Annotated in this window: 56 protein-coding genes, 1 other RNA gene, 1 pseudogene and 1 other annotated feature (1 of these 59 cut by a window edge); of the genes and pseudogenes, 32 read left to right on the top strand and 26 right to left on the bottom strand. The window is 49.2% G+C overall.

What is annotated here, in order from left to right:
* The 3 genes from astE to ves form a co-directional block, all read left to right on the top strand.
* On the top strand, positions 1-29 hold the final stretch of the coding sequence (gene astE / locus A31E_RS15895) for a succinylglutamate desuccinylase (RefSeq protein WP_001516299.1). The gene continues 940 nt to the left of window position 1, outside the view; the window shows 29 of its 969 coding nt (coding positions 941-969); its start codon lies off the left edge, out of view; it ends in the stop codon at positions 27-29.
* A gap of 328 nt (positions 30-357) precedes the next feature.
* Positions 358-843: an ATP-independent periplasmic protein-refolding chaperone Spy gene (gene spy / locus A31E_RS15890; protein ID WP_001228965.1), complete on the top strand. Its 486-nt coding sequence runs from the start codon at positions 358-360 to the stop codon at positions 841-843.
* Positions 844-1,045: 202 nt separating this feature from the next.
* Positions 1,046-1,621 (top strand): environmental stress-induced protein Ves, encoded by a 576-nt coding sequence (gene ves / locus A31E_RS15885; protein ID WP_016248653.1) that lies wholly within the window; start codon positions 1,046-1,048, stop codon positions 1,619-1,621.
* Between the two features lie 59 nt (positions 1,622-1,680).
* Here the strand turns inward: ves and nadE are convergent, their stop codons facing one another.
* Positions 1,681-2,508: an ammonia-dependent NAD(+) synthetase gene (gene nadE, locus A31E_RS15880; protein WP_016248654.1), complete on the bottom strand. Its 828-nt coding sequence runs from the start codon at positions 2,506-2,508 to the stop codon at positions 1,681-1,683.
* Positions 2,509-2,708: 200 nt separating this feature from the next.
* Between nadE and osmE the strand changes: the two genes are divergently transcribed.
* From osmE to chbG, 7 genes are all read left to right on the top strand, one after another.
* Entirely contained in the window at positions 2,709-3,047 is a 339-nt protein-coding gene (gene osmE, locus A31E_RS15875; protein ID WP_001039038.1) for an osmotically-inducible lipoprotein OsmE, read from the top strand.
* Positions 3,048-3,347: 300 nt separating this feature from the next.
* Complete coding sequence (chbB, locus tag A31E_RS15870) at positions 3,348-3,668, top strand: PTS N,N'-diacetylchitobiose transporter subunit IIB (RefSeq protein ID WP_000412169.1); 321 nt, start codon at positions 3,348-3,350, stop codon at positions 3,666-3,668.
* An 80-nt stretch (positions 3,669-3,748) separates the two neighbouring features.
* On the top strand, positions 3,749-5,107 hold the full coding sequence (gene chbC / locus A31E_RS15865; RefSeq protein WP_016248655.1) for a PTS N,N'-diacetylchitobiose transporter subunit IIC: 1,359 nt from the start codon (positions 3,749-3,751) through the stop codon (positions 5,105-5,107).
* A gap of 51 nt (positions 5,108-5,158) precedes the next feature.
* A complete protein-coding gene (chbA, locus tag A31E_RS15860; protein ID WP_001516303.1) occupies positions 5,159-5,509 on the top strand; it encodes a PTS N,N'-diacetylchitobiose transporter subunit IIA in 351 nt (116 codons plus the stop codon).
* 7 nt (positions 5,510-5,516) lie between these two features.
* Positions 5,517-6,359, top strand: coding sequence for a transcriptional regulator ChbR (chbR, locus tag A31E_RS15855; protein WP_072274912.1), 843 nt, complete (start codon positions 5,517-5,519; stop codon positions 6,357-6,359).
* Between the two features lie 119 nt (positions 6,360-6,478).
* Positions 6,479-7,831, top strand: a complete 1,353-nt coding sequence (celF, locus tag A31E_RS15850) for a 6-phospho-beta-glucosidase (RefSeq protein WP_001072165.1) — start codon at positions 6,479-6,481, stop codon at positions 7,829-7,831.
* Between the two features lie 12 nt (positions 7,832-7,843).
* Complete coding sequence (gene chbG, locus A31E_RS15845; RefSeq protein ID WP_000440424.1) at positions 7,844-8,602, top strand: chitin disaccharide deacetylase; 759 nt, start codon at positions 7,844-7,846, stop codon at positions 8,600-8,602.
* Between the two features lie 141 nt (positions 8,603-8,743).
* On the opposite strand, the gene katE is transcribed toward chbG, so the two are convergent.
* Positions 8,744-11,005, bottom strand: coding sequence for a catalase HPII (katE, locus tag A31E_RS15840; RefSeq protein WP_016248657.1), 2,262 nt, complete (start codon positions 11,003-11,005; stop codon positions 8,744-8,746).
* A 182-nt stretch (positions 11,006-11,187) separates the two neighbouring features.
* Here katE and cedA point away from each other — a divergent pair, with 182 nt between their 5' ends.
* Positions 11,188-11,451: a cell division activator CedA gene (gene cedA, locus A31E_RS15835; RefSeq protein WP_001241549.1), complete on the top strand. Its 264-nt coding sequence runs from the start codon at positions 11,188-11,190 to the stop codon at positions 11,449-11,451.
* 45 nt (positions 11,452-11,496) lie between these two features.
* Here cedA and tcyP read toward each other — a convergent pair whose 3' ends face one another.
* From tcyP to hxpB, 3 genes are all read right to left on the bottom strand, one after another.
* A complete protein-coding gene (gene tcyP, locus A31E_RS15830; protein ID WP_001010689.1) occupies positions 11,497-12,888 on the bottom strand; it encodes a cystine/sulfocysteine:cation symporter in 1,392 nt (463 codons plus the stop codon).
* 132 nt (positions 12,889-13,020) lie between these two features.
* Positions 13,021-13,611: a metal-dependent hydrolase gene (locus tag A31E_RS15825; RefSeq protein ID WP_001516308.1), complete on the bottom strand. Its 591-nt coding sequence runs from the start codon at positions 13,609-13,611 to the stop codon at positions 13,021-13,023.
* Between the two features lie 163 nt (positions 13,612-13,774).
* Entirely contained in the window at positions 13,775-14,443 is a 669-nt protein-coding gene (hxpB, locus tag A31E_RS15820; RefSeq protein ID WP_000106844.1) for a hexitol phosphatase HxpB, read from the bottom strand.
* A gap of 146 nt (positions 14,444-14,589) precedes the next feature.
* On the opposite strand from hxpB, the gene A31E_RS15815 reads away from it, so the two are divergent.
* The gene (locus A31E_RS15815) at positions 14,590-15,126 is read left to right on the top strand and encodes a YniB family protein (protein WP_000222161.1); all 537 of its coding nucleotides are present in this window, start codon (positions 14,590-14,592) and stop codon (positions 15,124-15,126) included.
* Positions 15,127-15,166: 40 nt separating this feature from the next.
* Here A31E_RS15815 and A31E_RS15810 read toward each other — a convergent pair whose 3' ends face one another.
* The 3 genes from A31E_RS15810 to pfkB form a co-directional block, all read right to left on the bottom strand.
* Positions 15,167-16,027 (bottom strand): fructosamine kinase family protein, encoded by an 861-nt coding sequence (locus A31E_RS15810; protein WP_000267664.1) that lies wholly within the window; start codon positions 16,025-16,027, stop codon positions 15,167-15,169.
* 105 nt (positions 16,028-16,132) lie between these two features.
* Positions 16,133-16,423, bottom strand: coding sequence for a type V toxin-antitoxin system endoribonuclease antitoxin GhoS (gene ghoS / locus A31E_RS15805; protein ID WP_000896961.1), 291 nt, complete (start codon positions 16,421-16,423; stop codon positions 16,133-16,135).
* Between the two features lie 100 nt (positions 16,424-16,523).
* Complete coding sequence (gene pfkB / locus A31E_RS15800) at positions 16,524-17,453, bottom strand: 6-phosphofructokinase II (RefSeq protein ID WP_000251744.1); 930 nt, start codon at positions 17,451-17,453, stop codon at positions 16,524-16,526.
* 286 nt (positions 17,454-17,739) lie between these two features.
* Between pfkB and A31E_RS15795 the strand changes: the two genes are divergently transcribed.
* On the top strand, positions 17,740-18,498 hold the full coding sequence (locus A31E_RS15795) for a DUF481 domain-containing protein (RefSeq protein ID WP_016248658.1): 759 nt from the start codon (positions 17,740-17,742) through the stop codon (positions 18,496-18,498).
* 62 nt (positions 18,499-18,560) lie between these two features.
* Here A31E_RS15795 and yniD read toward each other — a convergent pair whose 3' ends face one another.
* Positions 18,561-18,668, bottom strand: coding sequence for a small membrane protein YniD (gene yniD / locus A31E_RS15790; RefSeq protein ID WP_001142445.1), 108 nt, complete (start codon positions 18,666-18,668; stop codon positions 18,561-18,563).
* Positions 18,669-18,969: 301 nt separating this feature from the next.
* Here yniD and thrS point away from each other — a divergent pair, with 301 nt between their 5' ends.
* The 14 genes from thrS (at position 18,970) to selO (ending at position 31,722) form a co-directional block, all read left to right on the top strand.
* Positions 18,970-20,898 carry a threonine--tRNA ligase gene (gene thrS, locus A31E_RS15785; RefSeq protein ID WP_001144185.1) on the top strand — a complete coding sequence of 643 codons (1,929 nt, stop codon included), beginning with the start codon at positions 18,970-18,972 and terminating at the stop codon, positions 20,896-20,898.
* A 3-nt stretch (positions 20,899-20,901) separates the two neighbouring features.
* Entirely contained in the window at positions 20,902-21,444 is a 543-nt protein-coding gene (gene infC / locus A31E_RS0122475) for a translation initiation factor IF-3 (protein ID WP_001700733.1), read from the top strand.
* Positions 21,445-21,536: 92 nt separating this feature from the next.
* Complete coding sequence (gene rpmI, locus A31E_RS15780; protein ID WP_001124225.1) at positions 21,537-21,734, top strand: 50S ribosomal protein L35; 198 nt, start codon at positions 21,537-21,539, stop codon at positions 21,732-21,734.
* Between the two features lie 51 nt (positions 21,735-21,785).
* Positions 21,786-22,142, top strand: a complete 357-nt coding sequence (gene rplT, locus A31E_RS15775) for a 50S ribosomal protein L20 (protein ID WP_000124850.1) — start codon at positions 21,786-21,788, stop codon at positions 22,140-22,142.
* 116 nt (positions 22,143-22,258) lie between these two features.
* Positions 22,259-22,383 (top strand) — a sequence feature (Phe leader region).
* Positions 22,265-22,309, top strand: coding sequence for a pheST operon leader peptide PheM (gene pheM, locus A31E_RS26055; protein ID WP_001386830.1), 45 nt, complete (start codon positions 22,265-22,267; stop codon positions 22,307-22,309). (Overlaps the previous feature by 45 nt.)
* 208 nt (positions 22,384-22,591) lie before the next feature.
* Positions 22,592-23,575, top strand: a complete 984-nt coding sequence (pheS, locus tag A31E_RS15770) for a phenylalanine--tRNA ligase subunit alpha (RefSeq protein ID WP_000018588.1) — start codon at positions 22,592-22,594, stop codon at positions 23,573-23,575.
* A gap of 14 nt (positions 23,576-23,589) precedes the next feature.
* A complete protein-coding gene (gene pheT, locus A31E_RS15765; protein WP_000672317.1) occupies positions 23,590-25,977 on the top strand; it encodes a phenylalanine--tRNA ligase subunit beta in 2,388 nt (795 codons plus the stop codon).
* Positions 25,978-25,981: 4 nt separating this feature from the next.
* On the top strand, positions 25,982-26,281 hold the full coding sequence (gene ihfA, locus A31E_RS15760; RefSeq protein WP_001229265.1) for an integration host factor subunit alpha: 300 nt from the start codon (positions 25,982-25,984) through the stop codon (positions 26,279-26,281).
* A gap of 100 nt (positions 26,282-26,381) precedes the next feature.
* The gene (gene btuC / locus A31E_RS15755) at positions 26,382-27,362 is read left to right on the top strand and encodes a vitamin B12 ABC transporter permease BtuC (RefSeq protein ID WP_016248659.1); all 981 of its coding nucleotides are present in this window, start codon (positions 26,382-26,384) and stop codon (positions 27,360-27,362) included.
* A 61-nt stretch (positions 27,363-27,423) separates the two neighbouring features.
* Positions 27,424-27,975 (top strand): bifunctional thioredoxin/glutathione peroxidase, encoded by a 552-nt coding sequence (gene btuE, locus A31E_RS15750; RefSeq protein WP_016248660.1) that lies wholly within the window; start codon positions 27,424-27,426, stop codon positions 27,973-27,975.
* A complete protein-coding gene (gene btuD, locus A31E_RS15745; RefSeq protein ID WP_000029478.1) occupies positions 27,975-28,724 on the top strand; it encodes a vitamin B12 ABC transporter ATP-binding protein BtuD in 750 nt (249 codons plus the stop codon). Before btuE ends, btuD begins: the two co-directional genes overlap by 1 nt.
* Positions 28,725-28,801: 77 nt before the next feature.
* Positions 28,802-29,266: a C40 family peptidase gene (locus A31E_RS15740; RefSeq protein ID WP_001209789.1), complete on the top strand. Its 465-nt coding sequence runs from the start codon at positions 28,802-28,804 to the stop codon at positions 29,264-29,266.
* 243 nt (positions 29,267-29,509) lie between these two features.
* Positions 29,510-30,223, top strand: a complete 714-nt coding sequence (locus tag A31E_RS15735) for an EAL domain-containing protein (protein WP_000866247.1) — start codon at positions 29,510-29,512, stop codon at positions 30,221-30,223.
* A gap of 62 nt (positions 30,224-30,285) precedes the next feature.
* A complete protein-coding gene (gene selO, locus A31E_RS15730) occupies positions 30,286-31,722 on the top strand; it encodes a protein adenylyltransferase SelO (protein ID WP_016248661.1) in 1,437 nt (478 codons plus the stop codon).
* A 3-nt stretch (positions 31,723-31,725) separates the two neighbouring features.
* On the opposite strand, the gene hemP is transcribed toward selO, so the two are convergent.
* The 3 genes from hemP to ppsR form a co-directional block, all read right to left on the bottom strand.
* Complete coding sequence (hemP, locus tag A31E_RS15725) at positions 31,726-31,917, bottom strand: hemin uptake protein HemP (protein WP_001516313.1); 192 nt, start codon at positions 31,915-31,917, stop codon at positions 31,726-31,728.
* A 131-nt stretch (positions 31,918-32,048) separates the two neighbouring features.
* Positions 32,049-33,095 carry a 3-deoxy-7-phosphoheptulonate synthase AroH gene (gene aroH, locus A31E_RS15720; protein WP_001516314.1) on the bottom strand — a complete coding sequence of 349 codons (1,047 nt, stop codon included), beginning with the start codon at positions 33,093-33,095 and terminating at the stop codon, positions 32,049-32,051.
* Between the two features lie 156 nt (positions 33,096-33,251).
* The gene (gene ppsR, locus A31E_RS15715; protein ID WP_016248662.1) at positions 33,252-34,085 is read right to left on the bottom strand and encodes a posphoenolpyruvate synthetase regulatory kinase/phosphorylase PpsR; all 834 of its coding nucleotides are present in this window, start codon (positions 34,083-34,085) and stop codon (positions 33,252-33,254) included.
* A gap of 332 nt (positions 34,086-34,417) precedes the next feature.
* Between ppsR and ppsA the strand changes: the two genes are divergently transcribed.
* On the top strand, positions 34,418-36,796 hold the full coding sequence (ppsA, locus tag A31E_RS15710) for a phosphoenolpyruvate synthase (protein ID WP_016248663.1): 2,379 nt from the start codon (positions 34,418-34,420) through the stop codon (positions 36,794-36,796).
* A 55-nt stretch (positions 36,797-36,851) separates the two neighbouring features.
* On the opposite strand, the gene fadK is transcribed toward ppsA, so the two are convergent.
* The 5 genes from fadK to A31E_RS15685 are packed head-to-tail and all read right to left on the bottom strand — an operon-like array spanning position 36,852 to position 41,911.
* On the bottom strand, positions 36,852-38,498 hold the full coding sequence (gene fadK / locus A31E_RS15705) for a medium-chain fatty-acid--CoA ligase (RefSeq protein ID WP_000869242.1): 1,647 nt from the start codon (positions 38,496-38,498) through the stop codon (positions 36,852-36,854).
* Positions 38,499-38,554: 56 nt separating this feature from the next.
* The gene (locus A31E_RS15700; protein WP_000081086.1) at positions 38,555-38,848 is read right to left on the bottom strand and encodes a ferredoxin family protein; all 294 of its coding nucleotides are present in this window, start codon (positions 38,846-38,848) and stop codon (positions 38,555-38,557) included.
* Positions 38,845-40,134, bottom strand: coding sequence for an FAD-dependent oxidoreductase (locus A31E_RS15695; RefSeq protein WP_001278500.1), 1,290 nt, complete (start codon positions 40,132-40,134; stop codon positions 38,845-38,847). The genes A31E_RS15700 and A31E_RS15695 overlap by 4 nt, the downstream gene beginning before the upstream one ends.
* 54 nt (positions 40,135-40,188) lie before the next feature.
* The gene (locus tag A31E_RS15690) at positions 40,189-41,127 is read right to left on the bottom strand and encodes an electron transfer flavoprotein subunit alpha (protein WP_001072708.1); all 939 of its coding nucleotides are present in this window, start codon (positions 41,125-41,127) and stop codon (positions 40,189-40,191) included.
* A 19-nt stretch (positions 41,128-41,146) separates the two neighbouring features.
* Complete coding sequence (locus tag A31E_RS15685; RefSeq protein ID WP_000692120.1) at positions 41,147-41,911, bottom strand: electron transfer flavoprotein; 765 nt, start codon at positions 41,909-41,911, stop codon at positions 41,147-41,149.
* A 315-nt stretch (positions 41,912-42,226) separates the two neighbouring features.
* Here A31E_RS15685 and A31E_RS15680 point away from each other — a divergent pair, with 315 nt between their 5' ends.
* On the top strand, positions 42,227-43,138 hold the full coding sequence (locus tag A31E_RS15680) for an AraC family transcriptional regulator (protein WP_000284772.1): 912 nt from the start codon (positions 42,227-42,229) through the stop codon (positions 43,136-43,138).
* Positions 43,139-43,181: 43 nt separating this feature from the next.
* On the opposite strand, the gene A31E_RS15675 is transcribed toward A31E_RS15680, so the two are convergent.
* The 9 genes and pseudogenes from A31E_RS15675 to ydiK form a co-directional block, all read right to left on the bottom strand.
* Positions 43,182-44,333: an acyl-CoA dehydrogenase gene (locus A31E_RS15675; RefSeq protein WP_000347861.1), complete on the bottom strand. Its 1,152-nt coding sequence runs from the start codon at positions 44,331-44,333 to the stop codon at positions 43,182-43,184.
* Between the two features lie 13 nt (positions 44,334-44,346).
* Complete coding sequence (locus A31E_RS15670) at positions 44,347-45,942, bottom strand: acetyl-CoA--acetoacetyl-CoA transferase subunit alpha/beta (RefSeq protein ID WP_016248664.1); 1,596 nt, start codon at positions 45,940-45,942, stop codon at positions 44,347-44,349.
* Positions 45,943-46,086: 144 nt separating this feature from the next.
* Positions 46,087-46,845, bottom strand: a complete 759-nt coding sequence (aroD, locus tag A31E_RS15665; protein ID WP_000860190.1) for a type I 3-dehydroquinate dehydratase — start codon at positions 46,843-46,845, stop codon at positions 46,087-46,089.
* A gap of 30 nt (positions 46,846-46,875) precedes the next feature.
* The gene (gene ydiB, locus A31E_RS15660; protein WP_000383450.1) at positions 46,876-47,742 is read right to left on the bottom strand and encodes a quinate/shikimate dehydrogenase; all 867 of its coding nucleotides are present in this window, start codon (positions 47,740-47,742) and stop codon (positions 46,876-46,878) included.
* Positions 47,743-47,753: 11 nt separating this feature from the next.
* Positions 47,754-49,020: pseudogene (locus A31E_RS15655) on the bottom strand (MFS transporter).
* A gap of 226 nt (positions 49,021-49,246) precedes the next feature.
* Positions 49,247-50,461, bottom strand: coding sequence for an MFS transporter (locus A31E_RS15650; RefSeq protein ID WP_016248666.1), 1,215 nt, complete (start codon positions 50,459-50,461; stop codon positions 49,247-49,249).
* A gap of 96 nt (positions 50,462-50,557) precedes the next feature.
* Positions 50,558-50,914, bottom strand: coding sequence for a YdiL family protein (locus A31E_RS15645; protein WP_000995294.1), 357 nt, complete (start codon positions 50,912-50,914; stop codon positions 50,558-50,560).
* A 135-nt stretch (positions 50,915-51,049) separates the two neighbouring features.
* Positions 51,050-51,155: antisense sRNA RprA (rprA, locus tag A31E_RS24045), an RNA gene on the bottom strand.
* Between the two features lie 184 nt (positions 51,156-51,339).
* Positions 51,340-52,452 carry an AI-2E family transporter YdiK gene (gene ydiK, locus A31E_RS15640; protein WP_016248667.1) on the bottom strand — a complete coding sequence of 371 codons (1,113 nt, stop codon included), beginning with the start codon at positions 52,450-52,452 and terminating at the stop codon, positions 51,340-51,342.
* Between the two features lie 213 nt (positions 52,453-52,665).
* On the opposite strand from ydiK, the gene A31E_RS15635 reads away from it, so the two are divergent.
* The 3 genes from A31E_RS15635 (at position 52,666) to A31E_RS15625 (ending at position 56,417) form a co-directional block, all read left to right on the top strand.
* The gene (locus tag A31E_RS15635; protein ID WP_016248668.1) at positions 52,666-55,722 is read left to right on the top strand and encodes a D-2-hydroxyglutarate dehydrogenase YdiJ; all 3,057 of its coding nucleotides are present in this window, start codon (positions 52,666-52,668) and stop codon (positions 55,720-55,722) included.
* A complete protein-coding gene (menI, locus tag A31E_RS15630) occupies positions 55,719-56,129 on the top strand; it encodes a 1,4-dihydroxy-2-naphthoyl-CoA hydrolase (RefSeq protein WP_000637992.1) in 411 nt (136 codons plus the stop codon). The genes A31E_RS15635 and menI overlap by 4 nt, the downstream gene beginning before the upstream one ends.
* A 99-nt stretch (positions 56,130-56,228) precedes the next feature.
* Entirely contained in the window at positions 56,229-56,417 is a 189-nt protein-coding gene (locus tag A31E_RS15625; RefSeq protein ID WP_001516321.1) for a YdiH family protein, read from the top strand.
* Positions 56,418-56,964 lie beyond the last annotated feature (547 nt).

The raw sequence follows: 56,964 nt of genomic DNA on the forward strand, positions 1-56,964 counted from the left end.
CAGGGTTAATGCTGGAGCAAATAATCTGATGCTTACCTGCAGAAATCATCTGCGGGTATTTACTGGGTTTTTAATGAAATAATACGGATTAATCCTGGTTATTTGCTTTAATTATCACCAGCTATCAGGTATAGTTCTTCATAATTCCTGCAAAATCAGCGTGTTGTAATATTTATTCATCACTCTCCATCAAATTTTCTTTTTTTCTCCATAATTGGCGCAAAAGTGTTTTTTACACTTTCATTGATTTACCGTTGCTCTGATTAATTGACGCTAAAGTCAGTAAAGTTAATCTCGTCAACACGGCACGTTACTTAAGAAAGCCGTAATAAATAACTGAAAGGAAGGATATTGAATATGCGTAAATTAACTGCACTGTTTGTTGCCTCTACCCTGGCTTTTGGCGCGGCTAACCTGGCCCATGCCGCTGATACCACTACCGCAGCACCGGCTGACGCCAAGCCGATGATGCACCATAAAGGTAAATTTGGTCCACATCACGACATGATGTTTAAAGACCTGAACCTGACCGACGCGCAGAAACAGCAGATCCGCGAAATCATGAAAGGTCAGCGTGATCAGATGAAACGTCCGCCGCTGGAAGAACGCCGCGCAATGCATGACATTATTGCCAGCGATACCTTCGACAAAGCAAAAGCTGAAGCGCAGATCGCAAAAATGGAAGAGCAGCGCAAAGCTAACATGCTGGCGCACCTGGAAACCCAGAACAAGATTTACAACATCCTGACGCCGGAGCAGAAAAAGCAATTTAATGCCAATTTTGAGAAGCGTCTGACAGAACGCCCTGCGGCAAAGGGTAAAATGCCTGCAACTGCTGAATAATCTTTCAGCCTGACAACTTAAGACCGCCGGTCTTGTCCACTACCTTGCTGTAATGCGGTGGACAGGATCGGCGGTTTTCTTTTCTGCTGTTCAACTTTTGCAAAAAAAGCCTAATCACCACTAAGGTAAATCACCCGAGTTGCCGATAACAATCCCCGGTTGCCTGAACGATAACAATGAAAAGAGCATGTCGGGAGCGAGTATGGAATACTTTGATATGCGTAAAATGTCGGTGAACCTGTGGCGAAACGCTGCCGGTGAAACTCGCGAAATCTGTAGCTTTCCCCCGGCAAAACGTGATTTTTACTGGCGCGCCAGCATTGCTTCCATTGCCGCAAATGGTGAGTTTTCTTTGTTTCCGGGCATGGAAAGGAGTGTGACGCTGTTGGAAGGTGGCGAGATGCTCCTTGAAAGCGCAGGCCATTTTAGCCATACCTTAAAACCGTTACAGCCTTTTGCCTTCGCGGCGGACCAGGTGGTAAAAGCAAAACTGACCGAAGGGCAGATGTCGATGGATTTCAACATTATGACGCGCCTTGATGCCTGTAAGGCGAAAGTCAGAATTGCCGATCGCACGTTCACCACTTTTGGCTCACGTGGTGGGGTGGTGTTTGTTATTAGCGGAGCGTGGCAACTGGGCGACAAGCTGTTGACTACCGACCAGGGCGCATGCTGGTACGATGGCAGGCACACCCTGCGGCTTTTACAACCGCAAGGCAAACTGCTGTTCAGTGAAATTAGCTGGCTTGCAGGCTATTCACCGGATCAAGTTCAGTGATTCATTATTAGAATGCTGCGCCCGATAACACTGGTGATATCTGACACAGCATGTCTGCGTTATTTTTTCCAGAAATCATCAAAAACGGTAATGGGCGGGCGGCGTTTATGCTCGGTTTTCAGATACCAATTCTCAATGGTTCTGGCGACCTGTTCCGGTACGGTTTTCCCTTCCAGATAGTCATCAATGTTGTCATAAGTGACGCCAAGCGCGACTTCATCCGGCAGTGACGGACGATCATCTTCCAGATCGGCGGTTGGTGCTTTCTTATAGAGATGCTCCGGGCAACCTAACGCTGCCAGTAATTGTTTACCCTGACGCTTGTTCAAACGGTATAGCGGGTTAATGTCAGTGCCTCCGTCACCGTATTTAGTGAAGAATCCGGTAATGGCTTCTGCCGCATGATCGGTGCCCACCACGACGCCGTGGGTCATGCCTGCAATGCTGTATTGTGCTTTCATCCGCTCACGTGCTTTTTCATTGCCACGAACGAAATCACTTAATTCAATACCCGCTTCGCGCAGTGCCTGTTCGCTGGCCAATACCGCGCCCTTGATATTAACGGTTAATACGCGATCCGGTTGAATAAAGGCAATGGCATCCTGACAATCCTGTTCATCGGCCTGAACACCGTAGGGCAGGCGTACTGCAATAAATTGCAGTGCCTCGTTGCCCGTTTCCTGACGAAGTTCGTTAATCGCCATCTGACACAGTTTCCCGGCAAGCGTGGAGTCCTGACCGCCACTAATACCAAGTACCAGTGATTTAATGAACGGATAGGTTTGCAGATAGCTTTTCAGAAAATCGATACTGCGGCGAATTTCCTCTTCGGCATTAATCTGCGGTTTTGCGCCCAGCGCCTTTATTATTTGTTGTTGCAATGTCATTGAACCCCTCCAGACAAAAAAATAAAACTTCCTTAAAGCTAACCCGTTGCTACAGAAACGACAAGCGACAGCAAGTTGAATGGCGGTTAAAACGTCATACAGGAATCCTCTGAAAGCGGAGCCGTTTCGTTCACAGGCTTGAAAAAGCCCCCGATGTATTCCAGGCTTATCTAACACGCTGATAAACAAGAGGACGAAATATGAACAAGAATATGGCAGGAATTCTGGGTGCAGCGGCGGTATTAACCATGCTGGCAGGTTGTACGGCGTATGATCGTACCAAAGACCAGTTTGTACAGCCTGTGGTGAAAGACGTCAAAAAAGGCATGAGCCGGGCGCAGGTTGCACAAATTGCGGGTAAACCTTCGTCTGAAGTGAGCATGATCCATGCTCGTGGTACTTGCCAGACCTATATCCTGGGTCAACGTGATGGTAAAGCAGAAACCTATTTTGTCGCGTTAGATGATACCGGACATGTCATCAACTCCGGCTATCAGACCTGTGCCGAATACGACACCGATCCACAAGCAGCGAAGTAATTTCTTCGCCAGAAAGCTTGAGTTACAACAGAAACCGGCCATTGCGCCGGTTTTTTTTTGACCCTTGTTCTTATTTATTGTCGCGAATTATTTAACTGAAATGTGAAGAAGGTCATAACAGCAGGTCAAGGAGAGACAATTTATGAGGTCAAGGAAATACTATCGTTCAGGTCAATACCGTATACTCTTTTCAGCCACCAAAAAAAGTCATGTTGGTTTCGCAAGTTACCCAGAGCATGGAAGCAGGTTAAGACTTGCGGAGTGTCTGGCTGACAGATAGTCGTTGATGAGGGCAGTTTTATGGAAAAGAAACACATTTATCTGTTTTGTTCTGCGGGCATGTCTACCTCTTTACTGGTATCAAAAATGCGCGCTCAGGCAGAAAAATATGAAGTTCCGGTCATTATTGAAGCATTTCCGGAAACACTGGCTGGTGAAAAAGGTCAGAATGCCGATGTCGTGTTATTGGGGCCGCAGATTGCTTATATGTTGCCCGAAATCCAGCGTTTGTTACCCAACAAACCGGTTGAAGTAATTGACTCACTGTTATATGGCAAAGTCGATGGTTTAGGCGTGCTTAAGGCTGCAGTTGCAGCAATTAAAAAAGCCGCAGCAAATTAATTTTTAAATTTTCCGTCAAAGAGTTATTTCATAAATCTATACCGCAATATTTTAATTGCGGTTTTTAAGGGTATTTTTCTATGAGTAATGTTATTGCATCGCTTGAAAAGGTACTCCTCCCTTTTGCAGTCAAAATAGGAAAGCAGCCACACGTTAATGCAATCAAAAACGGCTTTATTCGCTTAATGCCGTTAACCCTCGCAGGGGCCATGTTTGTATTAATCAATAACGTTTTTCTGAGCTTTGGGGAGGGGTCGTTTTTTTACTCGTTAGGTATTCGCCTTGATGCCTCAACTATTGAAACACTCAATGGGCTGAAGGGTATTGGCGGCAACGTTTATAACGGAACGTTAGGGATTATGTCTTTAATGACACCGTTCTTTATCGGCATGGCGCTGGCAGAAGAGCGTAAAGTCGATGCACTGGCGGCAGGATTGTTATCCGTTGCGGCATTTATGACCGTCACTCCTTATAGCGTCGGTGAAGCCTATGCGGTCGGCGCAAACTGGTTAGGCGGCGCGAATATTATCTCCGGGATTATTATCGGCCTGGTGGTAGCAGAAATGTTTACCTTTATTGTCCGCCGCAACTGGGTCATTAAATTACCCGACAGCGTACCGACATCGGTATCGCGTTCTTTCTCTGCATTAATTCCTGGCTTTATTATTCTTTCCGTGATGGGGATTATTGCCTGGGCGCTGACTACCTGGGGCACTAACTTCCACCAGATTATTATGGATACCATTTCGACGCCGCTGGCATCGTTGGGTAGCGTGGTTGGCTGGGCCTATGTGATCTTTGTTCCGCTGCTCTGGTTCTTCGGTATTCATGGCGCGCTGGCGTTGACCGCCCTGGACAACGGCATTATGACGCCGTGGGCGCTGGAAAACATCGCCACCTACCAGCAATATGGTTCCGTCGAAGCGGCGCTGGCAGCCGGTAAGACTTTCCATATCTGGGCCAAGCCGATGCTGGACTCCTTTATTTTCCTCGGCGGCAGCGGCGCGACCCTGGGGCTTATTCTGGCCATTTTTATCGCTTCTCGTCGTGCTGACTATCGTCAGGTGGCAAAACTGGCACTGCCGTCAGGCATCTTCCAGATTAACGAACCGATTCTGTTTGGTCTGCCGATTATCATGAATCCGGTAATGTTTATCCCGTTCGTGCTGGTGCAACCAATTCTGGCGGCAATTACCCTGGCGACGTACTACATGGGCATTATCCCGCCGGTGACCAACATTGCGCCGTGGACCATGCCAACTGGTCTGGGAGCCTTCTTTAATACTAACGGTAGCGTCGCCGCATTGCTGGTCGCACTCTTCAACCTTGGTATCGCAACGCTGATTTATCTGCCATTTGTTGTGGTGGCGAACAAAGCGCAGAACGTGATTGATAAAGAAGAGAGTGAAGAAGATATTGCTAACGCCCTGAAATTTTAATCGACACCGGCGCGGGCAACTCGTGCCGGTAAGAATAGAGAGGAACGATGTATGATGGATCTCGAAAACATTCCTGACACGCAAACCGAAGCCGAAGAACTGGAAGAAGTGGTGATGGGGCTTATCATCAACTCCGGACAGGCACGTAGTCTGGCGTATGCCGCGCTGAAGCAGGCGAAGCAGGGCGATTTTGCAGCCGCCAGAACGATGATGGATCAATCGCGGATGGCCTTGAATGAAGCGCATCTGGTACAGACGAAGCTGATTGAAGGCGATCAGGGCGAAGGAAAGATGAAAGTTAGCCTGGTGCTGGTCCACGCGCAGGATCATTTAATGACTTCAATGCTCGCGCGTGAACTGATTAGTGAATTAATTGAGCTTCATGAAAAACTGAAAGCATAAGGAGTCAATGATGCAGCCAGTGATTAACGCGCCGGAAATTGCCACTGCCCGTGAGCAGCAATTATTTAATGGCAAAAATTTCCATGTGTTTATCTACAATAAAACCGAAAGTATTACTGGGTTGCATCAGCATGACTATTATGAATTTACCCTGGTTTTAACCGGTCGTTATTTCCAGGAGATTAACGGCAAGCGTGTGTTGCTGGAACGGGGCGATTTTGTTTTTATTCCGTTAGGATCACACCATCAAAGTTTTTATGAGTTTGGTGCCACGCGCATATTGAACGTTGGGATCAGTAAACATTTTTTTGAACAGCATTATTTACCGTTGTTACCTTATTGCTTTGTTGCTTCACAGGTTTACCGCACTAATAATGCTTTTCTCACTTATGTGGAAACGGTAATTTCTTCATTGAATTTCAGTGAAACCGGGCTGGAAGAATTTGTTGAGATAGTCACTTTTTATGTCATTAACCGTTTACGCCATTACCGCGAAGAACAGGTAATTGATGATGTGCCACAGTGGCTAAAAAATACGGTTGAGAAGATGCATGATAAAGTGCAGTTCAGTGAAAATGCGTTGGAAAACATGGTGACGTTATCGGCTAAATCGCAGGAGTATTTGACGCGTGCGACTCAGCGATACTATGGCAAAACGCCGATGCAGATTATTAATGAAATCCGCATTAACTTTGCCAAAAAACAACTGGAAATGACCAACTATTCTGTGACGGATATTGCATTTGAAGCTGGTTATAGTAGCCCAAGTCTGTTCATTAAAACGTTTAAGAAACTAACGTCTTTTACGCCAAATAGCTATCGTAAGAAATTGACTGAATTTAATCAGTAGCTGTTATCGCTGATCATTAAATTTACATGCGTGCCTTGTTTATCCTGGGGAAACCGGGATATTCCTGACACAGAGGCAGGCATGAAGAATATCAGTATTTCCTGATGAAGGGAGAAATTATGAACCAGAAATTAAAAATCGTCACTATTGGTGGCGGGAGTAGTTATACCCCGGAGTTACTGGAAGGGTTTATTAAGCGTTATCACGAATTGCCGGTTACTGAATTATGGCTGGTGGATGTCGAAGGTGGTAAAGCGAAACTGGATATTATTTTTGAACTCTGTCAGCGCATGATTGATAACGCTGGCGTACCGATAAAGCTTTATAAAACGCTTGATCGTCGTGAGGCGCTGAAAGGGGCTGATTTTGTCACTACCCAACTGCGCGTAGGTCAATTACCGGCACGTGAACTGGATGAACGCATTCCGTTAAGTCATGGCTATCTTGGCCAGGAAACCAACGGTGCGGGAGGCCTGTTTAAAGGTCTGCGCACCATTCCGGTGATTTTCGATATTGTGAACGATGTTGAAGAACTATGTCCGAATGCGTGGGTTATCAACTTTACTAACCCGGCGGGAATGGTCACTGAAGCGGTTTATCGTCACACTGGATTTAAACGCTTTATCGGCGTGTGTAATATTCCTGTGGGTATGAAAATGTTTATCAGCGATGTTTTAGCGTTGAATGAGAGCGATGATTTATCTATCGATCTGTTCGGCCTGAACCATATGGTGTTTATTAAGGATGTGCTGGTAAATGGCAAATCGCGCTTTGCCGAATTGCTCGACGGCGTGGCATCCGGGCAGTTAAAAGCGTCTGGCGTAAAAAACATTTTCGATCTGCCGTTTAGCGAAGGCTTAATTCGTTCGCTGAATCTGTTGCCATGTTCTTATCTGCTTTATTACTTCAAGCAAAAAGAGATGCTGGCGATTGAAATGGGTGAATACTACAAAGGCGGTGCGCGTGCGCAGATAGTGCAGAAAGTCGAGAAACAACTCTTTGAGCTGTATAAAAACCCGGAGCTGAAAGTTAAACCGAAAGAGCTGGAGCAGCGCGGTGGGGCTTATTACTCAGACGCGGCGTGCGAGGTGATTAACGCTATCTACAACGACAAGCAAACGGAACATTACATTAATATCCCGCATCATGGGCATATTGATAATATTCCGACTGACTGGGCGGTAGAAATGACCTGTACGCTGGGTCGCAATGGCGCGACGCCACATCCGCGAATTACCCATTTTGATGACAAAGTCATGGGGCTGATCCACACCATTAAAGGCTTTGAAATTGCCGCCAGCAACGCAGCACTTAGCGGTGAATTTAACGATGTGTTACTGGCGCTAAACCTTAGCCCGTTGGTGCATTCCGATCATGACGCAGAGTTGCTGGCACGTGAGATGATTCTGGCGCACGAGAAGTGGCTACCAAACTTTGCTGACTGTATTGTAGATCTCAAAAAAGCACATTAACCGGGGCTGATTATGGAACGCTTACTGATTGTTAATGCAGATGATTTTGGCTTAAGTAAAGGTCAGAACTACGGCATTATCGAGGCCTGTCGCAACGGGATTGTCACGTCGACGACGGCGCTGGTAAATGGTGAAGCCATCGACCATGCGGTGCAGTTGAGTCGTGATGAGCCGAGCCTGGCCGTCGGGATGCATTTTGTCCTCACCCTGGGCAAGCCGCTAACTGCAATGCCCGGTTTAACCCGCGAAGGCGTGTTGGGGAAATGGATCTGGCAACTGGCAAAAGAAGATGCTTTACCACTGGAGGAAATTGCTCAGGAACTTGCCAGCCAGTATCTGCGTTTCATTGAGCTGTTTGGGCGCAAACCTACCCATCTTGATAGTCATCATCATGTGCATATGTTCCCGCAGATTTTCCCGATTGTGGCCAGGTTTGCCGCTGAAGAGGGGATTGCGTTGCGCATCGATCGTCAGCCAGTATTTAACGATAGTGATTTACCGGCTAAATTGCGCAGTTCGCAGGGCTTCAGTAGCGCATTCTATGGTGAAGAGATCAGCGAGTCCCTGTTCCTGCAAGCGGTGGATGATTCCAGTCATCGCGGTGAGCGCTCGCTGGAAGTGATGTGCCATCCGGCGTTTATTGATAATACGATTCGCCAGAGTGCTTACTGTTTTCCACGGTTAACGGAGCTGGAAGTGTTGACATCAGCATCGTTGAAGTATGCCATTGCCGAGCGAGGTTATCGGTTGGGTAGTTATCTTGATGTGTAGGTAATGTTGTTTTGCCGGATGTAGCGTAAATACCTTATCCGGCCAGCAAAGTGTCGCAATTTCAATATATTATGAATTATTACGCTAGACCTGATAAGCGCAGCGCATCAGGCAAAGGCGGCGCAACTGCGCCGCCTATATTCAGGCAGGGATTTTGTCAATCTTAGGGATACGTGACCAGACGCGGTGCGCCGCTATCAGAGTCAGTAACTCATTCATAAAATTGCCGTCAGCTCTGTCGGCTTCAACAATCCCTTCTTCACCCTGGTCATCGACCTTGATTGTTGCCTTGAACTTGCGTGCATCTCCCGTCAGGGCTATCGGTTTAAGGTGTTTATAGGCTTCCATCAGGTAGTAGTTTGCGTCGCCGTTGTCTGCGATATCCGCGATATTGCCGCATGGGATAATAACCGCATCAACCGTCAGTGAGGGGGCTCCAGCAAAGGTAGCGGCTATTGGCAATACTGTACCGTCATCTGCTGTCACTTCTCCCATCCGTGAATAAAGCAGTTTGGCATGAACGCCTTTAGCTTTCAGCGCCTTGAGCATTTCCAGAAGGTCTGCCGATCTCACCTCATCATTAAGCAAAATCGCGACCACACGGCCTTTCACATCCCCATCCGGAATGGCATACAGACTTAACGCAGGATCTTTTTTCAGCCCGTTCACGTCCGGTGGTGGCGTAATGTTCAGTTGGTCGTCTGTCAGTGCGATACCGAGATTTTTTGCTACCGCTTGCGCCAGGTTGAGATCGATATGCGCTAGCTGGTCAACAACGCGCTCACGAATATATGGGCGTACAACTTTACTCAACTCAAAGCTGAACGCATCGATAATATGGCGCTGTTCGAATGGTGTCTGGCTTAACCAGAACAGGCGCGGATGGGAATAATATTCGCCAAACGATGGGCTACGCTCGCGCACCTTATTGCCTTCTACGCGCTCCTGATAGGATTCAAAACCTCCGCGTTTCGGCCCCGGCGGTGTTTCTCGCGGCCAGTTATCGTTGATCGAATTCGGTTCGTAGTTTGCTGGGTTAGTGTCGATTCCCATCCGATGCATGCCGTCACGCTGGTAATTGTGGTACGGGCAGGTTGGGCGGTTAATTGGAATTTCATGGAAATTCGGCCCGCCAAGACGGCTGATTTGTGTGTCGGTGTAGGAGAACAAACGCCCCTGCAACAGCGGATCGTTGGTGAAATCCAGACCGGGGACAATGTGTCCAGGATGGAAAGCCACTTGTTCATTTTCGGCAAAAAAGTTATCCGGGTTACGATTGAGCACCATTTTACCGACGCGCTGAACGGGGACTAACTCTTCCGGGATAAGTTTTGTTGGGTCAAGCAGGTCGAAGTCGAATTTGAATTCATCCTCTTCCGCAATCAACTGGAAGCCAAGTTCATATTCCGGGAAGTCGCCCGCTTCAATCGTTTCCCATAGTTCGCGACGGTGGAAGTCCGGGTCTCGCCCCGTCAGTTTCTGCGCCTCATCCCATACCAGCGAGGCTTTACCTGCCAGTGGTTTCCAGTGGAAACGCACAAAGGTTGCTTTACCTTCGGCGTTAATCAGGCGGAAGGTGTGAATGCCGAAGCCTTCCATTGTGCGATAACTGCGGGGGAGCCCACGGTCTGACATCGCCCACATTACGTTATGCAGGGTTTCAGGTTGCAGGGAAACATAATCCCAGAAAGTGTCGTGGGCGCTGCCTCCCTGTGGGATCGCCCAGTGCGGCTCCGGTTTTACCGCATGAACAAAATCGGGGAATTTGTGTGCATCCTGAATAAAGAAGATCGGCGTGTTGTTGCCAACGAGATCAAAAATACCTTCTTCGGTATAGAACTTGGTGGCGAAACCACGGATATCACGCACGGTATCTGCCGAGCCAGCGCCTCCCTGAACGGTAGAGAAGCGCACAAATACCGGAGTGATTTTGTTCGGATCAGACAGAAAATCGGCTTTGGTGATGTCGCTCAAGTTTTTATACGGCTGGAAATAGCCGTGAGCAGCAGAACCGCGTGCGTGAACAATACGCTCCGGGATGCGTTCGTGGTCAAAGTGAGTGATTTTCTCACGCAGAATAAAATCTTCCAGCAGCGTAGGCCCACGGCTACCGGCACGCAGGGAGTTTTGATCGTCGGCTATGCGTACGCCCTGATTGGTGGTCAGTGCATAATTCTCGCTACCTTTACGCACATCTTCCAGGGAATTTATTTTTTCATTACGCGTATCCGGCGCTTTCAGGCTACCTGGCGCAGTAGGTTGCGCACCAGGCGGGGTCGGTTCAGCCGCTGGACGATGAGAGCCGTCCTCAGGTGCCAGTGAGTCCATCCCGGGTTTCGCTTCGCTCGAATCGTGCAGGGGGGACTGGTGCTGATGTGGGTTCTTTTCGTTATGTTGCGACATTGAACTCGTCTCCTTATTTCATTGCTGAAAGGGCCGCTGTTTTGGTCAAAAAACCTTCTAACTATAGACCACCAGGGGGATCTCGCTCTGGAAGTGGTGCCAGAGAAGGTTTTTGGGAATGTACGCAAAGCAGGACGGACGGGGGCTAAATCGGCTAAACTACAGTTTTTCTGATTTTTAATATGCGTTTAGTGAAGCCAGTAATGAAGAAACCGCTACGTCAGCAAAACCGCCCGATTATTAGCTATGTTCCGCGCACAGAACCCGCGCCGCCAGAACATGCGGTTAAAATGGATTCGTTTCGTGATGTCTGGATACTGCGCGGCAAGTATGTGGCGTTTGTCCTGGTGGGGGAATCATTCTTGCGCTCACCGGCGTTTAGCGTACCGGAGTCGGCCCAGCGTTGGGCAAATCAGGTGCGGCAAGAAAATGAGATCGAAGAATAAATAAACGCCTGTCGGATGACAGGCGTTTTGCGTTATAAACCAGGATTAACGGTGTGCCAGCTCGGCGTCGTCTTCGCTGTCCAGAATGGACTTATCGGTTTGCTTCAGCCACTGGCTGGTCAGCGTACCTGCGGTCATTGAGCCGCTAACGTTCAATGCAGTTCGGCCCATATCGATAAGCGGTTCAACGGAGATTAGCAGAGCCACCAGCGTTACCGGTAAGCCCATTGCTGGCAGAACAATCAACGCGGCGAATGTCGCACCACCACCAACACCTGCAACACCTGCTGAACTCACCGTGACGATACCGACGAGTGTCGCAATCCACATTGGATCCAGTGGGTTAATGCCAACTGTAGGCGCAACCATCACCGCCAGCATTGCCGGATACAAACCAGCACAGCCGTTCTGACCAATGGTCGCACCGAAAGAAGCGGCGAAACTGGCAATGGATTCAGGAACACCCAGACGACGCGTTTGCGCTTCTACGTTCAGCGGAATAGACGCGGCGCTGGAGCGACTGGTGAAGGCAAACGTCAGTACTGGCCATACTTTACGGAAGTATTTCAGCGGGCTTACGCCGTTAATACCCAGCAGAATGCCATGTACCGCAAACATAATGATAAGACCCAGGTAGGACGCGACAACGAAGCTACCCAGCTTAATGATGTCTTGCAGATTGGAACCGGCAACGACTTTGGTCATCAGCGCAAGCACGCCGTAAGGGGTCAATTGCATGACCAGGCGAACCAGTTTCATCACCCAGCTTTGCAGCGTGTCGATAGCGGTTAAGACGCGTTCACCTTTCGGCGCATCATCTTTCAGCAGTTTTAGCGCGGCGACACCAAGGAAGGCGGCAAAAATTACCACGCTGATAATTGACGTCGGATTGGCACCAGTCAAATCGGCAAACGGGTTTTTCGGAATAAAGGACAGAATGAGTTGCGGAACACTTAAGTCTGCAACTTTACCAACATAGTTGCTTTCGATAGCGTTCAGACGCGCCGTCTCTGCGCCACCCTGAACCAGACCTTCAGCAGTCAGACCAAACAGGTTGGTCACCAGCACACCGACCAGCGCCGCAATCAGCGTGGTAAACAGCAGCGTACCGATGGTCAGAAAACTGATTTTGCCTAACTGAGATGCGTTATGCAGGCGAGCAACCGCGCTCAGAATAGAGGCGAATACTAACGGCATGACGATCATTTGCAGTAGCTGAACATAGCCGTTACCGACAATGTTAAACCACTGTACAGAATCTTTAAGTACCTGGCTGTCAGAACCATAAATGGTGTGCAGAGCAAGGCCAAAGACCACGCCCATCACCAGACCCACCAGCACTTTTTTTGCCAGACTCCACTGTTTGTGGCGAGTCTGGGCCAACGCAAACAGCAGCACAACGAACACCACGATGTTCGCAATTAATGGAAAGTTCATCCCCGTTCTCCTGATCTTATTATTTCTATCACTGTGTAACAGTCATAGTGTTGTCGCAAGATTAACAGAACTGTGAGCTGGCTCTTATATTCAAATAGAATTGCTTATTCCAGAAAGACGGTTTTTGCCGCTTTAATATTCAACCTGATGCTTAATAAGGCGATGAAACTGGATCTGCAAGGTATTGATCATTTCCGATGACCAACGCACGGCACTGTTTTCGGGCAATGAATGGGGCATCCACACCGACCAGACAAATAATGCCATGCAGAGAAAACGTTCCAGTTGATTGCCCTTTTGTGGCACCAGAATTGGCAGGCGGAAGCGCCAGCGACATGGCCAGAGGAGGGGAACGCCAGCCGGTGTCAGCATATCGGCAAGGATATGGCTCAAATAACCCAGCACCATACCTTGCAAAGCATCAGCCGGAATAAACCAGCTTTCCGGAACTTTAAGATAAAAGGTCGCCAGCAACGCAAAGACCGCCAGCAGACTGTGGGTAAATCCACGGTGTCCAAATGCCCGGGCAATGGGTTTTGATATCCACTTTAATCGCTGCCCAAGAAACGATTTTGGGTGGTCGATGTCCGGTAACAGACACGTTAAGATTGCGGAAGGGACAATATGCCACCAGTCACCCTGTGCCAGCACGGGCGTTAGTTCGGCATTTTTGGCAAATACCGCGCAAGCAATAGAAAAAAGAAGGTGACCTTCCGCCGTCATGATAAAACTCACTAAACTGTCGATACGTACAGTATAGGATTTTTATACAGTGCGCGGAAGTGGTGACGGTGTAACTCTTTATCACAAAATGATGATAAATCCGCCAGTTGAATAAAAATTCAGATAAAAAACCAGGGGCAGTGATGACACTGCCCGATTTTTATTAGCCGAGGAGGTCTTCCGCGGTGAGTTCGGTGAGAGATGAAAGCTTCACGTTTGCCAACACAAAACGTGGATCATTTTGCGCTTCTGGCGCAGGAACGACGATGGAACGCATACGGGCTGCTTTAGAGGCGATCATACCGTTTACAGAATCTTCCAGCGCCACGCAGGCCAGCGGATCAATACCCAGTTTTGCTGCGCAGTCGAGATACACTTGCGGGTGCGGTTTGCTGTAAGGCAGTTTTTCTGCGGAGGCGAGGGCATCGAAACTGTCACGTAAGTCAAACATGGTCAGCACTTTTTCCAGCATATGTAACGGCGACGCAGAGGCCAGGCCAACCAATAAACCGTGTTCTTTGCACAGCGCAACGGCCTCACGCACACCAGGCAGTAATGGCCGAGTCTCTTCAACCAGTGAAATGGCACGAGCAATAACCCGTTCTACCACTTCCTGACGACCCGGCCCACGCCACGGTTGCCGGGCGTACCACAGATCAACCACCATATCGATGCGTAAACCTAAGGTGTCCGGTAGCTCGTTACGACGGGAGATGTCCACCCCCAGGCTTGCCATCACATCCAGTTCGGCTCGATCCCATAAAGGTTCAGAGTCGATAAGTAATCCATCCATATCGAAAATTGCAGCAAGAATCTGTCGCGGGGTTGACATTACAACCTCTCCTTTAGAGCATTAAGTGTAAGGTATTAAGCAGTGCTTATGATTAAGCGCCTATCATATCGCCTTTAAAGAATGGGCGAAAACAGATATCTACAGGTAAACTAAGTGAATCGACGCGTCTTAATCAAGGAGAACTCATGACGTATCAACAAGCTGGACGCATTGCTGTTTTGAAAAGGATTTTCGGTTGGGTGATTTTTATACCCGCACTGATCTCTACGCTGATTTCTTTGCTGAAATTTATGAATACCCGGCAGGAAAATCAGGAAGGCATTAATGCGGTCATGCTCGACTTTACCCATGTCATGATCGATATGATGCAGGCGAATACGCCTTTTTTGAATCTGTTCTGGTACAACTCACCGACGCCCAATTTTAATGGCGGTGTGAATATTATGTTCTGGGTGATTTTCATCCTGATATTTGTTGGACTTGCGTTGCAAGATTCCGGTGCCCGTATGAGCCGCCAGGCGCGTTTCTTACGTGAAGGTGTTGAGGATCAACTCATTCTGGAGAAGGCTAAAGGAGACGAGGGGTTAACGCGTGAACAGATTGAGTCACGCATTGTTGTTCCGCACCATACCATTTTCTTGCAGTTTTTTTCACTCTATATCCTGCCGGTCATTTGTATTGCTGCTGGGTATGTGTTTTTTTCTCTGCTTGGGTTTATTTAATCAAAAGGCCGCGCGAAGCGGCCATTATCATCAACTCACATCACGCCGCTAATAATCTATCCAGTGACTGCTGAGCAATAACCAAATGCTGCCCGCCAAACAACCTTGCACGATTAAGTAACGTGTAGAGCTGGTAAATTGGTTGACGTTCGAGGAAATCTGCCGGTAGCGGTGAAACTGACTGATAGCCGTCATAGATTTGCGGCGGTTGTTCAGTGTGCAGCGGCAACATCGCCAGATCGCACTCTCTGTCACCCCAGTAACAAGCGGGATCGAAGATGTACGGGCCATTCGGACCCAGCGCACAGTTTCCGGACCATAAATCACCGTGTAACAGTGACGGCTGCGGCTGATGTGAGGCCAGACGTTGCTGAATGTGTTCGACGATGGCGTCGATATTGCCGAAGGCGATCCCTTTTTCTGCCGCCAGTTCCAGTTGCCAGCCAATACGTTGTTCAGCAAAAAACGTTGCCCAGCGACGTTGCCAGGTGTTGGGTTGTGGAGTAGTCGAAAGTGCGTTATCGAAATCGAGGCCAAATTGTGGCTGATCACTCCATTGATGCAGGCGCGCAATTTGCTGCCCTAAAATAAATGCATTATGTGCATCCAATGGGCGAGGCGGGAGATAGTCCATCACCAAAAAACTGTAGTCCCGGTCAGCGCCAACAGCCCAGACTCTGGGCACAGTAACGGTTTTACTGCGTGATAATAATTCCAGTTGATCGGCTTCGGCGGTAAAACCGGAAAGCAGGTCCCTTTCATCACATTTGACGAAAAAATCACGTCCAGCATAGCGCAAATGCCATGCGGCATGGACTTCCCCGCCAGGCAGTTCATTACGCAGCTCGATTTCGCCTTCACCTAACTGCTCGCTCAAAAGACGACTGATTGCCTGCCACATGATGTCTCTCCCATGTTGTCTGCCAGATCATAAAGTTAGCGCAAGAATGCGGTGAAAAAACACGAGCTAACGCACACCACAGACTGATTATTGCCCAAAAACCATTTATTTTCTGTCGCTATACCATTTCTCCCAGGTGGTTATTGTGATTTCCGGGGATTTGCCGGTTGCACTTTGGGTAAGCCCGGCAACCAACTCTCTTATTTCATCTTCATTTTGAGTACTGATAAGCCCAAAGGTGTTCGTTCCCAGCTCATGGATATTTCCGTCATCATCCGTCATGGTCAGTAAAAAACCGTCGCGTGTCAGAAAGTTATTTAACTCATTAATTTCAGTTAATGTGTCTTCATGCAACATGACGGTAATGACATAGCGGACAAGGTCGCCACCGGCCATAATTCACCTCTTTGTTATCACGTGATTTTTTAGCATAGTCGGAGAAACGCGTTGCCGACAGGTTTGTGGTGATTCCCCCAATGTTGGGGGAATATCTCTATTAGTGGGAAAGGTAAGCGTAAATTTTTTGCGTATCGTCATGGGAGCACAGGCGAGTTCCTTGATTGAGCGTGGCGGCACTACCTGCGGCTACGCCAAAACGAACCATTTCTTCAAGAGGGGCATTTTCCGCCAGCTTCAGCGTCATCGCGCCGACCATGCTGTCACCTGCACCGACGGTACTCTGGCTTTTCACCGGTGGCGGCACTACCTGAATGCAGTTTTCGCTGTCCACTCCCAACGCCCCTTGCGGGCCAAGAGAAACAACAACCCGTTTGGCCTTACCACTATTTACGATTTCCTGCGCGGCTTTGCGCACATCATCTGGCTGGGTGAGTTCGCGATTGACCAGTGCGCTGAGCTCTTTCTGGTTAGGTTTCACCAGTTCGATATTGCCAATGGCCAGTGCCGCGCTTAGTGCATCGCCGGAACTGTCGACAATGCAACGAATCCCTTGTTTTTGTGCAGCGGAGATAAGTTGAGTTAATTTTTCCAGCTTCACACCTGGGGGCAGACTGCCGCTTATGACCAGGATAGCCCCTGATTCAATTTCCAGAACCTGTTCTTCAAGTTGACGAAATTCATCTTCACTTAACGTCGCGCCAGGCATGACAAATCGGTACTGCTCACCCGTAGATTCTACATGTACGTGCAGATTCTGGCGGGTCCAGTCTTTTGCTTCGACAGTGGCGACCGGGACATTTTCATCAGCCAGCAGTGAAACCAGATGTTCGCCGGTTGCGCCGCCAGCCGGGAAGATTGCCGTGGCGCTACCCCCAAGGTGAGCAATGGCGCGGGCGACGTTAATACCGCCGCCACCAGGCTCAAACACCGGGGCGGTACAGCGCAGTTTTCCTTCGGGATAAATTTGCGGGGTAATTGTTGCGCTATCGAGAGAAGGCGCAAGTGTCAACGTATAGATACGTACCATCATTTCCTCCTATAGGCTGATTTCAGTCTGGCACTGAATCAGTGGAAAGTGAAGAAATTAACAATATGATTTATTGGATATTTATATAAAATTAATCGGGTAAAGATATATAAATAAATATCTGTTTTCGCAATGTGCTTATTCAAAAAATGAAATAAGAAGTCATTGCTAAGTTTTTCACTCCTTTTTATAATTTGTTACCTTTCCAGGGACGCTACTCTTTGATCCTCAAGAAAGTTTCCGGGACCGCGATGGTCTCTTTTTTTGTTGTACGGACTTTTAATAAATGAAGCTTTTGAAGACAGTTCCTGCCATCGTTATGTTGGCGGGGGGTATGTTTGCGTCTCTGAATGCAACTGCCGATGATTCCGTTTTTACTGTCATGGACGACCCTGCCAGCGCCAAAAAACCTTTCGAAGGTAATCTGAATGCAGGTTACCTTGCACAATCAGGTAACACGAAAAGTTCTTCACTAACGGCTGATACCACTATGACCTGGTATGGGTATACTACTGCCTGGTCGCTGTGGGGGAACGCCAGCAATACGTCTTCTAATGATGAACGTTCTTCGGAAAAATATGCGGTGGGCGGGCGTAGCCGTTTTAATTTAACTGACTATGACTATTTATTTGGTCAGGCTAGTTGGCTGACAGACCGTTATAACGGTTATCGCGAACGCGATGTGCTGACTGCGGGTTATGGTCGCCAGTTTTTGAATGGTCCGGTACACAGTTTCCGCTTTGAATTCGGTCCTGGCGTGCGTTACGACAAATATACCGACAATGCCAGTGAAACTCAGCCGCTGGGTTATGCTTCCGGGGCTTATGTGTGGCAGTTGACCGACAACACTAAATTTACCCAAGGTGTTTCCGTCTTTGGCGCGGAAGACACGACGTTAAACTCGGAAAGTGCGCTGAATGTTGCCATCAATGAGCATTTCGGTCTTAAAGTGGCTTACAACGTCACGTGGAACTCTGAACCGCCTGAATCGGCCCCAGAACATACTGACCGCCGAACAACGTTATCGCTGGGATATAAAATGTAACTATTACTGCCGGACTGCGACGTGCGGTCTGGCTTTTACGTTAGCAGATAGAGTCTTACCATTCAGCCCCAAATCATTGCTGCCCAACGCAGTAACAGCATCGCGCCACAGATAGCCAGTAGTACCACCACCATCTTCCAGTGTTTTTTGTCAAAACGTTTTGTCGGCATGTGATTTTCCTGCGTATTTCGAGTAGTCGATAATCGAGTGTAACAAAATGGGCAGGTGTTGCCTGTGTTGATTTATATCATATCGATCATGGTGATTGTCGCTTTGCCCGACAACAAATACCGTGTAAACTGCCAGGCGGTATTATCAGAAAGTGGGTGTAGGTCTGGCATCACCAACCGGTATGCTGTGACATATTTCGCAGAGTGAAGCGGGAATCAACCCAAACCTTTTTGGTAAATTTCATATGAATCTTTGTATGTGATCTTTCGTGTGGGTCACCACTGCAAATAAGGATATAACATGCCTGTTATTACTCTTCCTGATGGCAGCCAACGCCATTACGACCACGCTGTAAGCCCCATGGATGTTGCGCTGGACATTGGTCCAGGTCTGGCGAAAGCCTGTATCGCAGGGCGCGTTAATGGCGAACTGGTAGATGCGTGCGATTTGATTGAAAACGACGCTAAACTGGCGATCATTACCGCTAAAGACGAAGAAGGTCTGGAGATCATTCGTCACTCCTGCGCGCACCTGTTAGGGCACGCAATTAAACAACTTTGGCCGCATACCAAAATGGCAATCGGCCCGGTTATTGACAACGGTTTCTATTATGACGTTGATCTTGACCGCACGTTAACCCAGGAAGATGTCGAAGCACTCGAGAAGCGGATGCATGAGCTTGCTGAGAAAAACTACGACGTCATTAAGAAGAAAGTTAGTTGGCACGAAGCGCGTGAAACGTTTGTTAAACGCGGCGAGAGCTATAAAGTCTCCATCCTGGACGAAAATATTGCCCATGATGACCTGCCGGGTCTCTATTTTCATGAAGAATATGTCGATATGTGCCGCGGTCCGCACGTACCGAACATGCGTTTCTGCCATCACTTCAAACTGATGAAAACGGCAGGGGCTTACTGGCGCGGCGATAGCAACAACAAAATGTTGCAGCGTATTTACGGTACTGCGTGGGCAGACAAAAAAGCCCTCAACGCTTACCTGCAGCGCCTGGAAGAAGCCGCGAAACGCGACCACCGTAAAATCGGTAAGCAGCTTGACCTGTACCATATGCAGGAAGAAGCGCCGGGTATGGTGTTCTGGCACAACGACGGCTGGACAATCTTCCGTGAACTGGAAGTGTTCGTACGTTCTAAACTGAAAGAGTACCAGTATCAGGAAGTAAAAGGTCCGTTCATGATGGACCGCGTCCTGTGGGAAAAAACCGGACACTGGGAAAACTACAAAGATGCGATGTTCACCACGTCTTCAGAGAACCGTGAATACTGCATTAAGCCGATGAACTGCCCGGGTCACGTACAAATTTTCAACCAGGGGCTGAAGTCGTATCGCGATCTGCCGCTGCGTATGGCCGAGTTCGGTAGCTGCCACCGTAACGAGCCGTCAGGTTCTCTGCATGGACTGATGCGTGTACGTGGTTTCACTCAGGACGACGCGCATATCTTCTGTACTGAAGAACAAATTCGCGATGAAGTTAACGGATGTATCCGTTTAGTCTATGATATGTACAGCACTTTTGGCTTCGAGAAAATCGTGGTCAAACTTTCCACTCGTCCTGAAAAACGTATTGGCAGCGACGAAATGTGGGATCGTGCTGAGGCGGACCTGGCAGTTGCGCTGGAAGAAAACAACATCCCGTTTGAATATCAACTGGGTGAAGGCGCTTTCTACGGTCCGAAAATTGAATTTACCCTGTATGACTGCCTCGATCGTGCATGGCAGTGCGGTACGGTACAGCTGGACTTCTCCTTGCCGTCTCGTCTGAGCGCCTCCTATGTGGGCGAAGACAACGAGCGTAAGGTTCCGGTAATGATTCACCGCGCAATTCTGGGGTCTATGGAACGTTTCATCGGTATCCTGACCGAAGAGTTCGCTGGTTTCTTCCCGACCTGGCTTGCGCCGGTTCAGGTTGTTATCATGAACATTACTGATTCGCAGTCTGAATACGTTAACGAATTGACGCAAAAACTATCAAATGCGGGCATTCGTGTTAAAGCAGACTTGAGAAATGAGAAGATTGGCTTTAAAATCCGCGAGCACACTTTGCGTCGCGTCCCGTATATGTTGGTCTGTGGTGATAAAGAGGTGGAATCTGGCAAAGTTGCCGTTCGCACCCGCCGTGGTAAAGACCTGGGAAGCATGGACGTAAATGAAGTGATCGAGAAGCTGCAACAAGAGATTCGCAGCCGCAGTCTTAAACAATTGGAGGAATAAGGTATTAAAGGCGGAAAACGAGTTCAAACGGCGCGCCCTAACCGTATTAATGGCGAAATTCGCGCCCAGGAAGTTCGCTTAACAGGTCTGGAAGGCGAGCAGCTTGGTATTGTGAGTCTGAGAGAAGCTCTGGAGAAAGCTGAAGAAGCCGGAGTAGACTTAGTCGAGATCAGCCCTAACGCCGAGCCGCCGGTTTGTCGTATCATGGATTACGGCAAATTCCTCTATGAAAAGAGCAAGTCTTCTAAGGAACAGAAGAAAAAGCAAAAAGTTATCCAGGTTAAGGAAATTAAATTCCGTCCTGGTACAGATGAAGGCGACTATCAGGTAAAACTCCGCAGCCTGATTCGCTTTCTGGAAGAGGGTGATAAAGCCAAAATCACACTGCGTTTCCGCGGTCGTGAGATGGCGCACCAGCAAATCGGTATGGAAGTGCTTAATCGCGTGAAAGACGATTTGCAAGAACTGGCAGTGGTCGAATCCTTCCCAACGAAGATCGAAGGCCGCCAGATGATCATGGTGCTCGCTCCTAAGAAGAAACAGTAAGGCCATCAAGTAATCATTCCTGTGGGCCTCGGCTCACAGGGTGATTCGCCTTTGTTTCTGTTTATCAACAATGCGAAGTGGAAGTTATTAAAATGCCAAAAATTAAGACCGTACGCGGTGCTGCTAAGCGCTTCAAAAAAACCGGTAAAGGTGGTTTTAAGCACAAGCACGCTAACCTGCGTCACATTCTGACCAAAAAAGCGACCAAACGTAAACGTCACCTGCGTCCGAAAGCCATGGTTTCTAAAGGCGATCTGGGTCTGGTAATCGCGTGCCTGCCGTACGCATAAGCCGTTAACGTTTTTTAACTTTTTAATTAGAATAGATACAGGAGAGCACATATGGCTCGCGTAAAACGTGGTGTTATTGCACGCGCACGTCACAAGAAAATTTTGAAACAAGCTAAAGGCTACTACGGTGCGCGTTCTCGCGTATACCGCGTTGCCTTCCAGGCTGTTATCAAGGCTGGTCAGTATGCTTACCGTGACCGTCGTCAACGTAAGCGTCAGTTCCGTCAACTGTGGATTGCGCGTATCAACGCAGCAGCACGTCAGAACGGTATTTCTTACAGCAAATTCATCAATGGCCTGAAAAAAGCCTCTGTTGAAATCGACCGTAAGATCCTGGCTGACATCGCAGTATTCGACAAAGTAGCGTTCACCGCTCTGGTTGAAAAAGCGAAAGCAGCTCTGGCATAAGCCAGTTGAAAGAGGGAGCTTGTCTCCCTCTTTTCGTTTCAACACTATCAGAACATTGACTTTTATCGTCGTAGCCTTTTCAATAAAGGTCTTTTGAAAAGTCCCAAAAGGTAACGCAAGCAATGAATGCTGCTATTTTCCGCTTCTTTTTTTACTTTAGCACCTGACTCCAGGAGGCTAGCGCGTGAGAAGAGAAACGGAAAACAGCGCCTGAAAGCCTCCCAGTGGAGGCTTTTTTTGTATGCGCGTTCTGAAAAATAAAAAGCCTGTCTCATCAGGCGTAATTGTCGCAGTCAGTTTGGACACGGCCAGCGCGGAGAAACCGGAGCGTACTTAAGTACGTGAGGATTTCGAGCACTGTCCGGGACAAAATGGCAAGTAAAATAGCCTGATGGGATAGGCTCTAAGTCCAACGAACCAGTGTCACCACCGACACAATGAGGAAAACCATGTCACATCTCGCAGAACTGGTTGCCAGTGCGAAGGCGGCCATTAGCCAGGCGTCAGATGTTGCCGCGTTAGACAATGTGCGCGTCGAATATTTGGGTAAAAAAGGGCACTTGACCCTTCAGATGACGACCCTGCGTGAGCTGCCGCCAGAAGAGCGTCCGGCAGCCGGTGCGGTTATCAACGAAGCAAAAGAGCAGGTGCAGCAGGCGCTGAATGCGCGTAAAGCCGAGCTGGAAAGCGCGGCGTTGAATGCGCGTCTGGCAGCAGAGACTATTGATGTCTCCTTGCCGGGGCGTCGTATTGAAAACGGCGGTCTGCATCCGGTGACCCGTACTATCGACCGTATCGAAAGTTTCTTCGGTGAGCTTGGCTTTACCGTGGCTACCGGGCCGGAAATCGAAGACGATTATCATAACTTTGATGCTCTGAACATTCCAGGTCACCACCCGGCGCGCGCTGACCACGACACTTTCTGGTTTGATGCTACTCGCCTGCTGCGTACCCAGACGTCTGGCGTACAGATCCGCACCATGAAAGCCCAGCAGCCACCGATTCGTATCATCGCACCTGGCCGTGTTTATCGTAACGACTACGACCAGACTCACACACCGATGTTCCATCAGATGGAAGGCCTGATTGTTGACACCAACATCAGCTTTACCAACCTGAAAGGCACACTGCACGACTTCCTGCGTAACTTCTTTGAAGAAGATTTGCAGATCCGCTTCCGTCCTTCCTACTTCCCGTTCACCGAACCGTCTGCAGAAGTGGACGTTATGGGTAAAAACGGCAAATGGTTGGAAGTGCTGGGTTGCGGCATGGTGCATCCAAATGTGCTGCGTAACGTCGGTATCGACCCGGAAGTTTACTCCGGTTTTGCCTTTGGGATGGGGATGGAGCGCCTGACTATGTTGCGTTACGGCGTCACCGACCTGCGTTCATTCTTCGAAAACGATCTGCGTTTCCTCAAACAGTTTAAATAAGGCAGGAATAGATTATGAAATTCAGTGAACTGTGGTTACGCGAATGGGTGAACCCAGCGATTGATAGCGATGCGCTGGCGAATCAAATCACTATGGCGGGTCTGGAAGTTGACGGTGTAGAACCGGTTGCCGGTAGCTTCCATGGCGTGGTTGTTGGTGAAGTAGTTGAGTGCGCACAGCATCCAAACGCTGACAAACTGCGAGTGACGAAAGTCAACGTTGGTGGTGATCGCCTGCTGGATATTGTCTGTGGCGCACCAAACTGCCGCCAGGGCCTGCGTGTGGCGGTAGCGACCATTGGTGCTGTTCTGCCGGGTGATTTTAAAATTAAAGCGGCGAAACTGCGTGGCGAACCGTCTGAAGGGATGCTGTGCTCTTTCTCCGAGCTGGGCATTTCTGACGATCATAACGGCATTATTGAACTGCCAGCGGATGCGCCGATTGGTACTGACATTCGTGAATACCTGAAACTCGATGATAACACTATCGAAATCAGCGTTACGCCAAACCGTGCCGACTGCTTAGGCATCATTGGTGTTGCGCGCGACGTTGCTGTGCTGAACCAGTTGCCGCTGGTTGAACCGGAAATCATTCCGGTTGGTGCAACCATTGACGATACGTTGCCGATTGCAGTAGAAGCGCCTGAAGCCTGCCCGCGTTATCTTGGTCGCGTCGTAAAAGGCATTAACGTTAAAGCCCCAACTCCGCTGTGGATGAAAGAAAAACTGCGTCGCTGCGGCATTCGTTCTATCGATGCGGTCGTTGACGTGACCAACTACGTGCTCCTTGAACTGGGTCAACCGATGCACGCTTTCGATAAAGATCGCATTGAAGGCGGTATTGTGGTGCGGATGGCGAAAGAGGGTGAAACGCTGGTGTTGCTCGATGGCACTGAAGCGAAGCTGAATGCTGACACTCTGGTTATTGCTGACCACAACAAGGCACTGGCAATGGGTGGCATCTTCGGCGGCGAACATTCTGGCGTAAATGAAGAAACGCAAAACGTTTTGCTGGAATGCGCTTTCTTCAGCCCGCTGTCTATCACCGGTCGTGCTCGTCGTCATGGCCTGCATACCGATGCGTCTCACCGTTACGAGCGTGGTGTTGATCCGGCACTGCAGCATAAAGCAATGGAACGTGCGACTCGTCTGCTGATTGACATTTGCGGCGGTGAAGCAGGTCCGGTTATCGATATCACCAACGAAGCAACGCTGCCGAAGCGTGCGACTATCACTTTACGTCGCAGCAAACTGGATCGCCTGATCGGCCATCATATTGCCGATGAGCAGGTTACCGACATTCTGCGTCGCCTCGGCTGCAAAGTGACCGAAGGTAAGGACGAGTGGCAGGCAGTTGCGCCGAGCTGGCGTTTCGACATGGAGATTGAAGAGGATCTGGTCGAAGAAGTCGCTCGTGTTTATGGCTACAACAACATTCCGGACGAGCCGGTGCAGGCGAGCCTGATTATGGGCACTCACCGCGAAGCTGACCTGTCGCTCAAGCGTGTGAAAACGCTTCTCAACGACAAAGGCTATCAGGAAGTGATCACCTACAGCTTCGTGGATCCGAAAGTTCAGCAGATGATCCACCCGGGTGCAGAAGCGTTACTGCTGCCAAGTCCGATCTCGGTTGAAATGTCAGCAATGCGCCTTTCTTTGTGGACTGGCCTGCTGGCAACGGTAGTGTACAACCAGAACCGTCAGCAAAACCGTGTGCGTATTTTCGAAAGTGGTCTGCGTTTTGTTCCGGACACCCAGGCACCATTGGGCATTCGTCAGGATCTGATGTTAGCTGGTGTTATTTGCGGTAACCGTTATGAAGAGCACTGGAACCTGGCAAAAGAGACCGTTGATTTCTATGATTTGAAAGGTGATCTGGAATCCGTTCTCGACCTGACTGGTAAACTGAATGAGGTTGAGTTCCGTGCAGAAGCGAATCCGGCGCTGCATCCTGGACAATCCGCAGCGATTTATCTGAAAGGTGAACGCATTGGTTTTGTTGGGGTTGTTCATCCTGAACTGGAACGTAAACTGGATCTCAACGGTCGCACTCTGGTGTTCGAACTGGAGTGGAGCAAGCTCGCAGACCGCGTGGTGCCTCAAGCGCGCGAGATTTCTCGCTTCCCTGCGAACCGTCGCGACATCGCGGTTGTGGTCGCAGAAAACGTTCCCGCTGCGGATATTTTATCCGAATGTAAGAAAGTTGGCGTAAATCAGGTAGTTGGCGTAAACTTATTTGACGTGTACCGCGGTAAGGGTGTTGCGGAGGGGTATAAGAGCCTCGCCATAAGCCTGATCCTGCAAGATACCAGCCGTACACTCGAAGAAGAGGAGATTGCCGCTACCGTCGCCAAATGTGTAGAGGCATTAAAAGAGCGATTCCAGGCATCATTGAGGGATTGAACCTATGGCGCTTACAAAAGCTGAAATGTCAGAATATCTGTTTGATAAGCTTGGGCTTAGCAAGCGGGATGCCAAAGAACTGGTTGAACTGTTTTTCGAAGAGATCCGTCGCGCTCTGGAAAACGGCGAGCAGGTAAAACTCTCTGGCTTTGGTAACTTCGATCTGCGTGATAAGAATCAACGTCCGGGACGTAACCCGAAAACGGGCGAAGATATTCCCATTACAGCACGGCGCGTGGTGACCTTCAGACCAGGGCAGAAGTTAAAAAGCCGGGTCGAAAACGCTTCGCCCAAAGACGAGTAATCTGATCTAACTAAAAAGGCCGCTCTGCGGCCTTTTTTCTTTTCACTCCCGCTGAGTCACCGTAAAATCAACAGCATTATTCTGAAGCTGAACGGATATCATGCTGACACTTGCCCGCCAACAACAGCGACAAAATGTACGCTGGTTATTTACCTTGTCAGCATTAATGCTGCTGGCGCTTCTTTTAAGCCTTTGTGCTGGTGAACAATGGATCTCGCCAGATGACTGGCTTACCCCCCGAGGCGAGCTTTTTATCTGGCAAATACGTCTTCCGCGCACGCTGGCTGTGCTATTGGTTGGAGCGGCGCTGGCATTGTCCGGTGCAGTGATGCAGGCGTTATTTGAAAACCCATTGGCAGAACCCGGGCTACTCGGCGTCTCTAACGGTGCAGGTGTGGGGCTTATTGCTGCTGTATTGCTGGGGCAAGGGCAATTACCTGAGTGGGCGCTGGGACTTTGTGCTATTGCTGGTGCGCTCATTATCACTTTAATTCTCTTACGTTTTGCTCGTCGTCATCTTTCGACCAGCCGATTATTGCTGGCGGGGGTTGCATTAGGGATTATCTGTAGTGCATTAATGACGTGGGCCATCTACTTTTCCACTTCTGTTGATTTACGGCAGTTGATGTATTGGATGATGGGCGGCTTTGGCGGCGTTGAGTGGCGGCAAAGTTGGTTGATGCTGGCGTTGATTCCCGTGCTGCTGTGGGTCTGCTGCCAGTCCAGACCGATGAATATGTTAGCGCTTGGTGAGATCCCGGCGCGACAGTTAGGTTTGCCTCTGTGGTTCTGGCGCAATGTGCTGGTGGCCGCGACCGGCTGGATGGTCGGCGTCAGTGTGGCGCTTGCTGGTGCTATCGGATTTATTGGGTTGGTGATCCCGCATATTCTGCGGCTGTGCGGGTTAACCGATCATCGTGTATTGCTTCCCGGCTGTGCGTTGGCGGGAGCTACCGCATTGCTTCTCGCTGATATTGTCGCTCGCCTGGCGCTGGTTTCCGCCGAGTTGCCCATTGGTGTGGTCACCGCAACCCTGGGAGCGCCGGTGTTTATCTGGTTATTGTTAAAAGCAGGGCGTTAGCCGCAAAAGACGGTCTATGATTAAAAGCTAAGATTTTTACTGACCTCATCCAGGAGACACGATGCAAGATTCCATACTGACCACCGTAGTGAAGACGATTGACGGTGAAGTGACCACGCTGGAGAAATATGCCGGTAATGTGCTACTGATTGTCAATGTCGCCTCAAAGTGTGGCTTAACGCCGCAATATGAACAGTTAGAGAACATTCAGAAAGCTTGGGCCGATCGTGGTTTTATAGTATTGGGATTTCCGTGCAACCAGTTTCTTGAGCAAGAGCCGGGCAGCGATGAAGAAATTAAAACTTACTGTACAACGACCTGGGGTGTGACGTTCCCGATGTTCAGTAAGGTTGAAGTTAATGGCGAAGGTCGTCATCCGCTGTACCAAAAATTGATTGCCGCAGCGCCGACCGCCGTTGCGCCGGAAGAAAGCGGATTCTATACGCGCCTGGCCAGTAAGGGGCGGGCACCACTGTATCCTGATGATATTTTATGGAATTTTGAAAAATTCTTAGTGGGCAGGGATGGTAAGGTTATCCAGCGTTTTTCCCCGGATATGACGCCGGAAGATCCTATTGTGATGGAAAGCATTAAACAGGCGTTGGCGAAATAATGTCTATTGTGATGCAGTTACAGGATGTTGCGGAATCAACCCGCCTGGGGCCGCTTTCTGGCGAAGTCCGGGCAGGGGAGATCCTGCATCTGGTGGGGCCGAACGGCGCAGGCAAGAGTACGTTGCTGGCGCGGATGGCCGGAATGACCAGCGGTATGGGAAACATTCAGTTTGCTGGCCAGCCACTGGAAGCATGGTCCGCGGCGAAGCTCGCGCTGCATCGTGCTTACCTTTCGCAGCAACAAACGCCGCCATTTGCTATGCCGGTATGGCATTACCTGACCATGCATCAGCATGATAAAACGCGTACTGACCTGCTAAATGATGTTGCCGGGGCGCTGGCCCTTGATGACAAGCTCGGACGTAACACTAATCAACTTTCCGGCGGTGAATGGCAACGAGTGCGTCTTGCTGCGGTGGTACTGCAAATCACGCCGCAAGCCAATCCTGATGGTCAATTGCTGCTTCTCGATGAACCCATGAACAGCCTTGATGTTGCCCAGCAAAGTGCGTTAGACAAAATTCTGAGCGCGCTGTGCCAGCAAGGACTGGCGATAGTGATGAGCAGTCACGATCTCAATCACACATTGCGTCACGCGCATCGGGCCTGGTTACTTAAACAAGGGAAACTGTTAGCCAGTGGACGCCGGGATGAAGTTTTGACGCCGCCGAACCTGGCCCAGGCTTACGGGATGAATTTCCGCCGTCTGGACATTGAAGGACACAGAATGCTGATTTCGACTGCCTGATAGCAATAGCATCTTGAAAATCGGGTAATTTCGACGCTAAATTAATGCAAGAATAAAAAACAGAGGATTCGTACGGAATGCGTTTCTGCCTTATTTTAATCACAGCACTGTTTCTGGTTGGGTGTAGCCATCACAAAGCGCCGCCGCCAAATGCCAGACTTTCTGACTCTATTACCGTCATTGCCGGTTTGAACGATCAACTACAAAGCTGGCATGGCACACCTTATCGTTATGGCGGCATGAGTCGTCGTGGGGTGGACTGCTCAGGCTTTGTGGTCGTAACGATGCGCGATCGTTTCGATTTGCAGTTGCCGCGTGAAACAAAGCAGCAGGCCTCTATCGGTACTCAAATTGATAAAGAAGAGTTGCTGCCAGGCGATCTGGTTTTTTTCAAAACTGGCTCCGGGCAAAATGGTTTACATGTGGGTATTTATGATACCAACAACCAATTTATTCATGCTTCTACCAGCAAAGGGGTGATGCGCTCTTCCCTTGATAATGTCTACTGGCAGAAAAATTTCTGGCAAGCAAGACGGATCTAGTATGTCAAAAAGGACGGTGATGATACATCGCCGTCCTTTTACTTCTGAATAAAGTAGTATTTTTCAGACAAAAATTCCGTAAATGGAATATTCGTTTATAATTAGGATAATCTTAAAAGGGACCCCTGAAAAAGTGGTTAACAAGGAAAAAATGAAAGTTATCCGATCTGTATTTTTTATGCCTTATGGTCTCATCTTTTTTAGCCGGAATTGCAAAAACATTCCTGGAGAAGGGTGGTTACCATGAAGGTTCTACTGGAGAATGTTTATCATTCTGATTGCTATTTTCTGCCGATAAGAGATAGTCAGCAAAATCTTGTTGGGATTGAATTAATAACCCATTTCTCCAGTGAAGACGGTACGGTTCGCATCCCGACGACGCGGGTTATGGCGCAACTTTCCGAGGAGCAGCATTGGCAGTTATTTGTCGAGCAGTTGGAATTACTTAAATCATGCCAACATTTTTTTATTCGACACAAACTCTTTGCATGGGTTAATTTGACACCGCAAGTGGCAAGGTTATTATTAATTGATAATAATTACGCAGCCCAACTATTAAAAATCCCCTTTGTTGAATTGCGGATTAATGAAAATTATCCACAGCTTAATGAGGGGAAAGATAATTACAACCTTTTGCACTTATCGCAAATTTTTCCATTGGTATTGGGAAATTTAGGTGCGGGAAACAGTACCATGAAAGCGATATTTGATGGTCTTTTCACCCGAGTTATGTTGGATAAAGGCTTTGTTCAGCAACAAATAGCTAATACATCCTTCGCGCCATTTATTCGTGCTATTCATGCGCAAATATCACCCTGTTGCAACTATATCATTGCGGCGGGTATTGATACCTCAGGAATGTTGGCGAAAATAACGCCGTATGGTTTCCATGCCCTACAAGGAAGCTTATGGCCAGCCGTTCCCGTAAGCAAGGTAACAACTCTGGTTCAGCGATAACCCCTTTGTTTGCTGGTGTTTAAGACGAGGGTTACCGTCTACACTATCAGACAGGAGGATCTATGACCCTGTCTTTTATTACTCGCTGGCGTGATGAATTACCTGCAACTTATACATCACTTTCCCCCACGCCTTTAAATAATGCCCGGCTGATCTGGTATAACGCCGAACTGGCTAATACGCTGGGTATTCCATCGTCGCTGTTTGAAAGTGGCGCGGGCGTCTGGGGAGGAGAAACATTACTACCGGGCATGTCACCACTGGCGCAGGTCTACAGTGGTCATCAGTTTGGCGTCTGGGCGGGCCAGTTGGGTGACGGGCGCGGCATTCTACTTGGTGAGCAACAGCTTGCCGATGGCACCACAATGGACTGGCATTTGAAAGGTGCGGGGCTGACGCCTTATTCGCGAATGGGCGATGGACGGGCGGTATTACGCTCTACGATTCGCGAAAGCCTCGCCAGCGAGGCGATGCATTACCTGGGCATTTCAACGACGCGCGCTTTAAGTATTGTCACCAGCGATACGCCGGTTTATCGGGAAACGGTGGAATCGGGCGCGATGCTGATGCGTGTGGCGCGCAGTCACTTACGATTTGGCCACTTCGAGCACTTTTATTATCGCCGCGAGCCGGAAAAAGTTCGCCAGTTGGCTGATTTTGCCATTCGTCATTACTGGCCGCACCTTCAGGATGATGAGAACAAATACCGTCTCTGGTTTACCGATGTTGTTGCACGTACCGCGTCGTTAATTGCTAACTGGCAGACAGTCGGCTTTGCACATGGCGTGATGAACACTGACAATATGTCAATTCTCGGATTGACGCTCGATTACGGACCGTTTGGTTTTCTTGATGATTACGAACCGGGCTTTATCTGTAATCACTCGGATCATCAAGGGCGTTACAGTTTTGATAATCAACCTGCCGTCGCGTTGTGGAATTTACAGCGTCTGGCACAGACATTATCGCCATTTATTTCTGTGGATGCGTTGAATGAGGCACTGGACAGCTATCAGCAGGTTTTGTTGAGCGAATATGGGCAACGGATGCGCCGAAAACTGGGCTTCATGACGGAGCAAAAAGAGGATAACGTTTTGCTGAGTGAATTATTCAGCCTGATGGCGCGAGAGCGCAGCGATTATACCCGCACATTCCGCATGTTGAGTCTGACCGGGCAGCACAGCGCGGCATCACCACTGCGTGATGAATTTATTGATCGTGCGGCGTTTGATAACTGGTTTGCGCGTTATCGGGCGCGTTTGCAGCAAGATGAAGTCACCGACAGCGAACGTCAGCAACTTATGCAGAGCGTCAATCCGGCGCTGGTGTTGCGTAACTGGCTGGCACAACGGGCCATCGAGGCGGCAGAACAAGGCGATATGACGGAGTTACATCGCCTGCATGAGGCGTTGCGAAATCCTTTCAGCGACAGAGATGATGATTATGTCAGCCGTCCACCGGACTGGGGCAAACGGCTGGAAGTCAGTTGTTCAAGTTAAACGCTACTTGGTCAGCAACAGTTTGCCTGCCTGTGTTTTACGTAGCAGATATTCTTGTCCGTCATGATCAATGATGAGCTTGCCATCCGGACCTAGCAGTGTCTGGCTGGCAATCCGCCGAATGGGCTGTGGGGAAGGAGCCTTCTGATTTGCATCCGTTTTAGGCGTGAGTCTGCTGCTATCCGTATAGCTCATAAAAATTAATAATAATTGATATAACAATGATTCTTATTATCAATATAATATTGCGTCAGGGCAAGTAATAATTCGTTGAGAAGACAACAGGTTGAGCAGAAATGCCCATTCCCGACGGAATGGGCACGCATTCAGAAGCGGGTATCTACCGCAGAGGCGAGTTTTTCGATCAGGTGTTCGGTATCTTCCCAGCCTAAACACGGGTCGGTAATGGATTGGCCATAGGTGAGCGGCTGACCGCCGACAATTTTTTGCGTACCTTCGCGCAGGAAACTTTCCGCCATAATGCCGGCAATCGCCGTAGAGCCATTGCGGATTTGCTGACAAATATCTTCACAGACTTCTAACTGGCGACGATGCTGCTTCTGGCAATTGCCGTGGCTGAAATCCACCACCAGATGTTCTGGTAAATCAAACTCGTGCAATGTATCGCAGGCGGCGGCGATATCATCGGCATGGTAATTCGGTTTTTTGCCGCCACGCATAATAATGTGGCCATACGGGTTGCCGCTGGTCTGGTAAATGGTCATCTGGCCGTTTTTGTCTGGCGAGAGGAACATATGGCTGGCGCGGGCAGCACGGATTGCATCTACGGCAATCCGCGTGTTGCCATCAGTGCCATTTTTAAAACCTACCGGGCAGGAGAGAGCTGAAGCCATTTCACGGTGGATCTGGCTTTCGGTTGTGCGTGCGCCAATCGCCCCCCAGCTAATCAGATCGGCAATAAACTGACCGGTCACCATATCGAGAAACTCAGTGGCAGTGGGCACACCCAGTTCATTCACCTGCAACAGTAACTTGCGCGCCAGTTCGAGGCCGTGATTTACGCGATAGCTGCCGTTTAAATCCGGGTCGGAAATTAATCCTTTCCAGCCGACAACGGTGCGCGGTTTTTCAAAATAAGTGCGCATTACGATTTCCAGCCGTGACTGGTACTGATTACGCAGCGCCTGCAGACGGGTGGCGTACTCCATTGCAGCGGTAAGATCGTGGATCGAACAGGGACCAATAACGACCAACAGTCGCTTGTCTTCACCATTCAATATTTTTTCAATTCTGCGCCGGGAATCAATTACATGGCTGGCAACGCCAGGCGTTACGGGATACCGCAGCGCGAGTTCAGCGGGCGTTACCAGACTCTCGATACGCGCAGTACGGAGTTCGTCAGTTCTGTTCATTACAAGTCTCAGAAATTTGTTGCTTCAACGGCAGGGTTGCCAGGAAGTGATGCGCATCACGATAAACCAATCCCTGCTGATTTCAAGTGCGAGGCAGGCAACACCTCGCGCAATTGACGGCATAGTAACAAAAAAACGAACTTCTATACTAGTTTTCTAGTACATTCTCCGACTAAGTCCCATGATATCAAGGATTTTGGTGGCAATCTCTTCTACCGAATAATTGGTACTGTTGATCCACGGGATCTGATTTTTACGGTACAACGCTTCCACTTCTGCGACTTCCATCCGGCACTGACGCAACGAGGCATAGCGGCTGTTCTCTCTACGTTCTTCGCGAATGGCTGCCAGCCGCTCCGGGTCAATAGTCAGGCCGAACAACTTATGCTGAAGTGGTTTGAGCGACGCAGGCAGGACCAGGTTGTCCATATCATCGGCAATAAAGGGGTAGTTTGCTGCGCGAATGCCAAACTGCATCGCGAGGTAAAGGCTGGTAGGTGTTTTACCACAGCGAGAGACGCCGAGCAGGATCACTTGCGCCTGATCCAGATTGCGCAACGAAATGCCGTCATCATGGGCGAGGGTGTAATCAATCGCCGCAATGCGCGCATCATATTTATTAAGATTATTAGGGTTCAGGCCGTGGGTACGGTGAGCAATTGGTGTCGGGTCCAGCTTCATCTCTTGTTGTAGCGGAGCAACCAGCGCCTGAACAATATCCTGACAAAACCCTTCGCTTTGCAAAATGATGTTGCGAATCTCCGGTAACACAATGGAGTAAAAGACCAGCGGGCGCACGCTCGTCTGCTGGTAAATCGCGTCGATCTGATCTTTCACCGCCCGTGCACGGCTCTCATTTTCGACAAACGGCAGCGTAATGCTGCTGATAGTAACGGGAAATTGCGACATGACTGCGTGACCTAATACCTCCGCAGTAATTGCCGTACCATCAGAAATATAAAAAACGTGGCGATCAACAGCATTATCCATTTTGTTCTTCCCGAGATGCAGACATAATTATATGAAAGCATAAATTAAAAATGCACAGAAGCGTAGAACGTTATGACTGGTTTATAAAATGAACCTTCAATTTTATTTTTTATGAAAATAGCATTTCATTTTTATGGTTTCGTTTATACCGATGGTTTATGTGGGAATTATCGAAGATAGTGGATTTGCGCAACGCTGGGAGCAGTCTTAAAAAGCAAAAAAATATATTTGCTTGAACGATTCACCGTTTTTTTCATCCGGTTAAATATGCAAAGATAAATGCGCAGAAATGTGTTTCTCAAACCGTTCATTTATCACAAAAGGATTGTTCGATGTCCAACAATGGCTCGTCACCGCTGGTGCTTTGGTATAACCAACTCGGCATGAATGATGTAGACAGGGTTGGGGGCAAAAATGCCTCCCTGGGTGAAATGATTACTAACCTTTCCGGAATGGGTGTTTCCGTTCCGAATGGTTTTGCCACAACCGCCGATGCGTTTAACCAGTTTCTGGATCAAAGCGGCGTAAACCAGCGCATTTATGAACTGCTGGATAAAACGGATATTGACGATGTTACCCAGCTTGCGAAAGCGGGCGCGCAAATCCGCCAGTGGATTATCGACACTCCCTTCCAGCCTGAGCTGGAAAATGCCATCCGCGAAGCCTATGCCCAGCTTTCTGCCGATGACGAAAACGCCTCTTTTGCAGTGCGTTCCTCCGCCACCGCAGAAGACATGCCGGATGCCTCCTTTGCCGGTCAGCAGGAAACTTTCCTTAACGTTCAGGGGTTTGACGCCGTCCTCGTAGCTGTGAAACATGTCTTTGCGTCCCTGTTTAATGATCGCGCTATCTCTTATCGCGTTCACCAGGGGTACGATCACCGTGGCGTGGCGCTCTCCGCCGGTGTTCAGCGGATGGTGCGTTCCGACCTCGCATCCTCTGGCGTGATGTTCTCCATTGATACCGAATCCGGTTTCGACCAGGTGGTGTTTATCACTTCCGCATGGGGCCTCGGTGAAATGGTGGTGCAGGGCGCGGTTAATCCGGATGAATTTTACGTGCATAAACCGACGCTGGCGGCGAATCGTCCGGCTATCGTGCGCCGCACGATGGGATCGAAAAAAATCCGCATGGTCTACGCGCCGACTCAGGAACATGGCAAACAGGTTAAAATTGAAGATGTGCCACAGGAACAGCGTGACATCTTCTCGCTGACCAACGAAGAAGTGCAGGAACTGGCAAAACAGGCCGTACAAATTGAGAAACACTACGGTCGCCCGATGGACATTGAGTGGGCAAAAGATGGTCACACCGGCAAATTGTTCATTGTGCAGGCGCGTCCAGAAACCGTGCGTTCACGCGGCCAGGTCACGGAACGTTATACCCTGCATTCACAGGGCAAGATTATCGCAGAAGGCCGTGCTATCGGCCATCGCATTGGCGCAGGCCCGGTGAAAGTCATTCATGACATCAGCGAAATGAACCGCATCGAACCAGGTGATGTGCTGGTCACCGACATGACCGACCCGGACTGGGAACCGATCATGAAGAAAGCGTCGGCCATCGTCACTAACCGTGGTGGGCGTACCTGTCACGCGGCGATCATCGCTCGTGAACTGGGTATTCCGGCGGTAGTCGGCTGTGGTGATGCAACCGAACGGATGAAAGACGGTGAGAAGGTTACCGTTTCCTGTGCCGAAGGTGACACCGGTTACGTGTATGCCGAACTGCTGGAATTCAGCGTGAAAAGCTCCAGCGTGGAAACCATGCCGGATCTGCCGCTGAAAGTGATGATGAACGTCGGTAACCCGGATCGTGCGTTTGACTTCGCCTGCCTGCCAAACGAAGGCGTGGGTCTGGCGCGTCTGGAATTTATCATCAACCGCATGATTGGCGTTCACCCGCGCGCACTGCTCGAGTTTGACGACCAGGAACCGCAGTTGCAAAACGAAATCCGCGAGATGATGAAAGGTTTTGATTCTCCGCGTGAATTTTATGTTGGTCGTCTGACCGAAGGGATCGCGACGCTGGGCGCTGCGTTTTATCCGAAGCGCGTCATTGTTCGTCTCTCGGACTTTAAATCTAACGAATACGCCAACCTGGTGGGCGGCGAGCGTTACGAGCCGCATGAAGAGAACCCGATGCTTGGCTTCCGTGGCGCGGGGCGCTACGTTTCCGAAAGTTTCCGCGACTGCTTCGCGCTGGAGTGTGAAGCGGTGAAACGTGTGCGCAACGACATGGGGTTAACCAACGTTGAGATCATGATCCCGTTCGTGCGTACCGTTGAGCAGGCGAAAGCGGTGGTTGAAGAACTGGCGCATCAGGGGCTGAAACGTGGTGAGAACGGGCTGAAGATCATCATGATGTGTGAAATTCCGTCCAACGCCTTGCTCGCTGAACAGTTCCTCGAATATTTCGATGGTTTTTCTATTGGCTCAAACGATATGACACAGTTGGCGCTCGGTCTGGATCGTGACTCCGGCGTAGTTTCTGAACTGTTCGATGAGCGCAATGACGCCGTGAAAGCACTGTTATCAATGGCGATCCGTGCCGCGAAGAAACAGGGCAAATATGTCGGGATTTGCGGTCAGGGCCCGTCTGACCACGAGGACTTTGCTGCATGGTTGATGGAGGAAGGGATCGATAGCTTGTCCCTGAACCCGGATACCGTGGTGCAAACATGGTTAAGTCTGGCTGAACTGAAGAAGTAAATAAAAGCCCGGCGGCGTTCAGTCGCCGGGTTTACGTGATCCCTGAAGATGAAACTTATTCAATCACTTCGCAGACATCCTGAGTTAATCGCCGCATAATATCTTTGCGTAACAAAAACTTTTGTATTTTACCTGATGCAGTCCGCGGTAATTTTTCGATCACCACGATATGTTCAGGATATTTATATTTCGCGACCCGTTTACGGCTAAAAAATGCCACTACATCTTCCAGCGATAATGAATGATGCGGTGCTTTCAGCACGACATAGGCGCATGAACGTTCACCTAAGCGTTCATCGGGCATTGCAACCACACAAGCATCGTGAATTTTAGGATGCTGCAATAGAATATCTTCCACTTCACGGCTGCTAATATTTTCGCCGCCGCGGACAATAATATCTTTCTTGCGTCCGGTTATTTTTATATAGCCAGCCTCATCCATGCGGCAGAGATCGCCACTGTAATACCAGCCCTCTTCATCCAGCGCGCAAGCGGTTAATTCAGGTTCATCAAAATAACCCATAAACACATTAGGGCCACGCGAGGCCTCTTCACCTTCGCAACCTGGCGGTAAGGTTTTGCGTGCATCATCGACCACTTTGATCTCCACCCCAGCGGCAGCGTAACCATCGGTGTGCATAAAGCGCGACAAAGGATCGTCGAGATTCACCACTGCATGTGGCGAGCTTTCTGTGGAACCATAAACGCTTAATAATTTAATGCCGCGCTGCTGGCATTCACGCGCCACTTTTTTGGGGATCGTGGTGCCGCCGCAAAGAAAGAAACGCAGCGCAGAAAGGTCGGCAGGCTGTTTCTCAAGTAGATTCAATAGGTCATAAACAAACGGCGTTGCTCCGAGCATACAGGTGCAACGTTGTTGCTCAAGCAGCGAGAGACAGGCTTCCGGGGTAAAAATATCTAACAACACGCTGCGGGCGCCAATCAAAAACGGCGCTGTTACGCCATGCAGAAACCCCGTCGCGTGACCGAGTGGTGCAGGCATCATAAAGACATCCAGCCAGGTCAGGTTAAGCCGTGCACAATAAGCCCGTTCGCTGGCGAGAATATTATTATGCGTTAGCATCACGCCCTTTGGCATGCCCTCAGTTCCGGAGGTAAATAGCACCGCCGCTAATTCATCGCCGTGGACCGATGTTGCGGCGACCAGCGGGGGATTGTCGGCAATAATCTGACTTAACGAGAGAGACGAGGTGGCGGGAGCCAGCTTATCCACGCCGACGATCTGTTGTAGTTGTGGAAGCTGATTTTGCAGTGGCAGGATTAAATCTACCGGACGCGTTTGTTTAAACAATGTCGGTGCAAAAAACATTTTTGCCTGACACTTATTGAGCACCCACACCAGTTCAGCTTCTCGCCAGGAAGGCAACAACGGCACGGAAACCGCACCGGTTTTCAGGCAGGCAAGATAGATAACAGTAAATTCACACCAGCCAGGCAATTGAAAAGCGATACGATCGCCCGATTCAATACCGTTAGCCAGTAACCAGCTTGCCAGACAGTTCGCGGCGTGATCGAGTGCGCTATAGGTGTACGATTCGCCATGATTATCGACAACGGCTATTTTGTCTGGCATCGCGCATGCAGTCTGCCGCCAGTAGTCGACCAGCGAAGCGTCTCCCCACAATCCTTGTTGTCGATAGGCTGCACGACGCTGCGCGTTAAACGTTAATGTCACTTTCATTTTGGACTCTCGAAACAGAACGTCAGGCCCGAGGTGCGGGCCTGTGGGAAGCGTAATTAGCCGTAACGGAAATCAATACCGAAGGTGCCTGCGGGGTATTGCCATTGTTCGAGAATAGTGTTGCCACACAGCACCCGACAGGTGCCGCACTCCAGACAACCGGCGGAATCAAAATGAATGTTTCCCGCGTCATCCTGCTTATACAGTCCGGCAGGGCAGGCTTTCATTAATTTTTGAAATTCATTGATGTCGGGATTTGCCGCCAGAATGATATGTGGGTGGCCCTCATCAACATGGAATTTGTTGACGCCTAATTTGACGTCAACGTTGACCGTAGCGTTCTGGCTCATAGCGCGGTTGCTCCCTTAATGCCATCTTTCAGCAGATTAATCAGCCCGATTTTCTTCGCATGTCCGAGAATCATTTTTCGTACCGGCTGGTTTGGTTTACCGTCAATAGTGAACATGTCGTTCATGATATCGGCGACCATGCGCGGATACTGACTAAACAGGCGCGGGTTTTCCATCAGCGCCGGGATCTTGCGAAAATGCTGCATATCACGCATGACACAGCTTTGTTCCAGTTCGCGTTTGTATTGCGCCAGGCTAGTGACAGAAAAATCCGCGCGTTCTTTGGCGGCAATCACCGTTGTGGCTGCCGCCTGGGCCGATGCGATGGCTAAATCCATTCCGCGAACCGTAAAGCCCAGATTGAGGCAGAAGCCTGCTGCGTCACCGACGATCATCACACCATCGTTGACCAGTTGCGGTACCATTGCCAGACCGCCTTCCGGCACCATATGCGCGGAATATTCAAGCAGTTTGCCACCGCTAATCAGTGGGCGAATGGCGGGGTGCTGTTTAAAATCCTCCAGCATTTGCGGCACGCTTTTTTGCGCATGGGCGATATCACCCAATCCACAAACCAGACCCAACGATACGGAATCGTGATTGGTGTAGATGAATCCGCCGCCCATCAGGCCGTCAGAAGGGGAACCGGCAAACAGCCAGGCGACACCTTCATCGTCAGTGACGTTAAAGCGATCGTTGATTTGCTCCGGCGTGATGCCAATGACTTCTTTAACGCCAACAGCGTAATGATGCGGATCGGAGGCGGGAACCATTCCCAGCGAACGGCCAAGCATCGAATTAACACCATCAGCCAGAATCACCACATTGGCTTCAAGAATATCATCCCCGGCCTGGACGCCAGTGACCTTGTTACCTTCACGAACCAGCGCATCGACGCGAACGCCCGGGATAAACTGCGCGCCCGCCTGTTCGGCTTGTTCCATCAACCACGGGTCGAGACGATTGCGCAATACGGTATAAGAAGCGTGTTGCGGAACATCTGGCTGCTCGCGGTGAAAATCGAGGGTAACGGCGCTCTCTTCGGTTAAGAAGGAGATTTTCTCGCGTGTGACTTTGCGTTCTACCGGCGCTGATGCAGCAAAGCCTGGAATGATCGCTTCAAGCGTGTGGGCATAAAGACGCCCGCCGGTCATATTTTTACATCCGGCACTGTCGCCGCGTTCGATCACCAGGACATCCAGTCCGGCTCGCGCCATGACCAATGCGGCAACGCTACCGGCAACGCCCGCACCGACCACAATGGCATCAAATTTGTCATCCGACATGCGTTATGCTCCCTTCCCGCTGCGTTTACAGCGGGAGATGTGGTTGAAAGGGAATTAGCGACTCAACTGGCTAATCAGGGCAGGGACGACTTTGTAGATATCGCCCACCAGACCGTAGTCGGCATAGTTGAAGATTGGCGCGTTTTTATCTTTATTGATGGCGACAATCACTTTTGCGCCATTGCCGCCAACCATATGTTGGATCTGCCCGGAGATCCCCAGCGTCAGGTAGAGGTCGGATTTCAGCAACACGCCGGAGACACCGATATAACGTTCACGCTCCATCCAGTTCTCGCCTTCGGCAATCGGGCGTGAACAGCCGACTTCGGCATTGAGTGTCGCTGCCAGTTCGTGGACCATTTTCAGGTCATCCTGCGCCGCCAGACCACGACCGACGCCGACCACGCGTTTTGCTTTGCTCAGGTCCACGCTGCTTGCCGCTTTCGCACGGCGTTCGCGACTAAGAATTTCATGACGCGGAGCAACGTAAGGCACAGTTTCAATCGGACACTGATGCGAGGCGTCACTGGTGCAAGGTTCCTGAACACCGGGCGCAAGGGTAATGATCGCCAGCGGGCTATTGATCTTTTCCTGGGCGAACGCTAGCCCGCCATACATACGGTGCTCGGCGTAAACGTGACCATCGACCACATCAACCGCAGTGGCATCGTTCACCAGCGCCGCATTCAGTTGCACACTTAACCGTGCAGCCAGCGCTTTACCGCGTTTTGTCGCGGCCAGCAGTAGCATAGAGGTGTGTTTATCTTTCAGCAGGGCAGCAACGCTTTCAGCGTAATTTTCAGTGCGTTGCAGTGCATCGTTTTGCTCAAGAACATAAATACATTTTGGACCATAAGGCATAACAGCCTGTGCCTGGTCGGTATTTTGTACAATGGCATAAACCTGTTGGCCCCATTGCTGCGCGCCGCCAAACAGTTCAGCATAACGTTCAGGATTATCGCTAAAGACCCAGACGTTGTTTAATTGATTCATCGTTTCTTCTCCGTTGGCTTTAGTTCAGGGCTTTCTTCAGATGTTCCACCAGCTCGGCAATGGCTTCCGGCGAATCGTTATCGAGAATGATGTGTTTGCGTTCTGTTTGCGGCGGTACGCGAACGCCGATCAGTTCAGCAAGCGGCGTGGCCTGGCTCCAGCCGATATCACTCGCCTGCCACTGATGTACCGTTTTTTTGCCCGCGCCGAGAATGGCTTTCATTGAAGGAATACGTGGCACGTTAATATCGGACGTGACACACAGCACTGCTGGCAGTGAAAGCTCAACGACTTCAACTTCCTCTTCCAGAGCGCGTTCGATAATCAGGCTGTCGCCCTGACGTTGAATGGCGCTGACAGCGTTAATTACCGGAAGCTGCAGAATTTCCCCTACCAGTAAACCAACCTGTTGGGCATAGAGATCGCCAGAACCTTCACCGAAGATCAGTAAATCGAAGCCGATCTTTTCTGCCGCCGCGGCCAGTGCCTTAGCCGTATCAAGGGGGAGAGCATGCTCAAGCTGGGCATCCTGCACCATATACAGACAGTGCGGTCCGCGGGATAACACGTCTTTACGCACTTTTGAGTTCTGCAACAATGAGCCGCCAACGGTCAGCGCGGCTATCTCATCATCATCCATTGCAAGCTGGCTTGCGGCTTCAATGGCATTGAGATCGAACTGGCTAATTTTGGCGTCGGCATTGTCGAAATTGAGGGTGTACTCGGGAGTGACAACAATGTCCTGTTCTTCAGGCACCAGCTTAAAGCAGGTTATTATTTTCATGATTTCTCCTGTGGGTCGCATACGGAACCATCTCCGATGGAAGGTAAAAATTGCCTGAAAATAGTGTGCGATAGCAGGAAGGGGTTTTCGACGGAGCAATCTGTTTTCCTTGCAAACAATCTTGCAAAAAAAATGAGATCGTTAAAACAAAAGCACAATAAGCGGCAATATTATGCCGTCGTGGACGTACTATCTTGCATTCAGTGTAAATAATCTTGTTTAGCTCTCGCTAAACGCAGTTGTATAAGTGCAGTACACACCGTATTTTATCCTGCATATATTGCTTTTGCTTGCTTATGGAATAGAGAGGTTGTCATGTATCAACGCTGTTTTGATAATGCCAGCGAAACGCTGTTTGTCGCCGGTAAAATACCACGACTTTCGCGCTTTGCGTTTAGTGATGATCCTAAATGGGAGTCGGGACATCACGTTCATGATAATGAAACCGAGCTGATCTATGTTAAGAAAGGGGTGGCAAGATTTACCATTGATTCTTCGTTATATGTGGCACATGCCGATGACATTGTAGTGATAGAACGTGGCAGGCTGCACGCGGTGGCCTCAGATGCTAACGACCCGGCAACGACCTGTACCTGTGCGCTATACGGTTTTCAGTTTCAGGGCGCAGAAGAAAATCAGTTACTGCAACCGCATTCTTGCCCGGTAATTGCCGCAGGGCAGGGAAAAGAGGTCATCAAAACGCTTTTTAATGAATTAAGTGTGATTTTACCGCAAAGTAAAAATGGCAACACATCTTCAGTGTGGGATGCATTTTCCTATACGTTAGCGATTCTCTATTACGAAAACTTTAAAAATGCTTATCGTTCGGAGCAGGGGTATATTAAAAAAGATGTCCTGATAAAAGATATTCTCTTTTATCTTAATAATAATTACCGCGAAAAAATCACTTTAGAACAGTTATCGAAAAAATTTCGTGCCAGCGTCAGTTATATTTGCCATGAATTTACTAAAGAGTATCGTATTTCTCCCATCAACTATGTGATTCAACGGCGTATGACCGAAGCAAAATGGCTGCTGACCAATACCGATTTGTCGCAGGCAGAAATCTCATGGCGCGTGGGTTATGAAAATGTCGACCACTTTGCCAAATTGTTTTTGCGCCATGTCGGCTGTTCGCCAGGCGATTATCGCAGGCAATTTAAAAACTGTTTTGCGGAACAAGAAATCTTGTCTGAATTTTCTGCACCTGTAAGTTTTGCCGGGTAAATGTGGCGGCGCAGTTTTTATCTGAAGCTGCGCCGCCTGAAGATTATTTATTCTGGTAATCTTTCAGGATCTGCCGACCTGCAACGTAAATCATAATCTCGTCAGTACCACCGCCAATTCGTTCACAGCGGACATCACGCCAGAAGCGGGAGACGCGCGCCTCATCGGTGTAGCCCAGACCGCCCATGATTTGAATCGCATCGTCAATGACTTCCATCGCAGTACGCGCGCAGTACAGTTTTGCCAGCGCCGCGCTGGTGCGCAGTGACTGATGCTGATCAGCTTGCCACGCCACTTTCAGCACCATATTGCGCATGTTGTCGATCTTAATCGCCATTAGTGCCAGTTTTTCCTGGATCATCTGGTTATGACCAATTGGCTTACCAAAAGCGATACGCTGGTTGGCATAGCGGGCGGCATCTTCGAATGCGCATTCGGCAAAGCCGGTGCTGCGCGCGGCGTTGATCAGGCGCTCCATCTCAAAGTTGTACATCACATTGAGGAAACCCATTCCTTCTTCGCCTACCATGTCGCTCTCTTCAACTTCCACGTTGTCGAGATAAACTTCGCAGGTGCTAAGCATATGCCAGCCGATTTTATGCAGCGGATTGATCTTAATGCCGGGCTTACTGGACTCAACCCACCACAGGGTGAAGGCTTTTTTCGGATCTTTCGGTTCTGGATCGCGCGCCAACACCAGCATATACGGGTACTCTTTCGCACCGGTAATAAAGGTTTTCTGTCCGTTGATGTAAACCTTGCCATTTTTACGCGTGTAAGTGGTGGTGGCGCTGTTGTTATCTGAGCCAGCACCGGGTTCCGTCAACGCCAGGGCATAGGCGGGGTCGCCGGTTTCCAGCGTGCTTTCTGCCGTTTTACGTAGCTGCTCCTCAGAACCGAAACGGCGCATGCTGTGAATACACTGACCGTTGGTAATCAAAAACGCCGGAGCACCGCATTTTGACACTTCCATCAGCGCCAGCATCTGGGTGACGTAATCCGCAGGGATACCACCAAATTCTTCCGGCACGCCAAGCATGGAAATACCGTTATCCGCCAGCGCCCGCATAAACTCACGCGGATATGTCCCGTTTTGATCGCAGGTGCGGAAATACTCTTCCGGAAAGTTAGTCGTAATCAGTTCGCGAATACTGGCCAGCAGCAGTTCTTGTTCTTCAGTTAAAGAAAAATCCATCGTGATACTCCTGTTAATGAGCCGCTTCAGGCAGGACAAAACCCATCGCCGCATCGATAAATAATCTTTCGTCCATCAGTTTTAGTTCTGGCGAAATAACTGGGGTGAAATCCATTTTGTCGAGAATATCTTTTTGCAAATCGACGCCAGGGGCGATTTCGATTAAATACAGACCGTCTTCTTTCAGGGTGAATACAGCACGTTCGGTGATGTAACGAACATCCAGTCCCCGTTCGAGCGCGATTTTTCCGCTAAAAGTAATTTCCGGTAGTTCACGGATAAATTTATTTACCCGTCCTTCCTGGACGATATTTAATTTACCATCGGCAATTTCTGTTTTTAAACTGCCCGCAGTTAACGTGCCGCAGAAAATGATTTTCTTCGAGGTGGCACTGATATCAATAAATCCACCGGTACCCATGATTTTGCCATTGAATTTATGCACACCGACGTTACCGTGCTGGTCGACTTCGGCAAAACTCAAATAACAGACATCCAGACCACCGCCGTGATAAAAATCGAACTGGGAAGTCATATCCAGAATGGCGCGGGTATTCACGTTCGCGCCAAAGGCGATACCTTGCGAAGTAATACCGCCAATTGGGCCTGTTTCCACCGTCAGAATAAAGTCATCAGCACAACCTTCTTCCCGGGCGACCAGGCCAATACCGTCGGCAATACCGACACCAACATTCCCCACAGCACCTTTGCGCATTTCAAACAATGCGCGTCGCGCGACTAATTTACGCTGATTAAGAGGCAAGCTAAGTTGGGTACTGTCATCCAGTGTGAAGTCACCAGAAATAAAACGATTAACTGGCGCACCGCCATACAGTTGGGTTTGGTCCGGATCGACCACCACAATATCGATAAGATAACCTGGAATACGGACAGCTTTAGGATGCAGCGTGGCTTTCTTAACCATCTTCTGCACCTGCATCATCACGACACCACCGTTATTGTGCACCGCCTGGGCAATAACCAATGCGTCGAGATACATCACTTCATCTTCAAAGGTAGCGTAGCCTTCGCTGTCGCAGGTGGTGGCGCGAATAAAGGCAATATCTGGCGCGATCGCTTTGTAATAGAGATATTCTTTACTATCAAACTCGACCAGTTTAATCAGATCTTCTTTAGTCACTTCATTCAGTTTGCCGCCTTGTTGGCGAGGGTCGACAAACGTTCCGATACCAATATCGCTAATAATTCCTGGCTGGTGGGCAGCAGCGGCGCGCAATGTTTGAGTGAGCACACCTTGTGGATAGTTATAGGCAACAATTTTATTTTGTTCTGCGAGTTCAGAAATACGCGGTGATTGTCCCCAATGGCCGCATAATGCCCATTTCACCAGACCTTCTTGCGCCAGCGGACTAATACCACGATCGGCGCGATCGCCAAGCCCTGTAGGGCTAATAATCGATAAATTACGCGGTGTCTGGGTTTGTTTATATTTGTCAGCAAGAGCGGTAATTAATGTGGTGGCTTCCAGAATACCGCCACCTGCACCTAATACACAAAGTGTTGCTTCGTCGGGAATATAACTTACCGCTTCCTGTGCCGACAGGACCGGCACGCGTCCATTAATACGAGGTGGTTTTACAGGTTTCATTATTTTTTCCTGATTCAGGTGTGGATTTCTCTGCGCAAGAATTAAAAATAGCGCACAGATACCCACAGAATATTTTTATCAAATACTCTTTAAAAAAATTTTTTAATACGGCGGGGAAGATTACTCCCGCCGGTACGTTATTTATTACGCCTGGTGCAAAATAGTTAATACTGTGCGCAAATCATTCACCGATATTTGCCCAGGCGCAGAGGCTTTTTTTACTGCGCCAAACGTTGCGGCCGAACCAAATACTTCACCAGCCAGACGGGAAATTACGCCAGTTTTTGCCATCGACATCGTGATGATTGGTCGATCGGCATACTGCTCCTGCATCTCCAGGGTAGCGGCGAGCAACGTCAGGACATCGCTGGTGCTTTGCGGCATCAACGCAATTTTAGGAATATCGGCGTCGAAGGACTGCATTTTACGTAAACGGGCAATAATCTCTTCGGCTTCCGGCGTTTTATGGAAGTCATGGTTGGACATGACAACCTTCACATCATGCGCATGTGCATAGGCGACGGTTTCTTTAACCTGATCATCGCCGGTAAATAACTCCAGATCGATCATATCGACCAGACCGCTGTCGATGGCTGCGCGATTGAGTGCAATATAAGCCTCAGTGGAAATCGCCTGCTCGCCGCCTTCTTTAGCGCTACGGAAGGTAAACAGCAATGGTTTTTCTGGCATGATCTCACGGAGGATTTTTGCCGCTGCCATGACAGACTCCACGCTGGAGAGGTCGGCAAAGTGGTCCACACGCCATTCCAGAATATCAAAGTCCGCTTCACGATAGGCGAGAGCTTCAGATTTCACGCTGGCGATATCTTTCGCCATCAGCGAGACGATGATTTTTGGTGCGCCCGTACCAATGACGAGATCTTTTACAGTTACGGTTTTCATTTTTTACCCTTTCTGCACGCGGTCAGCCTGTCAGGCGCCGAACCCCATGACCTGTTTAACGTATTCCAGAGGGAAATCTTTGCCAGTCCATAACGTGAACTGTTCAGCCCCTTGCCACAACAACATGCCGTATCCATCAATCGTTTTGCAACCTGCTTGTTGCGCCTGCTGCAATAACTTCGTCATATGCGGGTTATACACGCATTCAGTGACCAGCAGTCCTGGATGTAACAAACTGATATCGTTAACTAATGATTCATTTTCAAGAGGCTTCATACCCACTTTTGTGCCGTTGGTTAAAATGTCGGCGGAAGACAAGGCTTCAGCAAAGGCTTGCTGATCGGCGAGATCGGTAACGGTGACGACACAATCGGTGTTTTCGTTGACTCGTTGCGCGAAGGCGAGGGCTTTATCGAAGAATTCATCCCGACGGTTGAAGATTTTAATCTCTTTTAAACCTTCAATCGCGCCCTGCGCGCCAATTGCCGTTGATGCACCACCGGCACCTAGCAGCACCATCGTTTTGCCTTTGATATCAAAACCGCTCTCTTTAATGGCGCGAATATGGCCCGTGCCGTCGGTGTTATAGCCACGCAGATAGCCATCATCATTAACGATGGTATTGATAGCGCCAACCAGTTTTGCCGCAGGTGTTAATTCATCAACATATTCACACGCCAGTTGTTTGTTTGGCATCGAAACACCGGTTCCGCGCATTTTTAAGGCTTTTAATCCTTCAATTGCACCGGCAAAGCTATCGTTATCCACTTCAAAGGCCATATAGGTAAATGGTAATCCCGCTTTTTCTAAGGCTTTGTTTTGCATTTCAGGCGATAAACTGTGGCGGATAGGATAGGCCATCAGGCCAATCAATTCGTATTTAGCGGTAACATCCATAATTAACTCCTCTAATTTCTTTGCTTAATTGTGTCTAACCGGGGTGCTAAGATTGCGTTCGCCAAACCGGACATCATTTTCAGGAATAATGAAAACGCGGTAATAGCGGATGAAAACAATAATTGCGGTAATCAGGGCCAGCAGCGCGAAAGTAAAATCGAGAACGATGATGTATTGCAGACCTATATTCGACAGATAACCGGTAATCAGCGGAATAACAAAATTGGCCAGACCACCCATCATCATATAAATACTGGTGACTTTGGCTTTGCTTTTCGGGAAGAACTCTGACATGACTGAAACGCCAAGCTGTAAAATACCGCCAGCAGCAGAAAAGCCGATAACAAAAGCCCCTGCATTACACACCAGTGGAGAAGGGTACAGATAAATGATAGCAGCGGTTACCGTTGCCAGTGCTGAGTTAAACACGTTAGCCCAGATGGGACGTACCATTTTTTTCAATAGTGCGGCAAAAATAAAGACACAGACCAGCGAACCCATACTGTAATAAGAGATAGTTTTTAATGCCTCGGATTCCGACATACCGGCAAATGCCATCGCATATTTGGGCATCCACACGACAATTACATAAAAGGTCGAGAACGCGGCAACACCGAACAGTACTGATGAAACACCTTCCAGCCAGACTAACGGCTTGCTGTTCATTTGCGGTAGTTCACCAGCTACGCTGGCATCCACCAACTGACCTGGGAATTTACTTTTCAATAGCATCAGCATGATCAGCACAAACACGATGCCTGGAATAATCAGCCCATAACCGTACCAGATGTTATTCAACAGCATATAACTCACCAGCATCGGATAGAGCATTTGTCCGAACGATATCATCGCCTTAACCAATATTACGGCTGAACCCGAGGCTTTCGGGAAGCATTCCATCAACGCCGGATATCCACCGGTATCCAGGGCCGAGTTGGCGATACCAACGCACACTGCCAGACCGTAAGCGAGAGCTAAACTTGGGCAGGCCGGAATACCAAAGAAAAACAGCATATACATGGCGACGGCCATGAATATTACTGCTCGCCGACCAAATTTATCGGAGATTACACCGAAGAATAAAATGCTGATCAGACGACCCAGACCGATACCGGAAATTAAATAGGCGATACCGGCGTTATCGGTAGAAAATTTTTCTGCCAGAGATGACATGTTTTGTGCAAGTGTAATAACACTAATACCATGTAGGAAATAACTGAAGTAAATACAAAGAACAGCCAGGATAAATGGCGTGCTGAAAGCCTTATTTTGAGACATTTTCACAGCTCCTTGCTGAAAGATAATTTTGTTACCGTCCGTGTTGTATTTCGACGGTTTTCATAATCACTATACTGAAGATAATTTTCTCTGGGTACATGGCATAAAGTTTATGTTTCCAGGAATATTGCATGTGATAGTTTGTTTTTGATCGCGATTTTCCTTAATTAGCGCAGAAAGAGTAATTTATCCGTAAAATCTTGCATGACCTGAAAAGAATATTGCATTACCCGCCTATAGAAACATTCTCCTTTAATGATGGATGTTGTGCTTCTTTTCGACTGCGTACGCCAATAAACAGCACCAGTAAAAAGCCGATAGCAGCGATGGCGGTATCGAACCACATAATATCGGCAATACTTCTTTGCGAAAGATGGGCAGTAATCAACGGGATAGTAAAGGTCGCAATACTGCCCGCACTGTAATAGATCCCCGTAGCTTTGCCTTTGGCATGGGGAAAACGTTCCGCCATTAACGTCAGGCCAATTTGTACAACACCACCTGCGGAGGTAAAACCGATGACGAAAGCAAATATTATCACCACATAAAATGTGGGATGCAGGCAGACGGTAAGCAGGGCGATAAATGAGATAAAAGTGTACAGCATCAACAATGTTGTTGAGTGAACGGTTTTACGAATGAGTGGAGCAGTAATAAATACACACAGCAGCGAACCCACGGTATAGATACTGAGTAATTTGATCGACATGGTGTATGACATGCCAGCGACAAATTGCCCGTATTGTGCCAGCCACTGGCTAACCAGATAAAAGGTTGCCATTGAAATATAGCCATAGAGGGTGTAACTGGCTAAATCAATAATTGAGCAGCGATGCCCCGCAGAAGTGGTCGCTTTCTTTACCACAGGCAAGCGACGGCCCGGATGTGGTGGAAAGGTACAGCGATATAAAAACAGACCGTTAACGATCATAATTGCTGCGGCAATCATAAAAGACCAACCGAACCACATTTCAGCCCACACTAACAGGCTGATAATTAGCGGCAATAAAAATTGCCCGCTGGAGACAAAGGCTTTAATTAAAATATTGGCTGTACCCGGTGAATGAGGAAAGGCTTCCATCAAACTGGGATAGGTACCAGCATCGAGAAAACTGTTCGCCATGCCCGCCAGGAAACCAAAAACATAAGCAATAATGATGTTATTGGTGTGCAGGATGCCAAAAAAGAAGGTCATATAGCAGCACATACCCAGAATAATAAAAGGGCGGCGACCAAAGCGATCGGATAATAATCCTGCAAAAAGCAAGACACTTAATCGACCAATGCCCAGCGATGAGATAACTATCGAGACGCCCGCGGCATTAGTCTGCCAAAGCGTCTCAAGCGAGGCCATATTCAGGCTCATCAAAATGACGCCCATACCATGCACCAGGTAATTGAAATACAGTCCCAGTGCGGTAGGGAGATAGGGATTTTTCATAAGATCTACTTAGCAATATTGCTTAAAAGTTGCTGTTGTTATGTCAGCATCCGTTTATTATTTTTGTCATGACGTCCGTCGTATCCCGTTAAAATATCAACACAGGCGTTCCAGATCGTGCGCATATAATTCAGCGGCTACCGATTGATAAATCTTCCAGTCAATAAAATTGCCATCAGGGTAGACACGTTGAAACGCAGTTAAGTCAGGGAAGGAACGCATGGTATTATTGCCGATGCGGTTATTTATTTTCTTTATGATAGCGTGAAGATGTTTTTTTCTTTGCTGACGCATAGCCAGCAGTTGTTCAACAACGCGATCAGGAATGGCACGTTTGCCGTCTTCCCACTGTTTCCAGCTTTCACTGTCACCCGTCAGGGCAATCCAGGTCGCGCATTCATCAATAGTCATGGCAAAAATATGGCGTAGTGCCTGGAGTTCATAAGCGTTCATTGTGTAATGGCTGCATGAATAAAAGGATAAAATATAAATAACACTATCAGCCAGCTAACGGCTTGAAGAGAATCACAGTATCTTGTGCAATATTCCTGGAGATATCGAGAGGCGAGTTGTTGGGGCGAAAAAGTGTTAAAAAAAAGCCCATCATGGGAGATGGGCAAAGACTACACACAGCAATTCGTTTTTCACTCAGGGGATTCCATGCTTATAAATCAATATGTTGATTTATAACCGTGAGCTAATAGTAGGCATACGGACTTTTTGCGTCGATCAGATTCGTCTCATTAGTTTAAAAACTGTAAAGGATTTGCGACAGGTAAGCGTTGCTGAATGGCAGTAAGCAAGAGGGTGAATGAAAAAAAGGAAATATTAATTAGCCCTGATTAACAATCAGGCGGCAAAGCCGCCTGATGAGAGATTTACTTATTCGTTTTTTCAATTTCGCCCAGTTCTTCGATAATTTCCTCCGGCTGGTCAGTCGGCGGCGGGACTTCTTCCACCCACGCGGCAAACAGACGCCAGGAAACAGCCAGAAGTACCGGACCAATAAACAAGCCGATCATACCGAAGGCAATCAAACCACCGATGACCCCGGAGAGGATGAGGATGAGCGGTAAATCTGCTCCCATGCGAATTAACATCGGGCGAATAACGTTATCCAGTGTGCCGACCACGCCACTCCACACTAACAATACCGTGCCCCAGGTGGTATCGCCGGTCCAGTAAAGCCAGATGATCGCCGGAATCAACACCGGCAACGGACCAAGCTGGACAAGGCAGGAGAGGATCATTAATACCGTCAGCAGCGTGGCGTAAGGAACGCCGGAAACGGCCAGACCGATCCCACCAAGAACGGCTTGTACTAACGCAGTCACCACAACGCCCAGCGCTACTGCGCGGATAGCCTGCGCCGCCAGCAGTACAGCGGCATCACCGCGAGCGCCTGCCAGACGAGTCGCAAAATGGCGAATACCTTGCGCTACCTGTTCACCGCGCCAGTACAACAGGGCGCTGAATAACAGCATCAGCGCACAATGCACCATAAAGCGACCAATATGTGCCGCTTGTCCGACGAACCAGGTGGTGGTGGTGCCAATATAAGGACGGACTTTCGCCATGATCGCCGTCCCCCCCATATCCAGCAAATTGTGCCAGCCTGCATACAGCTTCGCGCCAATCACCGGAATGGTATTAAGCCACGCTAAATCGGGTAACGCCATGTCACCGCTGGAAATGGCTTTAATTACCGGACCGCTGCCATCGACAATACTGTTAACCAGTAAGGCAATAGGGATGATAAACACCATCACCAACAACAGCGTCATTACCAGAACGGCGAGAGAGCGGCGGCCAAACATGATTTTTTGCAAACGTAACAATACCGGCCAGGTGGCGATAACCACCGTACCGGCCCATGCAAAGCCGAGAATAAAGGGTTGAACAATCCACAGACATGCCACAATCATGATGGCTAAAAACAGCACCGAAAGCAGAATTTGTGCGACATCCCTGGGCTGACGAACATTTACCATAACTACTTTTCACCTTTTTTGTGCGTCAAATCGTCGACGCGACGTGAACACGTGAAACTCACCTGCATAATGATGAGCAATTTCAGCGGTTTTTAACAGGCCGATTCTGCCCTTAATTCTGATGGGCGTGTAAGAAAAAAATGTGGTACAACAAGTGACATAACACGCAAACGATTAATCTCTCATCACAGACCGCAGGAAAGGGTCAATATAATGATTCCACAGATTTCCCAGGCACCCGGCGTCGTTCAACTGGTGCTTAATTTTTTGCAAGAGCTGGAGCAACAGGGTTTTACTGGCGATACGGCGACAAGTTATGCCGATCGTCTGACAATGTCGACCGACAACAGCATTTACCAACTTCTCCCCGATGCGGTGGTATTTCCACGTTCAACCGCAGATGTGGCGTTAATCGCCCGTCTGGCTGCGCAGGAACGCTATTCATCGCTGATCTTCACCCCACGCGGTGGTGGCACCGGCACTAACGGTCAGGCGCTCAACCAGGGGATTATTGTTGATATGTCTCGCCATATGAACCGCATCATCGAAATTAATCCTGAAGAGGGCTGGGTGCGCGTTGAAGCTGGGGTGATTAAAGATCAACTTAACCAGTATCTGAAACCGTTCGGATATTTCTTTGCACCGGAACTTTCGACCAGCAACCGGGCAACGCTTGGCGGGATGATTAATACCGATGCTTCCGGTCAGGGATCGCTGGTCTATGGCAAAACGTCAGATCACGTGCTGGGCGTGCGGGCGGTGTTGTTGGGGGGCGATATTCTCGATACGCAACCTTTACCCGTAGAACTGGCTGAAACGCTGGGTAAAACCAACACCGCTATCGGGCGTATCTATAAAACGGTTTATCAACGCTGCCGCCAGCAGCGGCAGTTAATTATCGACAAGTTCCCCAAACTTAACCGTTTTCTTACCGGTTACGATCTGCGCCATGTCTTTAACGATGAGATGACCGAGTTCGACCTGACTCGTATTCTGACGGGTTCAGAAGGGACGCTGGCCTTTATTACCGAAGCGCGACTGGATATTACTCGTTTGCCTAAAGTGCGCCGTCTGGTGAATGTCAAATATGACTCTTTTGACTCCGCGCTGCGTAATGCGCCGTTTATGGTTGAGGCGCGCGCGCTTTCAGTAGAGACGGTGGACTCTAAAGTGCTGAATCTGGCGCGGGAAGATATCGTCTGGCATTCCGTTAGCGAACTGATTACCGATGTGCCCGACAAAGAGATGCTCGGGCTGAACATTGTTGAATTTGCCGGGGACGATGAGGCGTTGATCGACGAGCGGGTAGACGCACTCTGTGCGCGGCTGGATGAGCTGATCGCCAGCCAGCAAGCGGGCGTGATCGGCTGGCAGGTGTGTCGTGAGCTGGCTGGAGTCGAGCGCATTTATGCGATGCGTAAAAAAGCTGTTGGCCTGCTTGGCAATGCTAAAGGGGCAGCCAAACCGATCCCATTTGCCGAAGATACCTGCGTACCGCCGGAACATCTGGCGGATTATATTGCTGAATTTCGCGCACTGCTCGACAGTCACGGTTTAAGCTATGGCATGTTTGGCCACGTCGATGCGGGGGTCTTGCACGTCCGTCCGGCGCTGGATATGTGCGATCCGCAACAAGAGATTTTGATGAAACAAATCTCTGATGACGTGGTGGCGCTTACCGCGAAATACGGTGGTTTGTTGTGGGGGGAGCACGGTAAAGGTTTTCGTGCCGAATACAGCCCGGCGTTTTTCGGTGAGGAACTTTTCGCTGAACTGCGCAAAGTTAAAGCGGCGTTTGATCCGCATAATCGGCTTAATCCGGGGAAAATTTGTCCGCCAGAAGGTATCGACGCGCCGATGATGAAAGTGGACGCGGTGAAACGCGGTACGTTTGACCGGCAGATCCCTATCGCAGTTCGTCAGCAGTGGCGCGGGGCAATGGAATGTAACGGCAACGGTTTATGCTTCAACTTTGATGCTCGTAGCCCAATGTGCCCGTCGATGAAGATAACCCAGAATCGTATCCATTCACCGAAAGGGCGCGCGACGCTGGTGCGCGAATGGTTGCGTTTGCTGGCTGACCGTGGTGTTGACCCATTAAAACTGGAACAAGAACTGCCTGAAACGCGAGCCAGTTTGCGCACGTTGATTGCCCGCACTCGTAATAGCTGGCATGCCAATAAAGGTGAGTATGACTTCTCCCACGAAGTCAAAGAGGCGATGTCTGGCTGCCTGGCCTGTAAAGCCTGTTCAACCCAGTGCCCTATCAAAATTGATGTGCCGGAGTTCCGCTCTCGTTTCCTGCAACTTTATCACACCCGTTATTTACGCCCGCTGCGTGACCATCTGGTGGCGACGGTCGAGAGTTATGCGCCGCTGATGGCGCGAGCGCCGAAGACGTTTAACTTCTTCATTAACCAACCGCTGGTGCGCAAACTGTCGAAAAAACATATCGGCATGGTCGACTTGCCGCTGCTTTCGGTGCCGTCGTTGCAACAACAAATGGTGGGGCATCGCTCGGCAAACATGACGCTGGAACAGCTTGAAGTGCTTAATGCTGAGCAGAAAGCACGCACGGTGCTGGTGGTGCAAGACCCTTTCACCAGTTATTACGATGCACAGGTGGTAGCGGATTTTGTCCGTCTGGTCGAGAAATTAGGTTTCCAGCCCGTGTTACTGCCGTTCTCACCAAATGGTAAAGCGCAGCATATCAAAGGCTTTCTCAATCGTTTTGCAAAGACAGCGAAAAAGACGGCGGATTTCCTCAACCGCATGGCGAAGCTGGGAATGCCAATGGTGGGCGTCGATCCAGCTCTGGTGCTTTGTTATCGCGACGAATATAAGCTGACGCTGGGCGAGGAGCGCGGTGATTTTCAGGTCTTACTGGCAAATGAATGGCTGGCAAACGCACTTCAGCCACAGCCGGTGGCAGCGGTTAGTGGCGAGCCGTGGTATTTCTTTGGCCACTGTACCGAAGTCACCGCCTTGCCGGGTGCGCCAGCGCAGTGGGCCACGATATTTGCCCGTTTTGGCGCGAAGCTGGAAAATGTCAGTGTGGGTTGCTGCGGCATGGCGGGGACTTACGGACATGAAGCGAAAAATCATAAAAATTCGCTCGGGATCTATGAGTTATCCTGGCATCAGGCGATGCAGCGACTGCCGCGTAATCGCTGCCTGGCAACCGGATATTCCTGCCGAAGCCAGGTAAAACGGGTTGAAGGCACGGGGGTACGCCATCCTGTGCAGGCATTACTGGAGATTATTAAATGATATGGAAACGTAAAATCACCCTTGAGGCGCTGAATGTCATGGGTGAAGGAAACATGGTGGGGTTACTGGATATTCGCTTTGAACATATTGGTGATGACACGCTGGAAGCGACAATGCCAGTAGATCAGCGGACGAAGCAGCCTTTTGGGTTGCTGCATGGCGGGGCGTCTGTGGTTCTGGCTGAGAGTATCGGTTCCGTTGCCGGTTATTTATGTACCGAAGGCGAGCAAAAAGTCGTTGGTCTGGAAATCAATGCCAACCATGTCCGGTCGGCGCGAGAAGGGCGGGTTCGCGGCGTTTGCAAACCGCTGCATCTCGGTTCAAGGCACCAGGTCTGGCAGATTGAAATCTTCGATGAGAAAGAGCGTTTGTGCTGCTCGTCACGATTGACGACCGCCATTTTGTGACGTTGTCACCAGAAAAATGTGACGCATATTGTTTTTGGTTATTATCTGCGCAGTAAACGGTGGTATACTGTGCAGGTCTTGTCTACAAACGAGGATGCTATGTCTACTCAACTTGATCCCACCCAACTGGCTATGGAATTTTTACGCCGTGACCAGAGCAATCTTTCTCCTGCCCAATATCTCAAACGACTGAAACAATTAGAACTTGAATTCGCTGACCTGCTCACACTCTCTTCTGCTGAATTAAAAGAAGAAATCTACTTCGCCTGGCGTCTGGGCGTGCATTGATTGTGGTGTAATGCCGAAAGCTCGCCAAATCGACCTGGATTAACCTCCGTCCAGGCTCGACGGCTTCCTTAATGCTGCTTATTTTACCCGCTTTATCTCGCTTAAAAAGAATACAAATCGCAGTTTGTGTTAAAACGGTGGCCTGGTCTTATGAGATTATTCTTATCGCCCCTTCAAGAGCTAAGCCACTGTGAGTGCCGGAGATAAGCGCCGGATGGGGTAGAAACCCTTAAGTCTGTGTCGAACAGACTTAAGGGTTTTCTTATTTCTGAACTCGCTACTTTTTTACCTATCCCTTAAATAGTCATTTTCGATACAACTTTTCCTTTTCCATCACCGCCTTAACTCTATTTCTATAATAATCATTATCTAACAATGAGATACCTAATTCTTAGCGTGCCTGTTAACCCACAAATCAGGGTCTATGCTTATTAAATGCAGGCAAAAAGCATGTTTTACGGGAAAGCCCCTGCGTTTGCTGGGTTGAACTGATAATCATTATCACTAACATGCTGTTATCCGCGGTAAGTGATTTAAGTGAGGTAAA

The organism is Escherichia sp. KTE159, from assembly GCF_000408805.1.
GTDB lineage: Bacteria > Pseudomonadota > Gammaproteobacteria > Enterobacterales > Enterobacteriaceae > Escherichia > Escherichia marmotae.

Excerpts from the sequence above, each read along its gene's own strand:
- nadE (WP_016248654.1), bottom strand. The coding sequence starts at position 2,508 with ATGACATTGCAACAACAAATAATAAAGGCGCTGGGCGCAAAACCGCAG.
- A31E_RS15825 (WP_001516308.1), bottom strand. The coding sequence starts at position 13,611 with ATGACGGCGGAAGGTCACCTTCTTTTTTCTATTGCTTGCGCGGTATTT.
- A31E_RS15795 (WP_016248658.1), top strand. The coding sequence starts at position 17,740 with ATGAAGCTTTTGAAGACAGTTCCTGCCATCGTTATGTTGGCGGGGGGT.
- chbB (WP_000412169.1), top strand. The coding sequence starts at position 3,348 with ATGGAAAAGAAACACATTTATCTGTTTTGTTCTGCGGGCATGTCTACC.
- A31E_RS15700 (WP_000081086.1), bottom strand. The coding sequence starts at position 38,848 with ATGAGCCAGAACGCTACGGTCAACGTTGACGTCAAATTAGGCGTCAAC.
- ppsA (WP_016248663.1), top strand. The coding sequence starts at position 34,418 with ATGTCCAACAATGGCTCGTCACCGCTGGTGCTTTGGTATAACCAACTC.
- ves (WP_016248653.1), top strand. The coding sequence starts at position 1,046 with ATGGAATACTTTGATATGCGTAAAATGTCGGTGAACCTGTGGCGAAAC.
- ihfA (WP_001229265.1), top strand. The coding sequence starts at position 25,982 with ATGGCGCTTACAAAAGCTGAAATGTCAGAATATCTGTTTGATAAGCTT.
- A31E_RS15690 (WP_001072708.1), bottom strand. The coding sequence starts at position 41,127 with ATGAATCAATTAAACAACGTCTGGGTCTTTAGCGATAATCCTGAACGT.
- A31E_RS15670 (WP_016248664.1), bottom strand. The coding sequence starts at position 45,942 with ATGAAACCTGTAAAACCACCTCGTATTAATGGACGCGTGCCGGTCCTG.
- aroD (WP_000860190.1), bottom strand. The coding sequence starts at position 46,845 with ATGAAAACCGTAACTGTAAAAGATCTCGTCATTGGTACGGGCGCACCA.
- ppsR (WP_016248662.1), bottom strand. The coding sequence starts at position 34,085 with ATGGATAATGCTGTTGATCGCCACGTTTTTTATATTTCTGATGGTACG.
- katE (WP_016248657.1), bottom strand. The coding sequence starts at position 11,005 with ATGTCGCAACATAACGAAAAGAACCCACATCAGCACCAGTCCCCCCTG.
- A31E_RS15740 (WP_001209789.1), top strand. The coding sequence starts at position 28,802 with ATGCGTTTCTGCCTTATTTTAATCACAGCACTGTTTCTGGTTGGGTGT.
- A31E_RS15815 (WP_000222161.1), top strand. The coding sequence starts at position 14,590 with ATGACGTATCAACAAGCTGGACGCATTGCTGTTTTGAAAAGGATTTTC.
- chbC (WP_016248655.1), top strand. The coding sequence starts at position 3,749 with ATGAGTAATGTTATTGCATCGCTTGAAAAGGTACTCCTCCCTTTTGCA.
- ghoS (WP_000896961.1), bottom strand. The coding sequence starts at position 16,423 with ATGGCCGGTGGCGACCTTGTCCGCTATGTCATTACCGTCATGTTGCAT.
- hemP (WP_001516313.1), bottom strand. The coding sequence starts at position 31,917 with ATGAGCTATACGGATAGCAGCAGACTCACGCCTAAAACGGATGCAAAT.
- celF (WP_001072165.1), top strand. The coding sequence starts at position 6,479 with ATGAACCAGAAATTAAAAATCGTCACTATTGGTGGCGGGAGTAGTTAT.
- hxpB (WP_000106844.1), bottom strand. The coding sequence starts at position 14,443 with ATGTCAACCCCGCGACAGATTCTTGCTGCAATTTTCGATATGGATGGA.
- A31E_RS15680 (WP_000284772.1), top strand. The coding sequence starts at position 42,227 with ATGTATCAACGCTGTTTTGATAATGCCAGCGAAACGCTGTTTGTCGCC.
- A31E_RS15685 (WP_000692120.1), bottom strand. The coding sequence starts at position 41,911 with ATGAAAATAATAACCTGCTTTAAGCTGGTGCCTGAAGAACAGGACATT.
- pheT (WP_000672317.1), top strand. The coding sequence starts at position 23,590 with ATGAAATTCAGTGAACTGTGGTTACGCGAATGGGTGAACCCAGCGATT.
- pheS (WP_000018588.1), top strand. The coding sequence starts at position 22,592 with ATGTCACATCTCGCAGAACTGGTTGCCAGTGCGAAGGCGGCCATTAGC.
- A31E_RS15650 (WP_016248666.1), bottom strand. The coding sequence starts at position 50,461 with ATGAAAAATCCCTATCTCCCTACCGCACTGGGACTGTATTTCAATTAC.
- btuE (WP_016248660.1), top strand. The coding sequence starts at position 27,424 with ATGCAAGATTCCATACTGACCACCGTAGTGAAGACGATTGACGGTGAA.
- aroH (WP_001516314.1), bottom strand. The coding sequence starts at position 33,095 with ATGAACAGAACTGACGAACTCCGTACTGCGCGTATCGAGAGTCTGGTA.
- chbR (WP_072274912.1), top strand. The coding sequence starts at position 5,517 with ATGATGCAGCCAGTGATTAACGCGCCGGAAATTGCCACTGCCCGTGAG.
- chbG (WP_000440424.1), top strand. The coding sequence starts at position 7,844 with ATGGAACGCTTACTGATTGTTAATGCAGATGATTTTGGCTTAAGTAAA.
- selO (WP_016248661.1), top strand. The coding sequence starts at position 30,286 with ATGACCCTGTCTTTTATTACTCGCTGGCGTGATGAATTACCTGCAACT.
- A31E_RS15735 (WP_000866247.1), top strand. The coding sequence starts at position 29,510 with ATGAAGGTTCTACTGGAGAATGTTTATCATTCTGATTGCTATTTTCTG.
- cedA (WP_001241549.1), top strand. The coding sequence starts at position 11,188 with ATGCGTTTAGTGAAGCCAGTAATGAAGAAACCGCTACGTCAGCAAAAC.
- rplT (WP_000124850.1), top strand. The coding sequence starts at position 21,786 with ATGGCTCGCGTAAAACGTGGTGTTATTGCACGCGCACGTCACAAGAAA.
- A31E_RS15810 (WP_000267664.1), bottom strand. The coding sequence starts at position 16,027 with ATGTGGCAGGCAATCAGTCGTCTTTTGAGCGAGCAGTTAGGTGAAGGC.
- A31E_RS15645 (WP_000995294.1), bottom strand. The coding sequence starts at position 50,914 with ATGAACGCTTATGAACTCCAGGCACTACGCCATATTTTTGCCATGACT.
- osmE (WP_001039038.1), top strand. The coding sequence starts at position 2,709 with ATGAACAAGAATATGGCAGGAATTCTGGGTGCAGCGGCGGTATTAACC.
- thrS (WP_001144185.1), top strand. The coding sequence starts at position 18,970 with ATGCCTGTTATTACTCTTCCTGATGGCAGCCAACGCCATTACGACCAC.
- yniD (WP_001142445.1), bottom strand. The coding sequence starts at position 18,668 with ATGCCGACAAAACGTTTTGACAAAAAACACTGGAAGATGGTGGTGGTA.
- fadK (WP_000869242.1), bottom strand. The coding sequence starts at position 38,498 with ATGAAAGTGACATTAACGTTTAACGCGCAGCGTCGTGCAGCCTATCGA.
- A31E_RS15625 (WP_001516321.1), top strand. The coding sequence starts at position 56,229 with ATGTCTACTCAACTTGATCCCACCCAACTGGCTATGGAATTTTTACGC.
- menI (WP_000637992.1), top strand. The coding sequence starts at position 55,719 with ATGATATGGAAACGTAAAATCACCCTTGAGGCGCTGAATGTCATGGGT.
- pfkB (WP_000251744.1), bottom strand. The coding sequence starts at position 17,453 with ATGGTACGTATCTATACGTTGACACTTGCGCCTTCTCTCGATAGCGCA.
- A31E_RS15695 (WP_001278500.1), bottom strand. The coding sequence starts at position 40,134 with ATGTCGGATGACAAATTTGATGCCATTGTGGTCGGTGCGGGCGTTGCC.
- btuC (WP_016248659.1), top strand. The coding sequence starts at position 26,382 with ATGCTGACACTTGCCCGCCAACAACAGCGACAAAATGTACGCTGGTTA.
- btuD (WP_000029478.1), top strand. The coding sequence starts at position 27,975 with ATGTCTATTGTGATGCAGTTACAGGATGTTGCGGAATCAACCCGCCTG.
- tcyP (WP_001010689.1), bottom strand. The coding sequence starts at position 12,888 with ATGAACTTTCCATTAATTGCGAACATCGTGGTGTTCGTTGTGCTGCTG.
- A31E_RS15675 (WP_000347861.1), bottom strand. The coding sequence starts at position 44,333 with ATGGATTTTTCTTTAACTGAAGAACAAGAACTGCTGCTGGCCAGTATT.
- ydiB (WP_000383450.1), bottom strand. The coding sequence starts at position 47,742 with ATGGATGTTACCGCTAAATACGAATTGATTGGCCTGATGGCCTATCCT.
- ydiK (WP_016248667.1), bottom strand. The coding sequence starts at position 52,452 with ATGGTAAATGTTCGTCAGCCCAGGGATGTCGCACAAATTCTGCTTTCG.
- rpmI (WP_001124225.1), top strand. The coding sequence starts at position 21,537 with ATGCCAAAAATTAAGACCGTACGCGGTGCTGCTAAGCGCTTCAAAAAA.
- chbA (WP_001516303.1), top strand. The coding sequence starts at position 5,159 with ATGATGGATCTCGAAAACATTCCTGACACGCAAACCGAAGCCGAAGAA.
- spy (WP_001228965.1), top strand. The coding sequence starts at position 358 with ATGCGTAAATTAACTGCACTGTTTGTTGCCTCTACCCTGGCTTTTGGC.
- A31E_RS15635 (WP_016248668.1), top strand. The coding sequence starts at position 52,666 with ATGATTCCACAGATTTCCCAGGCACCCGGCGTCGTTCAACTGGTGCTT.